Origin of the sequence: Streptomyces sp. Act143, from assembly GCF_003143935.1 — a bacterium.
In the GTDB taxonomy this organism is placed as follows: domain Bacteria; phylum Actinomycetota; class Actinomycetes; order Streptomycetales; family Streptomycetaceae; genus Streptomyces.
Window position 1 is genome coordinate 6,386,639 of the sequence record NZ_QFRX01000001.1, and the last position, 55,652, is coordinate 6,442,290.

The 55,652-nt window shown below is 71.7% G+C and carries 56 protein-coding genes (1 of these 56 cut by a window edge); 27 read left to right on the top strand and 29 right to left on the bottom strand.

Annotation, left to right across the window (positions count from 1 at the left end):
* The coding region (locus DI272_RS45560) for a lytic transglycosylase domain-containing protein (protein ID WP_258314711.1) at window positions 1-264 on the top strand (264 nt) is incomplete at its 5' end.
* 194 nt (window positions 265-458) lie between these two features.
* Complete coding sequence (locus tag DI272_RS29230; protein ID WP_109498195.1) at window positions 459-1,826, top strand: AI-2E family transporter; 1,368 nt, start codon at window positions 459-461, stop codon at window positions 1,824-1,826.
* Here the strand turns inward: DI272_RS29230 and DI272_RS29235 are convergent.
* Together DI272_RS29235 and DI272_RS29240 are read right to left on the bottom strand one after the other, a co-directional pair.
* Window positions 1,786-2,319, bottom strand: a complete 534-nt coding sequence (locus tag DI272_RS29235; protein WP_109498196.1) for an alkyl hydroperoxide reductase — start codon at window positions 2,317-2,319, stop codon at window positions 1,786-1,788. The two genes, DI272_RS29230 and DI272_RS29235, sit on opposite strands and share 41 nt — an antisense overlap.
* Window positions 2,320-2,325: 6 nt before the next feature.
* Window positions 2,326-2,880 carry a peroxiredoxin gene (locus tag DI272_RS29240; RefSeq protein ID WP_109498197.1) on the bottom strand — a complete coding sequence of 185 codons (555 nt, stop codon included), beginning with the start codon at window positions 2,878-2,880 and terminating at the stop codon, window positions 2,326-2,328.
* 136 nt (window positions 2,881-3,016) lie between these two features.
* On the opposite strand from DI272_RS29240, the gene DI272_RS29245 reads away from it, so the two are divergent.
* From DI272_RS29245 to DI272_RS29260, 4 genes are all read left to right on the top strand, one after another.
* Window positions 3,017-4,000, top strand: coding sequence for a LysR substrate-binding domain-containing protein (locus DI272_RS29245; RefSeq protein ID WP_109498198.1), 984 nt, complete (start codon window positions 3,017-3,019; stop codon window positions 3,998-4,000).
* A 155-nt stretch (window positions 4,001-4,155) separates the two neighbouring features.
* Entirely contained in the window at window positions 4,156-5,073 is a 918-nt protein-coding gene (locus tag DI272_RS29250) for a MarR family transcriptional regulator (protein WP_109498199.1), read from the top strand.
* Between the two features lie 42 nt (window positions 5,074-5,115).
* Window positions 5,116-5,502, top strand: coding sequence for a roadblock/LC7 domain-containing protein (locus DI272_RS29255; RefSeq protein ID WP_181387345.1), 387 nt, complete (start codon window positions 5,116-5,118; stop codon window positions 5,500-5,502).
* 4 nt (window positions 5,503-5,506) lie between these two features.
* Window positions 5,507-5,938, top strand: coding sequence for a hypothetical protein (locus DI272_RS29260; protein ID WP_109498201.1), 432 nt, complete (start codon window positions 5,507-5,509; stop codon window positions 5,936-5,938).
* 45 nt (window positions 5,939-5,983) lie between these two features.
* Here DI272_RS29260 and DI272_RS29265 read toward each other — a convergent pair whose 3' ends face one another.
* The 5 genes from DI272_RS29265 to DI272_RS29285 form a co-directional block, all read right to left on the bottom strand.
* Window positions 5,984-8,308, bottom strand: a complete 2,325-nt coding sequence (locus tag DI272_RS29265; RefSeq protein ID WP_109498202.1) for an ABC transporter permease — start codon at window positions 8,306-8,308, stop codon at window positions 5,984-5,986.
* Entirely contained in the window at window positions 8,305-8,994 is a 690-nt protein-coding gene (locus tag DI272_RS29270) for an ABC transporter ATP-binding protein (protein ID WP_109498203.1), read from the bottom strand. The genes DI272_RS29265 and DI272_RS29270 overlap by 4 nt, the downstream gene beginning before the upstream one ends.
* Window positions 8,991-9,515 (bottom strand): PadR family transcriptional regulator, encoded by a 525-nt coding sequence (locus DI272_RS29275; protein ID WP_109498204.1) that lies wholly within the window; start codon window positions 9,513-9,515, stop codon window positions 8,991-8,993. The genes DI272_RS29270 and DI272_RS29275 overlap by 4 nt, the downstream gene beginning before the upstream one ends.
* 163 nt (window positions 9,516-9,678) lie before the next feature.
* Window positions 9,679-9,921, bottom strand: a complete 243-nt coding sequence (locus DI272_RS29280) for a hypothetical protein (protein WP_109498205.1) — start codon at window positions 9,919-9,921, stop codon at window positions 9,679-9,681.
* Window positions 9,918-10,865, bottom strand: a complete 948-nt coding sequence (locus DI272_RS29285) for an SPFH domain-containing protein (protein ID WP_109498206.1) — start codon at window positions 10,863-10,865, stop codon at window positions 9,918-9,920. Before DI272_RS29285 ends, DI272_RS29280 begins: the two co-directional genes overlap by 4 nt.
* A 248-nt stretch (window positions 10,866-11,113) precedes the next feature.
* Here DI272_RS29285 and DI272_RS29290 point away from each other — a divergent pair, with 248 nt between their 5' ends.
* Complete coding sequence (locus DI272_RS29290) at window positions 11,114-13,396, top strand: transglycosylase domain-containing protein (RefSeq protein WP_109498207.1); 2,283 nt, start codon at window positions 11,114-11,116, stop codon at window positions 13,394-13,396.
* A 63-nt stretch (window positions 13,397-13,459) separates the two neighbouring features.
* On the opposite strand, the gene DI272_RS29295 is transcribed toward DI272_RS29290, so the two are convergent.
* The 4 genes from DI272_RS29295 to DI272_RS29310 form a co-directional block, all read right to left on the bottom strand.
* Window positions 13,460-15,517 carry an ATP-binding SpoIIE family protein phosphatase gene (locus DI272_RS29295; RefSeq protein ID WP_109498208.1) on the bottom strand — a complete coding sequence of 686 codons (2,058 nt, stop codon included), beginning with the start codon at window positions 15,515-15,517 and terminating at the stop codon, window positions 13,460-13,462.
* A gap of 292 nt (window positions 15,518-15,809) precedes the next feature.
* Window positions 15,810-16,502 (bottom strand): DUF402 domain-containing protein, encoded by a 693-nt coding sequence (locus tag DI272_RS29300; RefSeq protein ID WP_109498209.1) that lies wholly within the window; start codon window positions 16,500-16,502, stop codon window positions 15,810-15,812.
* A 72-nt stretch (window positions 16,503-16,574) separates the two neighbouring features.
* Window positions 16,575-17,960, bottom strand: a complete 1,386-nt coding sequence (locus DI272_RS29305) for an aspartate ammonia-lyase (protein WP_109498210.1) — start codon at window positions 17,958-17,960, stop codon at window positions 16,575-16,577.
* A gap of 315 nt (window positions 17,961-18,275) precedes the next feature.
* Entirely contained in the window at window positions 18,276-19,943 is a 1,668-nt protein-coding gene (locus DI272_RS29310; RefSeq protein ID WP_109498211.1) for a fumarate hydratase, read from the bottom strand.
* Between the two features lie 165 nt (window positions 19,944-20,108).
* Between DI272_RS29310 and DI272_RS29315 the strand changes: the two genes are divergently transcribed.
* Window positions 20,109-20,825, top strand: coding sequence for a DUF1707 domain-containing protein (locus DI272_RS29315; protein WP_181387346.1), 717 nt, complete (start codon window positions 20,109-20,111; stop codon window positions 20,823-20,825).
* 350 nt (window positions 20,826-21,175) lie between these two features.
* Window positions 21,176-21,553, top strand: coding sequence for a WhiB family transcriptional regulator (locus tag DI272_RS29320; protein ID WP_109498212.1), 378 nt, complete (start codon window positions 21,176-21,178; stop codon window positions 21,551-21,553).
* Between the two features lie 81 nt (window positions 21,554-21,634).
* Here DI272_RS29320 and glpX read toward each other — a convergent pair whose 3' ends face one another.
* Window positions 21,635-22,669, bottom strand: a complete 1,035-nt coding sequence (gene glpX / locus DI272_RS29325) for a class II fructose-bisphosphatase (RefSeq protein WP_109498213.1) — start codon at window positions 22,667-22,669, stop codon at window positions 21,635-21,637.
* Between the two features lie 126 nt (window positions 22,670-22,795).
* Here glpX and DI272_RS29330 point away from each other — a divergent pair, with 126 nt between their 5' ends.
* Complete coding sequence (locus tag DI272_RS29330) at window positions 22,796-23,329, top strand: DUF4245 domain-containing protein (protein WP_309221675.1); 534 nt, start codon at window positions 22,796-22,798, stop codon at window positions 23,327-23,329.
* A gap of 65 nt (window positions 23,330-23,394) precedes the next feature.
* Here DI272_RS29330 and DI272_RS29335 read toward each other — a convergent pair whose 3' ends face one another.
* From DI272_RS29335 to xseA, 3 genes are all read right to left on the bottom strand, one after another.
* Window positions 23,395-23,985 carry a malonic semialdehyde reductase gene (locus tag DI272_RS29335; protein ID WP_109498215.1) on the bottom strand — a complete coding sequence of 197 codons (591 nt, stop codon included), beginning with the start codon at window positions 23,983-23,985 and terminating at the stop codon, window positions 23,395-23,397.
* A gap of 140 nt (window positions 23,986-24,125) precedes the next feature.
* The gene (locus DI272_RS29340) at window positions 24,126-24,368 is read right to left on the bottom strand and encodes an exodeoxyribonuclease VII small subunit (protein ID WP_109498216.1); all 243 of its coding nucleotides are present in this window, start codon (window positions 24,366-24,368) and stop codon (window positions 24,126-24,128) included.
* 9 nt (window positions 24,369-24,377) lie between these two features.
* Window positions 24,378-25,586 (bottom strand): exodeoxyribonuclease VII large subunit, encoded by a 1,209-nt coding sequence (gene xseA, locus DI272_RS29345; RefSeq protein WP_109498217.1) that lies wholly within the window; start codon window positions 25,584-25,586, stop codon window positions 24,378-24,380.
* A gap of 82 nt (window positions 25,587-25,668) precedes the next feature.
* On the opposite strand from xseA, the gene DI272_RS29350 reads away from it, so the two are divergent.
* Window positions 25,669-27,177 (top strand): choice-of-anchor A family protein, encoded by a 1,509-nt coding sequence (locus DI272_RS29350; RefSeq protein ID WP_109498218.1) that lies wholly within the window; start codon window positions 25,669-25,671, stop codon window positions 27,175-27,177.
* A gap of 39 nt (window positions 27,178-27,216) precedes the next feature.
* On the opposite strand, the gene DI272_RS29355 is transcribed toward DI272_RS29350, so the two are convergent.
* Window positions 27,217-28,587: an APC family permease gene (locus DI272_RS29355; protein ID WP_109498219.1), complete on the bottom strand. Its 1,371-nt coding sequence runs from the start codon at window positions 28,585-28,587 to the stop codon at window positions 27,217-27,219.
* 116 nt (window positions 28,588-28,703) lie between these two features.
* Here DI272_RS29355 and DI272_RS29360 point away from each other — a divergent pair, with 116 nt between their 5' ends.
* A complete protein-coding gene (locus DI272_RS29360; protein ID WP_109498220.1) occupies window positions 28,704-29,714 on the top strand; it encodes a 4-hydroxy-3-methylbut-2-enyl diphosphate reductase in 1,011 nt (336 codons plus the stop codon).
* 48 nt (window positions 29,715-29,762) lie between these two features.
* A complete protein-coding gene (gene ppgK, locus DI272_RS29365; RefSeq protein WP_109498221.1) occupies window positions 29,763-30,509 on the top strand; it encodes a polyphosphate--glucose phosphotransferase in 747 nt (248 codons plus the stop codon).
* A 73-nt stretch (window positions 30,510-30,582) separates the two neighbouring features.
* Here ppgK and DI272_RS29370 read toward each other — a convergent pair whose 3' ends face one another.
* Window positions 30,583-30,996, bottom strand: coding sequence for a DUF6542 domain-containing protein (locus DI272_RS29370; RefSeq protein ID WP_375138076.1), 414 nt, complete (start codon window positions 30,994-30,996; stop codon window positions 30,583-30,585).
* A 317-nt stretch (window positions 30,997-31,313) separates the two neighbouring features.
* Here DI272_RS29370 and ychF point away from each other — a divergent pair, with 317 nt between their 5' ends.
* A complete protein-coding gene (ychF, locus tag DI272_RS29375) occupies window positions 31,314-32,402 on the top strand; it encodes a redox-regulated ATPase YchF (protein ID WP_109498223.1) in 1,089 nt (362 codons plus the stop codon).
* Window positions 32,403-32,522: 120 nt separating this feature from the next.
* Here the strand turns inward: ychF and DI272_RS29380 are convergent, their stop codons facing one another.
* Together DI272_RS29380 and DI272_RS29385 are read right to left on the bottom strand one after the other, a co-directional pair.
* Window positions 32,523-32,915, bottom strand: coding sequence for a DNA-binding protein (locus tag DI272_RS29380; protein WP_109498224.1), 393 nt, complete (start codon window positions 32,913-32,915; stop codon window positions 32,523-32,525).
* Complete coding sequence (locus DI272_RS29385; RefSeq protein ID WP_018845686.1) at window positions 32,915-33,166, bottom strand: hypothetical protein; 252 nt, start codon at window positions 33,164-33,166, stop codon at window positions 32,915-32,917. The genes DI272_RS29380 and DI272_RS29385 overlap by 1 nt, the downstream gene beginning before the upstream one ends.
* A gap of 146 nt (window positions 33,167-33,312) precedes the next feature.
* Between DI272_RS29385 and DI272_RS29390 the strand changes: the two genes are divergently transcribed.
* Complete coding sequence (locus DI272_RS29390) at window positions 33,313-35,493, top strand: DEAD/DEAH box helicase (protein WP_181387347.1); 2,181 nt, start codon at window positions 33,313-33,315, stop codon at window positions 35,491-35,493.
* 142 nt (window positions 35,494-35,635) lie between these two features.
* On the opposite strand, the gene DI272_RS29395 is transcribed toward DI272_RS29390, so the two are convergent.
* Genes DI272_RS29395 through DI272_RS29410 form a run of 5 tightly spaced genes read right to left on the bottom strand, consistent with a single transcriptional unit; the run spans window position 35,636 to window position 38,903 of the window.
* Complete coding sequence (locus DI272_RS29395; protein ID WP_109498225.1) at window positions 35,636-36,577, bottom strand: YihY/virulence factor BrkB family protein; 942 nt, start codon at window positions 36,575-36,577, stop codon at window positions 35,636-35,638.
* The gene (locus tag DI272_RS29400) at window positions 36,567-37,154 is read right to left on the bottom strand and encodes a hypothetical protein (protein WP_109498226.1); all 588 of its coding nucleotides are present in this window, start codon (window positions 37,152-37,154) and stop codon (window positions 36,567-36,569) included. Before DI272_RS29400 ends, DI272_RS29395 begins: the two co-directional genes overlap by 11 nt.
* Window positions 37,154-38,164: a DUF6286 domain-containing protein gene (locus DI272_RS44655; RefSeq protein WP_181387348.1), complete on the bottom strand. Its 1,011-nt coding sequence runs from the start codon at window positions 38,162-38,164 to the stop codon at window positions 37,154-37,156. Before DI272_RS44655 ends, DI272_RS29400 begins: the two co-directional genes overlap by 1 nt.
* Window positions 38,161-38,346 carry a hypothetical protein gene (locus tag DI272_RS44265; protein ID WP_146238397.1) on the bottom strand — a complete coding sequence of 62 codons (186 nt, stop codon included), beginning with the start codon at window positions 38,344-38,346 and terminating at the stop codon, window positions 38,161-38,163. The genes DI272_RS44655 and DI272_RS44265 overlap by 4 nt, the downstream gene beginning before the upstream one ends.
* A 53-nt stretch (window positions 38,347-38,399) precedes the next feature.
* On the bottom strand, window positions 38,400-38,903 hold the full coding sequence (locus DI272_RS29410; RefSeq protein ID WP_109498227.1) for an Asp23/Gls24 family envelope stress response protein: 504 nt from the start codon (window positions 38,901-38,903) through the stop codon (window positions 38,400-38,402).
* A 281-nt stretch (window positions 38,904-39,184) separates the two neighbouring features.
* Here DI272_RS29410 and DI272_RS29415 point away from each other — a divergent pair, with 281 nt between their 5' ends.
* Genes DI272_RS29415 through DI272_RS29425 form a run of 3 tightly spaced genes read left to right on the top strand, consistent with a single transcriptional unit; the run spans window position 39,185 to window position 40,742 of the window.
* Window positions 39,185-39,769 (top strand): RNA polymerase sigma factor, encoded by a 585-nt coding sequence (locus DI272_RS29415; RefSeq protein ID WP_109498228.1) that lies wholly within the window; start codon window positions 39,185-39,187, stop codon window positions 39,767-39,769.
* On the top strand, window positions 39,766-40,389 hold the full coding sequence (locus DI272_RS29420; protein WP_109498229.1) for a hypothetical protein: 624 nt from the start codon (window positions 39,766-39,768) through the stop codon (window positions 40,387-40,389). The genes DI272_RS29415 and DI272_RS29420 overlap by 4 nt, the downstream gene beginning before the upstream one ends.
* Window positions 40,386-40,742 carry a hypothetical protein gene (locus DI272_RS29425; RefSeq protein ID WP_109498230.1) on the top strand — a complete coding sequence of 119 codons (357 nt, stop codon included), beginning with the start codon at window positions 40,386-40,388 and terminating at the stop codon, window positions 40,740-40,742. The genes DI272_RS29420 and DI272_RS29425 overlap by 4 nt, the downstream gene beginning before the upstream one ends.
* Window positions 40,743-40,757: 15 nt before the next feature.
* On the opposite strand, the gene DI272_RS44270 is transcribed toward DI272_RS29425, so the two are convergent.
* Both DI272_RS44270 and DI272_RS29440 read right to left on the bottom strand, forming a co-directional pair.
* Window positions 40,758-41,651 (bottom strand): DNA-binding transcriptional regulator, encoded by an 894-nt coding sequence (locus tag DI272_RS44270; protein WP_146238398.1) that lies wholly within the window; start codon window positions 41,649-41,651, stop codon window positions 40,758-40,760.
* An 83-nt stretch (window positions 41,652-41,734) separates the two neighbouring features.
* Window positions 41,735-42,661, bottom strand: a complete 927-nt coding sequence (locus tag DI272_RS29440; RefSeq protein WP_109498233.1) for a LysR family transcriptional regulator — start codon at window positions 42,659-42,661, stop codon at window positions 41,735-41,737.
* Window positions 42,662-42,753: 92 nt separating this feature from the next.
* On the opposite strand from DI272_RS29440, the gene DI272_RS29445 reads away from it, so the two are divergent.
* Window positions 42,754-43,584 (top strand): oxidoreductase, encoded by an 831-nt coding sequence (locus DI272_RS29445; protein ID WP_109498234.1) that lies wholly within the window; start codon window positions 42,754-42,756, stop codon window positions 43,582-43,584.
* A 52-nt stretch (window positions 43,585-43,636) separates the two neighbouring features.
* Here DI272_RS29445 and DI272_RS29450 read toward each other — a convergent pair whose 3' ends face one another.
* Window positions 43,637-44,917, bottom strand: coding sequence for a serpin family protein (locus DI272_RS29450; protein WP_258314712.1), 1,281 nt, complete (start codon window positions 44,915-44,917; stop codon window positions 43,637-43,639).
* Window positions 44,918-45,004: 87 nt separating this feature from the next.
* Between DI272_RS29450 and DI272_RS29455 the strand changes: the two genes are divergently transcribed.
* The 6 genes from DI272_RS29455 to DI272_RS29480 all read left to right on the top strand — a co-directional run bounded on the left by DI272_RS29455 (window position 45,005) and on the right by DI272_RS29480 (window position 51,426).
* Complete coding sequence (locus tag DI272_RS29455; RefSeq protein WP_109498235.1) at window positions 45,005-46,159, top strand: DUF4190 domain-containing protein; 1,155 nt, start codon at window positions 45,005-45,007, stop codon at window positions 46,157-46,159.
* Window positions 46,160-46,306: 147 nt separating this feature from the next.
* The gene (locus DI272_RS29460; protein WP_109498236.1) at window positions 46,307-47,059 is read left to right on the top strand and encodes a GntR family transcriptional regulator; all 753 of its coding nucleotides are present in this window, start codon (window positions 46,307-46,309) and stop codon (window positions 47,057-47,059) included.
* A gap of 297 nt (window positions 47,060-47,356) precedes the next feature.
* Complete coding sequence (locus tag DI272_RS29465) at window positions 47,357-47,551, top strand: SPOR domain-containing protein (RefSeq protein ID WP_109498237.1); 195 nt, start codon at window positions 47,357-47,359, stop codon at window positions 47,549-47,551.
* 10 nt (window positions 47,552-47,561) lie between these two features.
* A complete protein-coding gene (locus tag DI272_RS29470) occupies window positions 47,562-47,963 on the top strand; it encodes a (deoxy)nucleoside triphosphate pyrophosphohydrolase (RefSeq protein WP_109498238.1) in 402 nt (133 codons plus the stop codon).
* A gap of 172 nt (window positions 47,964-48,135) precedes the next feature.
* Window positions 48,136-48,561 carry an ATP-binding protein gene (locus DI272_RS29475; protein ID WP_109498239.1) on the top strand — a complete coding sequence of 142 codons (426 nt, stop codon included), beginning with the start codon at window positions 48,136-48,138 and terminating at the stop codon, window positions 48,559-48,561.
* Between the two features lie 261 nt (window positions 48,562-48,822).
* Window positions 48,823-51,426, top strand: coding sequence for a SpoIIE family protein phosphatase (locus DI272_RS29480; protein WP_109498240.1), 2,604 nt, complete (start codon window positions 48,823-48,825; stop codon window positions 51,424-51,426).
* A gap of 5 nt (window positions 51,427-51,431) precedes the next feature.
* Here DI272_RS29480 and DI272_RS29485 read toward each other — a convergent pair whose 3' ends face one another.
* Window positions 51,432-52,973 carry a hypothetical protein gene (locus DI272_RS29485; RefSeq protein WP_109498241.1) on the bottom strand — a complete coding sequence of 514 codons (1,542 nt, stop codon included), beginning with the start codon at window positions 52,971-52,973 and terminating at the stop codon, window positions 51,432-51,434.
* A gap of 59 nt (window positions 52,974-53,032) precedes the next feature.
* On the opposite strand from DI272_RS29485, the gene DI272_RS29490 reads away from it, so the two are divergent.
* Both DI272_RS29490 and DI272_RS29495 read left to right on the top strand, forming a co-directional pair.
* On the top strand, window positions 53,033-54,151 hold the full coding sequence (locus DI272_RS29490; protein ID WP_258314713.1) for a hypothetical protein: 1,119 nt from the start codon (window positions 53,033-53,035) through the stop codon (window positions 54,149-54,151).
* Window positions 54,152-54,206: 55 nt separating this feature from the next.
* A complete protein-coding gene (locus DI272_RS29495; protein ID WP_109498242.1) occupies window positions 54,207-55,163 on the top strand; it encodes a phosphotransferase in 957 nt (318 codons plus the stop codon).
* A gap of 97 nt (window positions 55,164-55,260) precedes the next feature.
* On the opposite strand, the gene DI272_RS29500 is transcribed toward DI272_RS29495, so the two are convergent.
* Window positions 55,261-55,652: the 3' portion of a succinate dehydrogenase/fumarate reductase iron-sulfur subunit gene (locus DI272_RS29500; protein WP_109498243.1), read on the bottom strand. Its footprint extends 379 nt past the window's final position; the window shows 392 of its 771 coding nt (coding positions 380-771); its start codon lies off the right edge, out of view; the stop codon is at window positions 55,261-55,263.

The following is a 55,652-nucleotide window of genomic DNA, read 5'->3' on the forward strand; positions in this document are numbered from 1 at the left end:
CGCCAGATGGTGCCGAGCGCCCAGTTCCAGTGCTTCAGCAACATCGTGGACCACGAGTCCAGCTGGAACTACCAGGCGGTCAACGCCTCCTCCGGCGCCTACGGCCTCTTCCAGGCGCTGCCGGGCTCCAAGATGTCCTCGGTCGGCGCCGACTGGCAGACCAACCCGGCCACCCAGATCAAGTGGGGCCTCAACTACATGGACAGCCGCTACGGCAGCCCGTGCGAGGCGTGGTCCTTCTGGCAGGCCAACCACTGGTACTAGGCCAACCACTGGTACTGGGCCGGCCGCCGGTACCGGACCGGCCACGGGTACAGATCCGTACCCTGCTCAACCTTTCCGAGCCCCTCACCGTCCTTTCGGTGAGGGGCTTCGGCCATGTCCTGCCCCTGCATGTACGGTCGAGCCGACGACTCCAGGGGGGAGTGGTGAGGAGAAGCGGGGGAAGAGGACGGATCATGTCGCGAGTGCCACGGTGGCTCGGTCGGGTGGGTGCCGGACTGAGTGAGATGGGTGAGCGGTTGGACGAGCGCCGCGCGGAGGTCGAGCGCGAGGAGGCCGAGGCGGACGCGCCGCCCGAGCCGCCCGCGGACGCGCCGGAGGACCGCTCCCGGCCGCTCGCCGAGCACGTGACCGTCGTACCGCACCGCCCGGACCCCGCGCAGGCCGTGCCCTGGGGGGTGCGGGTCGCCGCCGAGGCCGGCTGGCGGCTGCTGGTGCTGGCGGGCACGGTCTGGGTGCTGATGCGGGTCATCAGCGCCGTCCAACTCGTCGTCCTCGCCTTCACGGTGGCCCTGCTCATCACCGCGCTGCTCCAGCCGACCGTGGCCCGGCTGAAGAGGTACGGCGTGCCGCGCGGTCTGGCCACCGCCCTGACGGCGATCTTCGGCTTCGTCGTCCTCGGGCTGCTCGGCTGGTTCGTGACCTGGCAGGTCATGGAGAACATCGACGATCTCTCCGACCAGATCCAGAACGGCATCGACGATCTGCGCGACTGGCTGCTGAAGAGCCCCTTCCACGTCACCGAGAAGCAGATCAACCAGATCTCCAAGAACCTCGCGGACGCGGTCGGCGCGAACACCGACCAGATCACCTCCGCGGGCCTGGAAGGCGTCCAGGTCGTGGTGGAGGCGCTGACCGGCATCCTGCTGACGTTCTTCTCCACCCTGTTCCTGCTGTACGACGGCCGGCGCATCTGGGAGTGGACGCTGAAGCTGGTGCCGGCGGCGGCGCGGCCGGGTGTCGCGGGCGCGGGCCCGCGGGCGTGGCGCACGCTGACGGCCTATGTGCGCGGGACCGTGATCGTCGCCCTCATCGACGCCATCTTCATCGGCCTCGGCATCTATTTCCTGGGCGTCCCGATGGCCGTGCCGCTGGCGGTCTTCATCTTCCTGTTCGCGTTCATCCCGCTCGTCGGCGCGGTGGTCTCCGGCGCGCTGGCGGTGGTGGTCGCGCTGGTGACGCAGGGCGTGTTCACGGCGGTCATGGCCCTGGCGGTGGTACTCGCGGTGCAGCAGATCGAGGGCCACATCCTCCAGCCGTTCATCCTGGGCCGCGCGGTGCGGGTGCACCCGCTGGCGGTGGTGCTGTCCGTCGCGGCGGGCGGCATGGTGGCCGGGATCGGGGGAGCGGTCGTGGCGGTGCCGCTGGTGGCGGTGACGAACACCGTGGTGGGCTATCTGCGGGCGTACGCACGCGAGTCGGCGGCGCCGCAGCCGGCCCGCGCGGTGCCCGGGAACGCCGAAGGTCCGGAGGCAGCGCCCCCGGACCCCGGTGCGGCCGACGCTACTCGGCCAGAACCGCCTCAGCGTCCAGCGTCGCACTGACCGCCTGGATCACCGAAGCGATCTTGAACGCCTCCTGGACGGTCTCGCGCTCCAGCCCCGCCTTGCGCAGCACCTGCTCGTGGGAGTCCAGGCACATGCCGCAGCCGTTGATGGCGGACACCGCGAAGGACCAGAGCTCGAAGTCGACCTTGTCGACGCCGGGGTTGCCGATGACGTTCATCCGCAGACCGGCGCGCAGGTTGCCGTACTCGTGGTCCGAGAGCAGGTGGCGGGTGCGGTAGAAGACGTTGTTCATCGCCATCACCGCGGCCGCCGCCTTCGCCGCCTGGTACGCCTCCGGCGACAGGTTGGCCTTCGCCTCCGGCGCCAGCTCGCGCAGCACGATCGGCGAGCGCGCGGCGATGGCGGTGGCCAGCACCGTGCCCCACAGCTGCTGCGCCGGCAGGTCGGAATTGCCGATGACCGAGCCGAGGTTGAGCTTCAGGTCCTTGGCGTAGTCCGGTATCGAGGACTTGAGGGAGTCGAGGGACATCTCAGGTCACTCCCCGGCCAGCAGCTTGCCCGCGTCCAGCGTCTCGTCGCCCTTGGTCCAGTTGCAGGGGCAGAGCTCGTCCGTCTGGAGCGCGTCGAGGACCCGCAGGACCTCCTTGGGGTTACGGCCGACCGAGCCCGCGGTCACCATGGAGAACTGGATCTCGTTGTTCTGGTCCACGATGAAGACCGCGCGCTTGGCGAAGCCGTCCTCGCCCTCGATGCCCAGGTCGCGCATCAGCTCACGCTTGGTGTCGGCCAGCATCGGGAACGGCAGCTCGCGCAGGTCGTCGTGGTCCTTGCGCCAGGCGTGGTGGACGTACTCGGAGTCGCCGGAGAAGCCGAGGATCTGGGCGTCGCGGTCGGCGAACTCCTCGTTCAGCTTGCCGAAGGCGGCGATCTCCGTCGGGCACACGAACGTGAAGTCGGCGGGCCATGCGAACACGATCTTCCACTTGCCCTCGTAGGACTTGTGACTGATCGTCTCGAACTCCTTGCCCTTCTCCAGCGAGACGCAGGCGGTCAGTTCGAACGCGGGGAACTTGTCACCGACAGTGAGCACAAACTCTCCTTGCAGCGAGGAAAGCGCCCTCTTGTGAAGGGTCTCTCCCTTGGGTTGGACGGGGGAGATGCTTCCACAAGGTGCATTGATTGCGGAAATCGCTACACTTGGGCGTGTTGATCGAGAGGATCTATCAGTGACCGTGAGTAGCGTCGGGGCCAAGAGGCGCCAGCCGAGCCTCGCCCAGCTGCGCGCCTTCGCCGCCGTCGCCGAGCACCTGCACTTCCGGGACGCCGCCGCCGCGATCGGCATGAGCCAGCCCGCGCTCTCCGGTGCCGTCTCGGCCCTGGAGGAGACGCTCGGGGTCACGCTGCTGGAGCGCACCACCCGCAAGGTGCTGCTCTCGCCGGCCGGCGAGCGGCTCGCCGTACGCGCCAAGGCGGTGCTGGCGGAGGTCGGGGCGCTCCTGGAGGAGGCCGAGGCGGTACGGGCCCCTTTCACCGGCGCGCTGCGGCTCGGCGTCATCCCCACCGTCGCGCCCTATCTCCTGCCCACCGTGCTCCGGCTCGTCCACGACCGCTATCCGCACCTCGACCTCCAGGTGCACGAGGAGCAGACCGCCAGCCTCCTCGACGGGCTCACCACCGGCCGCCTCGACCTGCTGCTGCTCGCCGTGCCGCTCGGGGTACCCGGGGTCATCGAACTGCCGCTCTTCGACGAGGACTTTGTGCTCGTCACGCCCCTTGGTCATCCGCTCGGCGGACGTGAGGGCATCCCGCGCGAGGCGCTGAAGGAGCTCAACCTGCTGCTCCTGGACGAGGGGCACTGCCTGCGCGACCAGGCCCTCGACATCTGCCGCGAGGCCGGGCGGGCCGACGCCCCCGTCACCACCACGGCCGCCGGACTCGCCACGCTGGTCCAGCTCGTGGCCGGCGGACTGGGCGTGACGCTGCTGCCGCGCACCGCGGTCCGCGTCGAGACCTCCCGCAGCGACCGGCTGCGCACCGGGTCCTTCGCCGAGCCGGCCCCGGCCCGCCGGGTCGCCCTCGCCATGCGTGCGGGAGCGGCGCGCGGCGCGGAGTACGGCGAACTGGCCGACGCCCTGCGGGAAGCGCTGCGACCGCTGCCCGTGCGGGTGCTGGACGCATCGGAAACAGTCGCCTGCGGATCGTTCAAATGAGCGTCGAACAAAGCGAATTCAACGCCACCGCATTGCAGTTTCTGTCAGGTCGGAACAGCTAGGAATAGTCCGCCCGAAGTAATGCCCCGCGGCTGATACACATACCCCCGTCAGTGCTACGCACCAGGCGTATGTGCGAAATGCCAAGGGGAGTGATGTCGGGCATTCGGGACTCCCTCGACCGAGTCGGCCACGACCTGCTGACGCACGCCCTGGCGCGGTGCGGGAGCGAGGAGTTCACCGGGGCGCTGAGAGTGGCCGGATCACCCGGCGGCACCCTCCACCTGAGGAACGGACTCGTCGTCGGCGCCGAGAGCCCCGGTGCCCCCGGCCCCGAAGCGCTGCTGCTGCGCTCGGGCCGGGTCACCGGCGAGCAGTGGGGCGCGCTGGTCCGGGAGTCGGGCGGAGCGCGCTGGCCCGTGACCGCGCTGATCGACGGGGGATACGCCGGAGCCGCCCAGCTCAGGGTCGTCTGCGTGATGGCCCTGCACGACGCGGCCTTCGCGATCGTCGCAGGCCGGGTGCACGGCTGTGAACGCGTCGACGAGACCGAGCCGTTCGCCACCGTCACCGTGGGGGAGATCCCCGGACGGCTGTTGCAGGACGCCAGTCGCAGACTCGCCGCCCTGAGCACCCTGCCCCACCCCGTACGCCCCGACCGCGAACGGCCCGTGCCGGTCCAGGGCGCGGACGGGGGCCCGCTCACCGACCTGCGGCGTGAGCTGCTCACCCTTGCCGACGGCCGCAGCACCGCCCGTGACCTCGCCTTCCGTACCGGGCGCTCGGTCTACACCGTCTCCGTGGAGATCGGCCGGATGCTCGGCGAGGGCCTCCTGGAGTGCCCCGGCATGCCCACCCCGATACCTGTCCGCCGACCTCTCGACGGACAGGGCGTCCGGCAGCGGCTACCGGTGCTCACCGCACCGCGGCCCGCCGCCGTACCGCCCGTGGAGCCCGAGACCCTGCCGCGGCGACAACCCGGTGCCAGCGGCATCACCGACGCGCTTTCTCCGGAGAAGAACGGGGCGAGCTGGAAAGGGTTCTTTCGCCTCCGAAACGGAGCCTCCAAATGAACAAACCGAACAGATCAGAAACGAAAGTGGAGAGTTGAGTACATGGATCACGAAGCTCTGGCGCGGGAAATGCGGGGCCTGCGGGAGCAGGTGACGGGCATCACCGACACCGCGGTCGCCGCCGCCGACGGACTGCTCATCGCGGCCGACACCGCCGATTCCATCGACCCGGACGGCCTCGCCGCCCTCGCCGCGGCCGGCGTGGGCCTGGCCCGCCGGACCATCGGCGCGACCGAACGCGGCACCCTGCGCCGGACGGTGACCTACGGCAGCCACGGCTGCGCCGCCTTCTACGCCGTGGGGGACACCGCCCTGGTGGTCGTGCTCGGCGACGAGGGCATGGACGTGAGCCGACTGCACCTGGCGGTCCAGCCGGCCCTCGACCGTATCGAAGCGATCCTGACCGCCAAGACACCCGAGGGGGTCTGAGGAGATGGCCACCAAGCGTATGACTGCCGGTTTCTCCGACCAGGTGATGAGCCTGGTGAAAACACTGCGTACCGACGCGCCCGACTGTGTGGCGGCCGGTGTGGTCGACATGGCCACCGGGATGCTTCTGGCGTACGAGACGGTGGACAACCATCCGCCCGAGGTCCTGGACCTGCTGGCGGGCGCGACCCTCGATCTGTACCAGGGGCGCACGGTCGTGATGATCGAGGACCTGTGGAAGGAGCGCCGGGGGCAGGTCGGCGACGACGCCCACTATTTCCAGGAGATCCTCGTCAACAGTGACCATGTCACCCACCTGTTCGTGAGGATGACCGAGCAGCAGGACGTGGTCGCGGTCGTCGTCTGCCGCAAGTCGGTCAACGTGGGCATGCTGCTCGCCCAGGTGCGGCGCGTGGTGCGCGAACACAACCTGTGACGCCGAAACGGCCCCTCCCGTCGGGGAGGGGCCGGGGCGCCCCCGTCACTCCGTGCGCAGACCGTCCGGCCGCATCAGCCGCAGCAGCGGCGGCAGACTCAGCAGCGTGACGACCAGGACGACCGCGGCGCCCGCGCCCGTCATCTGCAGCACGCTCATCCAGTCCACGGACACCGGGGTGGCCGTCATCTTCAGCAGGACCACGCCGAGCGTCAGTCCCACCGTCGCGGCCAGCACCAGACCGAGGCCGATCGGGATCGCCGTCTGCCACAGCACCGACAGGCTGAGGGTGGAGCGCCGGGTGCCGAAGGCGATCAGGGACGACAGCAGCTTCTTGCGTTCGCGCAGCTGCTCCAGCTGGGAGACCAGCAGGCTCGCGCCGATCAGCATCAGCACGCACGAGGCACCGATGAACAGGCCGCCGCGGATGGCGGCGTACTTCTCGTTGCGCTGGACGCTCGTGAACTGGGTCGGCTCCTCGTACGGGTTGATGAGCGCCGCCGTGTTGCGGACGTACTCGCGGGCGTCCGCCACCGACGGGTCGAGCCGCAGGAACAGTTCCGTGGTGAGCATCCGGCCGGCCTTTGCGGGCAGTGCCGACGGCGTCAGCAGCAGGCCCGCGCGGCCGATCCGGGTCGAGTCCTCCGTGGCCTGGACGCCCTTGACGTCCTTGGGGACGGTCCACGCCACCGGCTTGGTCGCCGGGTCGTCGTCGGAGTCGTCGAACCAGAGGGTCCGGCCGCTCTTGACCACCTCGGCCGTCTCGTAGGCGTAGCCGGCGCCCTTCAGCACGAACACGTCGCCGTCCCGGCAGGAGGGGAGCTTCGCGATCTTCCCGAGGGAGGCGCAGGTGCCCACGGACACGGGGGCGAAGTGCTGTGGGTCGGTGCGGGCGTCGCCGAGGTAGCTCTCGGAGATGTCGTAGACGTGCTCGACGCCCCGGGTCGCGGCGAGCTTCTTCTCGGCCGTGGCGACCGGGGTGTCGTCGACCAGGCGCATGCTCATCTGCGATCCGGTGACGTCCTCGGACTTGCGCTCCGTGTACTGGCTGTCCACGCCCGCGAACAGCATCTGCAGGGCGATCGCGCCGGCCACCGCCACCGCGATGCCGTTGACCATGCGGGCCGCCGTACCGCTGCTCAGCTGAAGCCTGCGGACGGCCAGTTGCCAGGCGACCGGGCCCGCGCCGAGCCGGGAGACGACCGCCTCGACGACCCAGGGCAGCAGTGCGGTCACGCCGACCAGCAGCAGCATGACGCCGCCGATGGTGAGGTACTGGTTGAAGTTCCCCCGGTCGTTGCCCTGGCCGATCATCGGGTACAGCATCGCGAGCCCGCCCAGCGGCAGCAGCAGCCGCCACCACAGCCGGCGTCGCGCGGGCTTCGCCGTACGGACCACACCGAGCGGTTCGATGACGACCCCGCGCAGCGCGAACTGCGTGACCAGCACGGCGGCCGCGGGCACCAGGACGGCGACCAGCAGGGCCAGCAGCGGGGAGGGGTTGAGATAGCTCGGGAAGAAGCTGTAGTCGAACAGCTCGACGGAGCCCGCGATCTGACGTCCGATCATGAAGAACCCGGCGCCCAGGACGAGGCCCACCATGGCCCCCGCCATCGCCTCGCCCGCCGCGACCCGCCGGGTCATCCGGGCGTCGGAGCCCACCAGCCTGAGGGCCGCGAGCCGCCGGTCGCGCCGCTCGCCGCCGAACCGTACGGCCGCGGCGATGAAGACCGCCACCGGTGTCAGCAGCACCGCGAAGACCACGAGGATCAGCAGGATCAGCACGGGATCCAGCGGCTCCGAGGGCTGCTGCGGGGCGCCGAACCGCTTGATACGGTCCACCACACCGCCGTTGATCTCCGGTGCCAGCCCCTCGGCGCCCCGGTAGAAGGCGAGTTCGGCCGAGCCGATCAGTCCGCGCTCCCCGATGGTCCCGACGACCCGGTCCGGCAGCCGCTCCCGCAGCAGCTTTCCGTCGGCGGAGTCCAGGAGCTTCTTCAGCGCGGGGGAGACCACCATCTCGCCCGGCGCGGGGAACGCCGGAACCCCGGGCGGCAGCGGCGCCTTCGCCCCCTCGGGCTCCAACTCCCGCCCCCGCACGATCTTGTCGTGGTACGTGGTGGTGACGTCCCCGACGATCAGGGTGTCGTCGCCCTTCTTCAGCCCGGTCGCGCTGAAGGACATGTCCGTCCGCGCGGTCTCCCGCTGGTCCCGTACCGCCATGGCGTTCGGGATCGCGGTCGTGAGCAGCAGCAGGGCCACGCCGAGTCCGACGCCGACGGCCGTCAGCAGGACCCGCACCCAGCCCTCGCGTCCCCCCGCGAACGCGAACCTGACCCCCATGGCGAGGTCCCGCGTCCACTGCCTCATACGGCCCGCTCCATGTCCCGGGACTTCCCGTCCCGTACGACGATCTCCCGGTCGGACCAGGCGGCGACCCGCGCCTCGTGCGTGACGAGGACGACGGCGGCGTTGGTGGAGCGGGCGGCGTCGGTGAGCAGTTCCATCACCCGCTCGCCGTTGAGGGAGTCGAGCGCGCCGGTCGGTTCGTCGGCGAAGAGCACGCGCGGGCTGGTCACCAACGACCGTGCCACGGCGACGCGTTGGCCCTGGCCGCCGGAGACCTCACCGGGCCGCTTCTTGCGGAGGTCGTCGACCTCCAGGCGTTCCATCCACGTCAGCGCGGTCCTCTCGGCCTCCTTGCGCGAGGTGCCGTTCAGCCGCAGCGGCAGCGCGACGTTCTCGACGCAGGTCAACTCCGGTACCAGCTGCCCGAACTGGAAGACGAACCCGAACTCGGAGCGCCGCAGCAGACTGCGCTGGGCGTCGTTCATGGTCGCCAGTTCGCGGCCGTCGTACATGATCGAGCCGGAGTCGGGCGTCACGATCCCGGCGAGACAGTGCAGCAGCGTCGACTTGCCGGAGCCGGACGGGCCCATCACGGCGACGACCTCACCGGGGTGGATGGAGAACTCGGCGCCGTCGAGGGCGACGGTCGGGCCGTACGCCTTGCACAGCTTGTCGGCCAGGAGCAGGGAGCCTGCGGGCGCGTTCACTTGACCACCACCTGCGCCAGCTTGTCGAGCCGCGCGGCGGTGAGCTCCAGCCAGCGCAGGTCCGCCTCCAGGTGGAACAGGGCGTGGTCGCAGATGAGTTGGTCCGCGAGATCGCCCTTGCGCTTGCGGTCGGTGAGGATGCGCATCATCCGCAGGTGCTCCGAGCGCTGGGTGTCGAGGATGTCGGCCGCGTTCCGGTGCGTCAGCAGCGCGAGGACGACCTTGGTGTAGAGGGTCGACTGCAGGTACGGCTCGGGCTTCTCGGGCGTGGCGAGCCACTGCTGTACGTCGGTGATCCCGGCTTCGGTGATCGCGTACCGCTTGCGCTCGGGCCCGCCGCCGGGCTCGATGCCGTCGACCTCGACGAGGCCGTTCTTCAACAGCCGGGACATCGTCGAGTAGACCTGGCCGTAGTGCAGCGGCCGGTCGTGACCGAACTTCTCGTCGAAGGCCCGCTTGAGGTCGTAGCCGTGGCGGGGCCCGGACTCCAGGAGTCCCAGGAGGGTGTGACCGATGGACATGGGGAGGACTGTACATGCGGTGTATACCTCGCATGTATACGTCGAGTGTGTAGACCGTGCGGGTGGGTGACGAACCCCAGGTGAGGGGCGATTGTCACGGTTCTGCTACACGGACCTCAGGAGTCTCCGACGTGCTGGTCTCGGGCGTCCGCGGCGCCGGGCCTCAGGCATCCGGATCGGCCGGCGGCCGTCCCCGGCGCGGGATGGGCCGGACCTCGCCCGGCAGCCGTCCCGCGTCCGCGAGCGCCTTGCGCAGCAGGAACTCGATCTGCGCGTTCGCCGACCGCAGCTCGTCCCCGGCCCAGCGGGCGAGCGCGTCGTAGACCGACGGGTCCAGCCGCAGCAGCACCTGCTTGCGCTGCTGCGGCCGCCGCCTGGGCGCGGACTCCTCCTGGGACTCCGTCACTGGTAGAGGGTCCCGGTGTTCAGGACGGGCTGGGCCGCGCGGTCCCCGCACAGCACCACCATCAGGTTCGACACCATTGCCGCCTTCCGCTCGTCGTCCAGCTCCACGATGTCCTGCTCGCTGATCCGGGCCAGCGCCGCCTCCACCATGCCCACCGCGCCGTCCACGATCTGCCGCCGCGCCGCGACGATCGCGCCGGCCTGCTGCCGCTGGAGCATCGCCGAGGCGATCTCGGGAGCGTACGCGAGGTGCGTGAAGCGGGACTCGATGATCTCCACACCGGCCGCCTCCACGCGCGCGTGCAGCTCCAGCGCGAGCTTCTCGGTGATCTCCTCGGCGTTGCCGCGCAGCGACAGGCCGCCCTCCTCGTGGGCGTCGTAGGGGTACTCGATGGCGATGTGCCGCACGGCCGCCTCGGTCTGCGTCGACACGAACTCGATGTAGTCGTCGACCTCGAAGGTGGCCTGCGCGGTGTCCTCGACCCGCCACACCACGACCGCGGCCAGCTCGATGGGGTTGCCGTAGGCGTCGTTGACCTTCAGGACGGCCGTCTCGTGGTTGCGGACGCGGGTGGAGATCTTGGTGCGCGAGGTGAAGGGGTTCACCCAGCGCAGGCCGTCCTGCCGGATCGTCCCCCGGTAGCGCCCGAAGAGCTGCACGACCCGCGCCTCGCCCGGCGCCACCGTGTTCAGCCCGCACATGGCGAGGAAGGCGGCGAGGCCGATCAGGATGCCGCCGGTGATGAGCCCGGCCTTCGCGCCGGTCGCCGAGACCGCCGTGGCGCTCGCGATCATTCCGGCGCCCACGAACAGCCCCAGCAGGCCGAGCAGCAGGGCGAGCCCGCCGCCGATGCTGTGCGCCGCGAACTCCCGCACGCGCGGGGCGGGCATGGCGGGTACGTCGGCGACCGTGTCGTCGTGGGTGGTCGTGTCGTGTGCGGTCATGGGGGTCCCCCGTTCTCGTACTGCCTAGCTTTGGTCTAGCTAAGTGATATCACTTTAACCCGTCGAGGCAACCTTGGGCAGCCCTCGCACGTCGGTTCCATGGGAGCGGGTGCTGATTGTCACGTCCGTAAAAGGCCGGATCGGCCGCCCTTTGTCACATCTCCCGGTGTTAGCTTTCTGAGCTGACCTGAGCGGCGAACCTGTGTGACAGACGTGCACACATGAACGAAGCGGAGCGGAACGGACCCATGGGACGAGCGGAAGAAAGACGAGCGCGGCAGCGCGGCGGTCGACGCGCCGCGCCCAAGCGCCGTTCGTCGCGGGCGGCCGGCAGCGCGAGCGTCGGAGCCGAGAAGAGCCTCATACGCAGGCTGTTCACCTGGAAGAAGATCCTGGGCACGTTCCTCGGCTTCTGCCTGCTCGGCATCGGCGCCTTCATCGTGCTGTACATGATGGTCCAGGTCCCCGAGGGGAACGCGCTGGCCCAGCAGCAGAGCAACACCATCAAGTACAGCAACGGCGACGTCCTGGTCCGCGACGGCGACGTGAACCGCGAGAACGTCGAACTCGCCAAGATCCCCAAGAAGGTCCAGCTCACCTTCGTCGCCGCCGAGAACAAGTCCTTCTACCAGGACGCCGGCGTCGACCTGAAGGGCACCGCCCGCGGTCTGCTCAACACCCTCTCCGGCAAGGGCAAGCAGGGCGGTTCGACCATCACCCAGCAGTACGTCAAGAACTACTACCTCACGCAGGACCAGACGGTCACCCGCAAGCTCAGGGAACTGGTGATCTCGCTCAAGGTGGACCGCCAGAAGTCCAAGGACGAGATCCTCGAGGGCTACATCAACACCAGCTACTACGGCCGCACCGCCTACGGCATCCAGGCCGCCGCGCAGGCGTACTACCGCGTCGACGCCGACCAGCTCAGCGTCGAGCAGGGCGCCTACCTCGCCGCCCTCCTCCAGGCGCCGAGCCAGTACGACTGGGCGGTCGCCTCGGACTACAGCAAGAAGCTGGTGCAGGAACGCTGGAACTACGTCCTCGACAACATGGTCGAGGAGGGCTGGCTGAAGGCCGCCGAGCGCGCGGACATGACGTTCCCGAAGCCCAAGGCGCCCAAGGCCGAGGCCGGACTCAAGGGGCAGAAGGGCTACTTCGTCAAGCTCGCCAAGCAGCAGCTCGTCAAGCAGCTGATGACCAACGACGGCCTCACCCAGGACGAGGCGGAGGCGCAGTACGACAAGGGTGGCTGGACCATCACCCTGAACATCGACAAGAAGAAGCAGGCCCAGCTGGAGAAGGCGGTCAAGACCCAGCTGACCGACAAGCTGGACCCGGACGAGCGCAAGGTCGACCAGTACATCCAGGCCGGTGCCGCCTCCGTCGACCCCAAGACCGGGAAGATCGTCGCCCTCTACGGCGGCGAGGACTACACCAAGCACTACTACAACAACGCCAACCGCGTGGACTACCAGCCCGCCTCGACGTTCAAGCCGGTCATCCTGGCGGCCGCCCTGGAGGAGCGCGCCAAGACCCAGGACGGCAAGGAGATCAGCGCCAGCACGGTCTACGACGGCACGAGCAAGCGGCCCGTCAAGGGCAGCGACATCCCCTTCGACCCGGAGAACGAGGACGACACCGACTACGGCGACGTCACCGTCCAGACGGCGATGAACAAGTCCGTCAACTCCGTCTTCGCGCAGATGGGCGTCGACGTCGGCATGGACAAGGTCCTGGACACCGCCGAGAAGCTCGGCATGGACACCGGCGACCTGAAGGCACTGCCCGCCTACACCCTCGGCACCATGGGCGCGAGCCCGATCCAGATGGCCGGGGTCTACGCCACCCTCGACAACCACGGCAAGAAGGTCACTCCGACCATCATCAAGTCGGCCGAGCGCAACGGCAGCGAGGTCGAGATGGCCGACCCCGTCGGCGAGCAGGTCATCAGCCGCGAGACGGCGGACTCGGTGACCTCGGTGCTGACGGGCGTGGTCGACGACGGTACGGCCAAGCTGTCCGTCCGCGACAACCCGCTGCGCGACGGCCAGCAGGTCGCCGGCAAGACGGGTACGTCCGACGACAACCTCTCCGCCTGGTTCACCGGGTACACCCCCGACCTGGTCACCTCGGTCGGCCTGTTCGGTGAGAACCCCAAGAGCAAGAAGCAGGAGAAGATGTACGGCGCCGGCGGGGAGGACCGCGTCAACGGCGGCGGCTTCCCGGCGCACATCTGGGCGGCGTACATGTTCGGCGTGACGTCCACGTCCGCCGAGTTCGACCTGGACACCGACCAGGGCGCGGCCGTCGAGCCGAGCTGGACCCCGACGCCGACCAAGTCGGCGACCCAGACGCCGACCGAGGAGCCGACGACCCAGGAGCCGACGACCGAGGCCCCGACGCAGACGCCCACCCAGACGCCCACCCAGACCCCGACGCAGACACCCACGCAGACCCCGACCCAGACGCCGACGACGAGGCCGACGACGGACCCGCCGGTGGACCCGCTGGACCCGGTGGACGGGCAGTAGACGCGGAGAGGGCGCCCGGTCCGCACCGGGCGCCCTCTGGCGTCTCAAGGGTCGTCGGGGGGGCTATCCCCCTCGGTTCAGCTCGAACCAGACGACCTTCCCGGTGCTCAACCGGGTGGCGCCCCAGCGCCGCGCGAGCCTGTTGACGAGGTACAGACCCCGCCCGCCCTCGTCGGTGGCGCGGGCCTGCCGAAGGCGCGGCAGCTGCGGCACGTCGTCGCCGACCTCGCAGCGCAGCACGTCGGTCCGCAGCAGCCGCAGGGTCACCGGCCGGGACGCGTACCGCACCGCGTTGGTGACGACCTCGCTCACCAGCAGCTCGACGGAGTCGGAAAGTTCTTCGAGTCCCCAGCGGGACAGGGCCCGCCGGGCCAGCCGCCGGGCACGGCCGGGGGCCGCGTCCTCGGGTTCCAGGAACCAGTACGCCACGTCGCTGGGCGCGATCCCGTCGAAGCGGGCCGCGAGCAGCGCGATGTCGTCGTCCCGGTCGCCGGGACCGAGCATGTCGAGGACCTCGTCGCAGAGGGCCTCCAGCGGCGGCGGATGGTCGGGTCCGGTCAGCTGTGCGGTCGCGGCCAGCCTCTCGCGCAGCTGCTCTATGCCGGTCCACACGTCCCGCAGCCGGGACTCGACCAGCCCGTCCGTGTACAGGAGCAGGGTCGCACCGGCCGGGGCGTCCAGCTCCACGGCCTCGAAGTCGACACCGCCGACCCCGATCGGGGCGCCCGGAGGCACCCGCAGCACCTCGGCCCGGCCGCCCAGGTGCAGCAGGACCGGCGGCGGGTGGCCCGCGTTGGCGATGGTGATGCGGTGGGAGACCGGGTCGTAGACGGCGTAGAGGCAGGTCGCCATGCGGTCGGTGCCCAGTCGCTGCGCCTGTTCGTCGAGGTGGTGGAGCACCTCCTGCGGCGGCAGGTCGAGCCCGGCCAGCGTCTGGGCGGTCGTCCGCAGCTGGCCCATGATGGCCGCCGAGGTCATGGAGTGGCCCATCACGTCACCGACGACCAGCGCGACCCGGCTGCCCGGCAGCGGGATGGCGTCGTACCAGTCGCCGCCCACGCGCGCGGTCTCGGCGGCCGGGAGATAGCGCGAGGCCAGCCGGACACCGGTCGGGCGGGGGAGCGTCTCCGGGAGCATGGTGCGCTGCAACTCGTCGGCGATGTACGCCTCGCGGCCGTACAGCACCGCCTTGTCGATGCCCAGCGCGCTGTGCGTGGCGAGCTGGGCGGCGACCAGCAGGTCGTCCTGCTCGAACGCGACGCGCTCCGGGCGGCGCAGGAACAGGGCGGCGCCGATGACCCGGCGCCGGCCGCGCAGCGGGGCGAGGATGGCCCGCTGGCCGGCGGGAACGATCAATTCGCCGCCTTCGCCGAGGAGTTCGGGCAGCGCGGCGCGGGCCGCGGGGGAGTCCGTGAAGACCGGGCGTACCCCGCGCAGCACCTCGGCGAGCGCGCCGCCGGCCCGCACCTCGCACAGCTCGGCGGTGACGGCCGACAGCTCGGTCAGCTCCGCCGGCTCCGGCTGCAGCGCGGGCGAGACGAACCCGCCCTCGGTGTCCCGCTCCTCGGGGATGCGGTCGGTGCGGCGCAGCCGCAGCACCAGCGGGCCGGTGGGCCGCTCGTCGCCGACCGGCAGCGGGTCGCGCAGATAGACCAGGATCGCGTCGGAGAACGTCGGCACGGTCGCCCGGCACAGCCCCATCACGATCTCGTCGAGGTCGATGCCGCGGGCGATCCGCCGGGTCGCCGCGCCCACGAAGCGCAGCCGGTCCCCGTCCCGCCGCATGGGCGTGGGCCGGCCGGGCGGCAGGCCCTGTCCGGTACGGCGCTCGGCGGCCGTGGAATCGCTCCCGACCTGGGTCGGGATCACATCGGGCAGCTCGCTCACGGGCCTCGGCCGGTGGGTGTCCGGCTCGGCGGCGACGGTGGGCTGGGAGTGCTCGGGGTCGCTGCCGGGCTGCGGTGTGGTCATGTCAGATCCGGGGGCAGGCGTCTCGCCGGCACGGGCTTGGGCCGGTAAGGCGTTGTGCGGGGGCGTGGAGGCACGCAGGAGCGCCCCGCGGGGGTCCGCGGGGTCGGCGCCCGTCTGGGGGCGCTCGAAGGAGGTGGGCTGCTCCGTCACGCGTGTCAAATCCGTCCGTTGGGTGCTGCGCGCCGCGCGTGCAGTTCGTCCCGCAGAGATGCCGATACCCGGATTGCCTGCCCCAGGAACGGAATTCCCGCGTGGTCAGAGGCTGTTCCTGTGCCACGGCCGGTCCGCCCGACCGCGCCCGTGTTGCCCGCGTACCCCTCGATCACGTCCTGCCGCCCCTCGGTGACGAATGGTCAAGCTCAGTGCATGCTCCGGTAGTTGCCGCCGCGCGCTCTTGCGGAGGACGATCCTACGTTTGTTGCCCGGGGGCGCATCAAGGGTCTCATGAGGACACGTGCGCGGGCGTACGGTCCCAGTCTTCCGGGAGCAACGGTACGGCCCAGCCCGGATCCGGCCGCCAGTGCTGCCAGCCGTCCGAGTACGGCCGGCCCCAGGCGCGGATCACCTCCACCGCGGACCGGCCCGCCGCCCGGACCTGTTCGGCCTGCGCGGCGTCCATCAGCCCGTCCCGCTGGGCCTGCGCGAACTCGTCCTCGTCGCGCCAGTGCCAACTGCGGTCCGGGTGCACGGAGATGTCGAGGAAGTGATCCTCGGAGTCGACCCCGCCCGCCCAACGCGTGAGCGGTGTCTCAAGATTCACGTACCAGTTCTTGAACTGCCAGCCCGGCTCCCAGAACAGCCACACCGACCAGGGCTCACCGGGCCGCGCCAGCTTCAGCACACCCGTGCCGAACCAGCGGTCGCGCTGGACGGCACGGGGCTTGGTGTAACGGCTCTCCAGCGGCTCCGCGTGCACGGGCGTGCCGTCGGCGAGCACCGGCTTCACGCACTCGGTGCCGGGCGCCATCCACACGGCGAGCAGCTCGGGATCGTCCCTCACGACGGTCACGGGGCGGGCGATGTGGAAGCGCTCGCCGCCGTTCTCCCGGTAGCGCCACAGGATCTGGCTCCCGGGCTCCCAGAAGGACGCCGACGTACCCGCTTCCGCTGCTCTCACCGCTCCACCCTCTGCCATGGACAGATATTAGGTGCCATGGGCATACGACGCTGCGGCACGCGTCACGGTTCTGCGGGCCGGCGTCTGTTGTTACGGATGCGTCATCCGCAGGACATCCAGCGCCTCGTCGAGCTGCTCGACGCTGAGGTCCCCGCGCTCCACGTACCCGCCCTCCAGCACGACTTGACGGATGGTCTTCCGCTCCGCGAGCGCCTTCTTGGCGACCTTGGCGGCCTCCTCGTACCCGATGTACTTGTTGAGCGGGGTGACGACGGAGGGTGACGACTCGGCGTACTCGCGCGCGCGTTCCCGGTGCGCGACGGTGCCGTCGACGGTCCGGTCGGCGAGCAGCCGGGAGACGCTGGCGAGCAGCCTGATGGATTCGAGCACGTTCTTCGCGATGACCGGCAGCATCACATTGAGCTCGAAGTTACCGGCGGCACCGGCGGCGGCGACGGTCGCGTCATTGCCGATGACCTGGGCGGAGACCATGAGAACGGCCTCCGGGATGACCGGGTTGACCTTCCCCGGCATGATCGAGGACCCCGGCTGGAGATCGGGCAGCGAGATCTCGGCGAGCCCGGTGCGCGGCCCGGAGGCCATCCACCGCAGATCGTTGGCGATCTTCGTCAGCCCGACCGCGATGGTCCGCAGCTGCCCGCTGGTCTCGACGATCCCGTCCCGGGCCCCCTGCGCCTCGAAGTGGTCGCGGGCCTCGGTCAGCGGCAGCCCGGTCATGCGCGCGACCTCCTCGATGACGGCGGCGGAGAACCCGGGCGGCGTGTTGATGCCGGTCCCGACCGCGGTACCCCCGAGGGGGAGCTCGGCGAGGCGGGGAAGGGACGCGTAGAGCCGCTCGACGCCGTACCGCACCTGGGCGGCGTACCCGCCGAACTCCTGCCCCAGGGTCACGGGCGTGGCGTCCATGAGATGGGTCCGCCCGGACTTCACGACGTCGGCGAACTCCTCCGACTTCCGGGAGAGGGAGTCGGCGAGATGCTCGAGGGCGGGGATGAGATCACGGGTGACGGCGGCGGTGGCGGCGATGTGGATGGAGGACGGGAAGACGTCGTTGGACGACTGGGAGGCGTTGACGTGGTCGTTGGGGTGCACGTCCCGCCCGAGCCGCTCGGTGGCGAGGGTGGCGACGACCTCGTTGGTGTTCATGTTGGACGAGGTCCCGGACCCGGTCTGGAAGACGTCGACGGGGAAGTGCGCGTCCCACTCGCCGGCGGCGACCTCGGCCGCGGCCTCCTGGATCGCCTCGGCGACGTCCTTGTCGAGCACTCCCAGCCGCGCGTTGACCTTCGCGGCGGCCCCCTTGATCCGCGCGAGCGCCTCGATGTGCGCCCGCTCGATCCGCTGCCCGGAGATGGGGAAGTTCTCGACGGCCCGCTGCGTCTGCGCCCGCCACTTGGCGTCGACGGGGACGCGGACCTCGCCCATGGAGTCGTGCTCGATGCGGTATTCGCTCATGCCGGGTACAGCGACCGGGACGCCGGAGATGTTCCGGGCCGTGCGCCGAACGGGCTCAGCAGCCTGGGGCGCCCTGAGCGGAGACCGCGCACTCGGTCACGAAGGGCTCCTGGCGATGACGTCGTCCGCGAGGACGGACCCGCGGGGGTTGCGCTCGGGCGGCGGTGTGTCGGTGTCGGACACGAGACGTCGGGCGGCGGTGTGTCGGTGTCGGACACGAGACGGGCCCACCTGGATCAAGGGACCGTGACGAAAAGGGAGTTGCTGTGACGTCACGGACCTCGCCGCAGGGGGGCCCGCCCCGGGGGAGCAGCGTTACGCCAGCCCGGGTCCCCGCACCGGGATCGACGTGAAGGTCGGCGCGGGCGCCGGGTCCTGGAAGAAGTCGTTGCCCTTGTCGTCCACCACGATGAACGCCGGGAAGTCCTCGACCTCGATCTTCCAGACCGCCTCCATGCCGAGCTCCTCGTACTCGACGACCTCGACCTTCTTGATGCAGTCCTGGGCGAGACGGGCCGCGGGGCCGCCGATGGAGCCGAGGTAGAAGCCGCCGTGGGTGCCGCACGCGTCGGTGACCTGCTTGCTGCGGTTGCCCTTCGCCAGCATGACCTTCGAGCCGCCCGCCGCCTGGAACTGCTCCACGTAGGAGTCCATACGGCCGGCCGTCGTCGGACCGAAGGAACCGGAGGCGTAGCCCTCGGGGGTCTTGGCCGGGCCCGCGTAGTACACCGGGTGGTCCTTCAGGTACTGCGGCATCTCCTCGCCCGCGTCCAGCCGCTCCTTGATCTTGGCGTGCGCGATGTCACGGGCCACGACCAGCGGGCCGGACAGCGAGAGCCGGGTCTTGACCGGGTACTTCGTCAGCTCGGCGAGGATCGACTCCATCGGCTGGTTGAGGTCGATCCGGACCACGTCACCGGCCTCGTCCAGGTGCTCGTCCGTCGTCTCCGGCAGGAACCGCGCCGGGTCCGTCTCCAGCTGCTCCAGGAAGACGCCCTCGGGCGTGATCTTCGCGAGGGCCTGACGGTCGGCCGAGCAGGACACGGCGATGGCGACCGGGCAGGACGCGCCGTGGCGGGGGAGGCGGACCACCCGTACGTCGTGGCAGAAGTACTTGCCGCCGAACTGCGCCCCGATCCCGATCTTCTGCGTCAGCTCGAAGACCTTCTGCTCCAGGTCCTTGTCCCGGAAGCCGTGGCCCAGCTCGGAGCCCTCGGCCGGGATCTCGTCAAGGTAGTGCGCGGAGGCGTACTTCGCCGTCTTCAGCGCGTACTCGGCGCTGGTGCCGCCGACGACGATCGCCAGGTGGTACGGCGGGCAGGCGGCCGTACCCAGTGAACGGATCTTCTCCTCCAGGAACTTCATCATGGAGGCCTCGTTGAGGACGGCCTTCGTCTCCTGGTAGAGGAACGACTTGTTGGCGCTGCCGCCGCCCTTGGCCATGAACAGGAACTTGTAGGCGCCGCCGTCGGTCGCGTACAGCTCGATCTGGGCCGGGAGGTTGGAGCCGGTGTTCTTCTCGTCCCACATGGTCAGCGGGGCCATCTGCGAGTAGCGCAGGTTGAGCTTGGTGTAGGCGTCGTAGATGCCCCGGGACAGGGCCTCCTCGTCGCCGCCCTGGGTGAGGACGTTCTGACCGCGCTTGCCCATGACGATCGCCGTGCCGGTGTCCTGGCACATCGGCAGCACGCCCGCCGCCGCGATGTTCGCGTTCTTCAGCAGGTCCAGGGCCACGAACTTGTCGTTGCCCGACGCCTCGGGGTCGTCGATGATCCGGCGCAGCTGGGCCAGGTGGGCCGGGCGCAGGTAGTGCTGGATGTCGTGGATGGCCTCGGCGGCCAGCTTGCGCAGGGCCTCCGGCTCGACCTTGAGGAACGTGCGCCCGTCGGCCTCGAAGGTGGAGACACCCTCGGAGGTCACCAGCCGGTAGGGGGTGGTGTCCTCTCCCATGGGGAGCAGATCGGTGTACGCGAACTCAGGCATCTCGGCCCATTCCTCACTCGAACGACGGCGGCCGGCCTCCGTTGGCAGGCCTCACCAGCCTAGAACCTGTCCAAGGCGGGCAGCTTGTGAGGTCAGGCTCAGTTCGGCAGCACCGGTTGTCCACAGGCCTAGTCGCGATCTATCGCGTTTCGGTACGCTGCTGCCGTGGACCTTCAGAAGCAGGACCTGCCGACGCCGACCCCGCCCGCCGCCACTGCCTCGGGCGCTCCCGGCCTGCGCGCCTCCGACGCCGACCGGGACCGCGTCGCGGACATCCTGCGCGAGGCGCTCGCCGAGGGCCGCCTCACCGCCGACGAGCACGCCGAGCGGGTCGAGGGGGCGCTGACCGCCAAGACCGTGGGCGAGCTGGACGTCTTCATCCAGGACCTGCCCGCCGCGCACGCCCGCCGGGAGACGGCGACGTACGCCGTGGCCCCGAACCGCCCGGCCGCGGGCGCCGTCCCGGTCGACCCCGACGAGAACGTGGTCGCGGTGTTCAGCAGCGCCGTCCGCAAGGGCCGCTGGCGGGCCGGCCGCCGCATCCACGCGTACGCGATCTTCGGCAGCGTCGAGATCGACCTCAGCGAGGCCCTCTTCGAGTACCAGCAGGTCCTGGTCAAGGCGATCTCGATCTTCGGCAGCATCGAGATCCGCGTCCCGGAGAACGTCTCGCTGCGCAGCACCGGAGGCGGCGTACTGGGCAACTTCGAGGTGGACACGCTCGACGCGGCCGACCCCCAGGCGCCGGTGGTCTACGTGGACGGCTGGGCCGTGCTCGGCAACATCGAGGGACGGGCCCGGCGCGGCAAGCTCGTCGCGGACATTCTCGATCGCGTGCAGCGCAAGGTCGACAAGGGTTTGCGCAAACACCTGGACCGTTGACGGTTGTGAATCAGGCGTCGCGCGAAGGGAGTTGATCCGACTGCGGGCCGCCCCCGGTCCACTCGCGCTCCCGCGCGGCACCACCCGTGATCCAGCGGTTCGGAACTCAGTGCATAGGCTCGCGTACAACGGGTAGGCCTTGCTGCATCGTCTCTTGGAGGGTTGCCGTGGGATTCACGCGGGGCCCGGCACGCCCGGCACGCACGCTCGCGGCGTTGCCGAGCCGCCCTTGTAGCTCCGTTACGAGGCCGACTCGGCGCCTTGCGATCGCACGCACCGGACGCACCGGCCTCACTCATGTGAACCCCGCGGCACCCTCCAGCTCGCGAAGCCGTCGTCAGGAGTAGACCGTGCTGCAACCGCCGCATTCGTCCCTGCAGGTAGCTGTTGTTCCGGCTCAGCGGGTGCCAGTGCGAGACAGGGACCAAGACGCACCCTGGCACACCGAGGCGGTGTGCCGCCGCGACGAGGCCGGCCTGTTCTTCGCCCCTTCCAAGGAACCCACCGCGGCGCGCCTCTCCCGTGAAGAGGCCGCGAAGCGGGTCTGTGCCCGCTGCCCCGTCATGGTCGAGTGTCGCGAGCACGCCCTCCTGCAACCCGAGCCCTACGGCGTCTGGGGCGGCCTGACGGCCGCGGAACGCCGGGTGGTCCTGGCCCGGCGCAGGCGCCGCGAGATGGAACTGAAGAAGGCGGCGCGGACGACCGGACGCATAGCGCAGGCAGGCTAGACAGCCTGCAACGACGAAAGGGCGCCCCCTCCGCACCGGGGGCGCCCTTCGTGGTCACCGGGTCCGGCGACGTCCCGCTGTCTACTTCGCCCGATCGAAATCGATCGCGCTGTAAGCCCGCAGCTTGCTCAGCCGGTGCTCGGAATCGATCCGCCGTACCGTCCCCGACTTCGACCGCATCACGATCGAGTCGGTCGTCGCGGTCTCCGACCGGTACCGCACACCCCGCAGCAGCTCGCCGTCGGTGATGCCGGTCGCGACGAAGAACACGTTGTCCCCGGAGACCAGGTCGTCGGTCATCAGCACCCGGTCCAGGTCGTGCCCGGCGTCGATCGCCCGCGCCCGCTCCTCGTCGTCCTTCGGCCACAACTTGCCCTGGATCGTGCCCCCGAGGCACTTCACCGCACAGGCCGAGATGATCCCCTCCGGCGTGCCGCCGATGCCCAGCAGCATGTCGACGCCGGTGCCCTCGCGCAGCGCGTAGATGGAGCCCGCCACGTCGCCGTCGGAGATCAGCTTGATGCGCGCGCCGGCCTCCCGGATCTCCTTGATGATCCCCTCGTGCCGCGGCCGGTCGAGGATGACGACCGTCACGTCCTCCGGCGTGGACCGCTTCGCCTTGGCGACCCGCCGGATGTTCACCGACACCGGCGCGTTGATGTCGACGAAGTCGGCGGCCTCGGGGCCGGTGACCAGCTTGTCCATGTAGAACACGGCGGACGGGTCGAACATCGAGCCCCGGTCCGCGGCGGCCAGCACGGCGATCGCGTTCGGCATGCCCTTGGCCGTCAGCGTCGTACCGTCGATCGGGTCGACGGCGATGTCGCACTCGGGACCGGTGCCGTCGCCGACCCGCTCCCCGTTGAAGAGCATCGGCGCCTCGTCCTTCTCGCCCTCGCCGATGACGACCACGCCGTTCATCGACACGGTGGAGACGAGGGTCCGCATGGCGCGCACCGCGGCGCCGTCGGCGCCGTTCTTGTCGCCGCGCCCGACCCAGCGGCCCGCGGCCATCGCGGCGGCTTCGGTCACCCGGACGAGTTCCAGGGCGAGGTTGCGGTCGGGGGCTTCACTGGGAACTTCGAGCTCGGACGGCAGATGATGATGCTCGGTCATCGAGGCGCACCTTTCTGATACGACGACGGCCGGATGAGGGTTCGATCCTCGACTCTATCGTCAGTGCGACAAAATGAGCAGGGGACCCCACGGATGAGCGGGCCGGGCACCTGCGACGATAGGGGCGTGGCAGGTTCGTATGGCAAGAGCGGCAAGCAGAAGACGATCCGGGACATGGTGCTGTCCCTGGGGCTGATCGGTCTCATGGCAGGTGTCATCTACCTGTTCATCCCGCACGACGACTCCGACCCCGAGGTGAAGCAGGTCGACTACCGCGTCGAGCTGCTCACCGCGCGCCGCGCCGCGTCGTACCCGGTGCTGGCGCCCGAGGGCCTGTCCGGCGGCTGGAAGGCGACCTCCGTCCGTTACGACGGCGCCGACGCGGAGTCCTGGCACCTGGGCTTCGCCACCCCCGGCGGTGAGTACGCCCAGATCGAGCAGTCCGCGACGCAGAAGCCGGAGGCGTTCATCGACGCCGCCAGCCAGGGCGGCGAGGAGACGGAGACCACCGCGGAGATCGGCGGCCGCACCTGGATCCGCTACGACGGCGGCCGCTACGACGCGCTCGTGCACCAGGGCGAAGGCGCGACGACGGTGCTGGCGGGCACCGGCGGCTACGACCAGCTGGCGCAGATGGCGAAGGCGCTGAAGGCGAAGTGACCCGACACGCATGAGGAAGGCCCCCGGCTCGGAAGCCGGGGGCCTTTTCAGCGCTGTGCGGCCGCTCAGACCGTGGTGACGACCTCGTCGTAGGCGAGGCGCGGCGAGCGCGGGTAGGAGGCGTTCTCGCCCGGCTTGCCGATGTTGACGATCATCAGCGGGGTGTGGTCGTCGTCCAGGAACTCCTTGCGGACGCCCTCGTGGTCGAAGCCGGTCATCGGGCCGGCGGCGAGACCGGCGGCGCGGACGCCGACGATGAAGTACGCGGCCTGGAGGGCGGCGTTCATCCGGGCGGCGGACTCACGGACCGGGCGCTCGCCGAAGAAGACGTCCTTGGCCTGCGGGAAGGCGGGGAAGAGGGTCGGCAGCTCCTCGTGGAACTCGTTGTCCGCGGAGAGGATCGCGACCAGCGGGGCGGTGGCCGTCTTGGCCTGGTTGCCCTCGGCCATGAGCGGCACCAGGCGCTCGCGGGCCTCGGCGGAGCGGACCAGGGTGATGCGCAGCGGGGTCTGGTTGAAGGCGGTCGGGCCGAACTTGACCAGGTCGTAGATCGCCTGGACCTGCTCGTCCGTCACCGGCTCGGCGGTGAAGGCGTTCGCGGTGTGGGCCTCGCGGAACAGCAGGTCCTGGGCGGCGGGGTCAAGAACGAGAGACATGATCAACCTTCTGGGGACGTACGTCGGACCCCGAAACGGACCGGGGACCGGTTAACGCCTCAACCATAGGACGATGAAGTTCAAGCTTCAACTAATGCCGGGATGAAGTGGCCCGCTTCACAACGCGCCGACCCGCCTCCCTACTCGGACTCGCCCTCAGCGGCCTCCCCGCCGCCGTCCTCCTCCGCCAGCGCCGCGTCCAGCCGCGCCCGCGCCCCCTCCAGCCATCGCCGGCACACCTTGGCCAGCTCCTCGCCCCGCTCCCAGAGCGCGAGGGACTCCTCCAGCGTCGTACCGCCCGCCTCCAGTCGTCGTACGACGTCGATCAGCTCGTCCCGCGCCTGCTCGTAGCCGAGCGCCTCATCCACCTTGCTGCTGGTCATGCGCCCACCCTAAGAGTCGACTCGGACAGTGAACTCACCCTCGGACACCCGCGCCCGCAGCACCTCGTCGTCCCCGACCTCCTCCGGGTCGCGCACGACATGGCCGTCGGCCTTCTGCAGCACCGCGTACCCCCGCTTCAGGGTCGCCGCGGGCGACAGCGCCACCACGCGCGCGTGCGTGTGCGTCAGTTCGGACTCCGCGCGGTCGAGGTGGTGCCCGAGGCACCGCCGCGTCCGGTCGACCAGGGATGCCACATGGTCGGCGCGCTCGTCGATCATGCGGTGCGGGTCCTCTATCGACGGCCGGGCCAGCGCGTGCGCGAGCCCGCGCTCCTCCCGCTCGATGAACCCCTCCACGCACCGCCGGGCGCGGTCCCGCAGCATCCGCACCCGCTCGACCTCCTCGCCCACGTCCGGTACGACCTTCTTCGCGGCGTCGGTGGGTGTGGAGGCCCGCAGATCCGCGACGTAGTCGAGAAGCGGGGTGTCGGGTTCGTGCCCGATCGCGGAGACGACCGGCGTGCGGCAGTCGGCGACGGTCCTGATGAGCTGCTCGTCGGAGAACGGCAGCAGGTCCTCGACGCTGCCGCCGCCCCGGGCGACGATGATCACGTCCACGGCGTCGATCGCGTCCAGCTCCTTGACCGCCTGCACCACCTGCGGCACGGCGTGCACGCCCTGCACGGGGACGTTGCGCACCTCGAAGCGGACGGCGGGCCAGCGGTGCCGCGCGTTCTCCAGCACGTCCCGCTCGGCGGCCGACGCCCGCCCGCACACCAGCCCGATGAGCTGCGGCAGGAACGGCAGCGGCTTCTTCCGCTCGGCCGCGAACAGCCCCTCGGCGGTCAGCGCCTTCTTCAGCTGCTCAAGCCGCGCGAGGAGTTCCCCGACCCCCACCGGCCTTATCTCGGCGGCCCGCAGCGACAACTGCCCCCGCGGCGCGTACCACTCCGGCTTCGCCAGGACGACGACCCGCGCGCCCTCGCTCACCACGTCCGCGACGGCGTCGAACACCTGCCGGTAGCAGGTGACGCTCACGGAGATGTCGTACGACGGGTCGCGCAGCGTCAGGAAGACGACGCCGGCGCCGGGACGGCGGGAGAGCTGGGTGATCTGGCCCTCCACCCACACGGCCCCGAGCCGGTCGATCCAGCCCCCGATGAGCCGCGACACCTCACCGACGGGGATGGGGGATTCCGCGGACGTGTTCACAGCCATGTCGGTGAGCGTATCCGCAGGCACGGACATCGATGCGGCGCGCCGAGGCCCGAAGTCGGGCCGGACTTCTTAGCGTCTGACCATGCAAAAGGGAAATACGTCCGCAAGGACTGTCAAATGGGTCGCGTGTTCCGCGGCTCTCGCGGGAGCGGCCCTCGCCGCCGCCCCGGGCACGGTCCTCGCCCGCGACACCGTGACCATCGGCAACCCGGTCGCGGGGAACAACGGTTTCGGCGTCGTCACCGAGAACGACGCCGTCCTCGGCAGCACCGAGTCGGAGGGGCCGGTCGCGGTCGGCGGGGACCTGACCTTCGGTTCCGGGTACAACGTGGCGCTGCACACGGCCGGTTCGTACGTCGTCGGCGACGACGCGCAGCCCACCGCGCTCCTCGTCGGCGGCAAGGTCGACTACGCGGGCAGCAGCCAGGACGGGGTGCTGAAGGTGCTGAGCGACGGCTACGTCAAGGTCGGCGACATGACCGGCGGGCAGGCGCTGACCACGGACGCCAACGGGGCCTCGGTCAACACCCGCCTCGTGGCCTCGGGCGCCGGCTACGACTCGACGCCCCGCATCGAGCTGACCACCCGGCAGCCCGCCGACTCGGTGGGGCCGGTGAGCCCCATGGACTTCACGTCGCTCTTCTCGACGTACCGGGACCGGGCCGACTCGATGGCCGGCTGCGGCAACACCGTGATCCTGCGCGACACCAGCGGCACCCCGCTGCCGGACCAGGAGAACATCGCGGTCGGCGCGAACGTGGCCATCTCGCTGACCAGCGGCGAGACCAATGTGCTGCACCTGACGGGGGAGCAGCTCAACAACATGGACGTGCTGACCTTCCTGAACCAGCCGAGCGCGGACACGCCGCTGCTGATCGTCGTCGACACCACCGCCGACGGCGGCGACTACACCTGGCACGTCCCGAACCTGGCCGGTGTCTCCGGAACCCAGGCGCCCTACATCCTGTGGGACTTCCCGGACGCCACGCAGATCACCATCGCCGACGGCGACACCATCGAGGGCACGATCTACGCGCCCCGCGCCCATGTCGTCGACCTGGACCCGTCCAACATCGAGGGCGACGTCATCGTGAAGTCCCTGGTCGCCGGGCCGCTCGCGGGGACGTCCGGCGAGGCGGTGAACGCGGGGGAGATCCACTACTTCCCGTTCGACGCGAACCTCACGTGCGACACGGAGGACGAGACGCCTACGCCTACGCCTACGCCGACCCCCACTCCGACTCTGACTCCGACCCCCACGCCTACGCCGACTCCGACCCCCACGCCAACTCCGACCCCGACCTCCACGCCTACGCCGACTCCGACCCCGACACCCACGCCGACTCCGACGCCGACCCCCACCGCGCCGACCACGGAGCCAGGGACGCCCACCCCGCCCGCGCCGACCACCCACGCGCCCCACCCCGGCCCCGACCACTCCGGCCCCGGCCACCCCGGCGGCAACCTAGCCGACACCGGTGCCGACACGCCGACGGGCCCGATCGCCGCCGCGGCCGCCTGCCTCGTCGGCGCGGGCGCCGCACTCACCGTCTGGGCGCGGCGCCGCCGCAGGGGCCGCCACCAGGCCTGAGCCGCCGGCACGCGAGCCCCACAGGGGCGGCGAAGGCGGCTACGGGCTCACCCCCGACCGCCCTCGCTGCCCCACCAGCACCGCCATCCCCACCACGAACCACACCGCCCCGACCACCTGCGCCGCCCCCGACGCCGCCACGATCACCGCGACCGTGATCGCCGCGCCCACCACCGGCACCGCCCCATGACGCCACCAGCTCACCGGGCCGCCCGCCCGCCGCACCGCGAACCAGCCCACCACGCTCGCGTGCAGCAACGTGAAGGCCGTCAGCGCGCCGATGTCGACGACCGAGACCAAGTGGTCCATGCCGTCGTCCCGGCGGGCCGCCCACACCGCCGCCACCAGCGTGATCACGGCCGCGCACAGCACCGCCACCCGCGGCACCCCGGAGTCCGTCCTCGCCAGCGCCCGCGGCAGCCGCCGGTCCCGCCCCATCGCGAACAGCAGCCGCCCGGCCGCGGCCTGGCCCGCCAGCGCCGCGAACGCCGCCCCGATCGCCTTGCTCACGGCCACCAGGTCATGCAGCCAGGTCCCCACCGACACGTCCACCGCGTCGTAGAACGCCGACCCCTGCTTCCCGGGGTCGGCGGCCAGCTGGGCGGACGTGACCGGCTCCAGCAGCGCCACCAGATACGTCTGCGCCACGAACAGCACACCCGCCAGCGCCAGACAGAACAGCACCGCCCGCGCCACCTTCTCCGAACCGCCGGTGACCTCCTCCGCGAAGGACGCGATCGCGTCGAAGCCCAGATAGGACAGGACCGCCACCGACACCGCGCCGATCACCGCCGACAGCGCGAACGCGCCCTGCGTGCCGTCCCCGGACAGCGGCGACAGCCAGCCCCGTTCCGCGCCGTCGCGCGCGAGGACCACCACCGCGGAGACGGCGAAGACCAGCAGCACCACGATCTCCATCGCCAGCACCAGGAAGCCGACCCGGGCCGCGGCCCGCACACCCCACAGGTTCAGCAGGGTCGTGACGACGACCGCGAGGGCCGTCCACACCCACCGCGACACCTCCGGGACCAGCGCGTTCATCGCGATGCCGGAGAACAGGTACGCGACCGCCGGGATGAGCAGATAGTCCAGCATCGCCATCCACCCGGCGACGAACCCGGCCTCCTTGCCGAGCGCCACGCGCGCGTAGGCGTACACCGAGCCCGCGCGGGGGACCACCCGCACCATCTGCGCGTAGCTGAACGCGGTGAACGCCATCGCCACCGTGGCCACGACATAGACCAGCGCGACCGCGCCGTGCGACTTGGCGTCGAGCGTGCCGAACACGCCGACGGGCGCCATGGGGGCGATGAAAAGCAGCCCGTAGACCACCAGATCCCGGAAGCCGAGGCTGCGCCGCAGGTCGTCGGCGTTCTCCGCCGCCCGGGTGGTCGTGCCGGTCTCGGACATCCGCGCCTCCGCCAGTGCCGCACCTGTTGCCTGAAGTCGCCCGTTCCCCGCCCTTCACACTTCCCGGCCAGTCTCGCCAACAATGCGATCTTTGACCCGTCGAGCGCGGCCTTACGATGGGACGCATGACTGCTTCGCCTGGCCGCCGTGTCCTGCTCGCCGCCCCCCGGGGCTACTGCGCGGGTGTGGACCGCGCCGTGATCGCCGTCGAGAAAGCCCTGGAGCAGTACGGCGCTCCGGTCTACGTCCGGCACGAGATCGTCCACAACAAGTACGTCGTGCAGACCCTGGAGAAGAAGGGCGCCATCTTCGTCGAGCGCACGGAGGAGGTGCCGCCCGGGAACATCGTCATGTTCTCGGCGCACGGCGTCGCCCCTGTCGTCCACGAGGAGGCCGCGCGCGGCAAGCTCGCCACCATCGACGCCACCTGCCCGCTGGTCACCAAGGTCCACAAGGAAGCCGTCCGCTTCGCCAACGAGGACTACGACATCCTCCTGATCGGGCACGAGGGCCACGAAGAGGTCATCGGCACCTCCGGCGAGGCCCCCGACCACATCCAGCTCGTCGACGGCCCCGCCGACGTCGCCAAGGTCGAGGTCCGCGACGAGTCGAAGGTGGTCTGGCTCTCCCAGACGACCCTGTCCGTCGACGAGACGATGGAGACCGTCGACGCGCTCAAGGAGAAGTTCCCGCAGCTCATCTCCCCGCCCAGCGACGACATCTGCTACGCCACGCAGAACCGTCAGCTCGCGGTGAAGCAGATGGGCGCCGAGGCCGAGCTGGTCATCGTGGTCGGCTCCCGCAACTCCTCCAACTCCAAGCGGCTGGTGGAGGTCGCCAAGCTGGCGGGCTCCCGGGATGCCTACCTGGTCGACTTCGCGAGCGAGATCGACGAGGCCTGGCTGGAGGGCGTGACGACGGTCGGCGTCACGTCCGGCGCGTCCGTGCCCGAGGTCCTCGTCGAGGAGGTCCTGGAGTTCCTCGCCCAGCGCGGCTACGGCGACGTCGAGCTGGTGAAGGCGGCCGAGGAGTCCATCACCTTCTCCCTGCCCAAGGAGCTGCGCCGGGACCTGCGCGAGGAGGCCGCGGCGCTGGTCGCGGAGCGCAAGGGCACCGCCGGGCAGTGAAGGCCACCTCGGGGAGTGACTGTCAGTCGTCCGTCGTAACGTAGGGCCATGCAGATCTTCGGCGTGGACATCGGTGGATCCGGGATCAAGGGCGCCCCTGTGGACCTCGACAAGGGCGACCTCGCGGAGGAGCGCTTCAAGGTGCTCACCCCGCAACCGGCGACGCCGGACGGCGTGGCGGACGGCGTCAAGCAGGTCGTCGACCACTTCGGCTGGACGGGCCCGATCGGGCTCACCTTCCCCGGAGTGGTCACGGGCGGATCGACGATCCGCACGGCCGCCAACGTCGACAAGAGCTGGATCGACACCGACGCGCGCGCGTTGTTCGGCGAGCGGCTCGGCGGCCTGCCGACCACGGTGGTCAACGACGCGGACGCGGCGGGCGTCGCCGAGATGAACTTCGGCGCCGGACGCGACCGCAAGGGCACCGTCATCCTGCTGACCTTCGGCACCGGCATCGGCAGCGCCGTCTTCGCCGACGGCGTCCTGGTCCCCAACACCGAGCTGGGCCACCTCGAACTGCACGGCCATGACGCGGAGAAGCGCGCCTCCAGCAAGGCCAAGGAGGACGGCGAGCTGACCTGGGAGCACTGGGCGCACCGCGTCCAGAAGTACCTCGCACACGTCGAGATGCTCTTCTCGCCCGAGCTGTTCATCATCGGCGGCGGCGTCAGCCGCAAGTCCCACAAGTTCCTGCACTTCATCGAGGACATCAAGGCCGAGATCGTCCCGGCGCAGCTCCAGAACAACGCGGGGATCGTGGGGGCGGCGATGCGGGCGGTGCAGCAGGCCTAGGCAGGCATGAGCCCCTGGGCGGGCCTGGGCGGCGTGGGCAGGCCTGGGCGGGCCTACGGAAACCCTGACGGCGTCAACGGCGCTGGGCGGCGGCGGCCGCTCGGCGCCGGGCCGCCAGGCGAACCTTCCGTACGATCACGATCACACCGGCGATCAGCGTCCCCCCGTACAGCCACCCGGCCTGGGTGGCGAGGGCGGTCACCAGGCCCATCAGCCGGCCCCCGGTGCCCTCCCCGTCGGCCACCGGCAGCAGCCCGGCCGCGAAGGCGATCGGCACCACCACGGGCGCGGTCGCGAGATCGCCCCGCCGCACCCAGACGGCCGTCAGCACGCACACCGGCAGGAACAGCACCCCGTACGCCGTCAGCGACGAACCGAACAGCAGCGCGTCCAGGGCGCCGAGCGCCAGCATGGCCGCCGCGCAGAACAGACCGCCGCCCAGTCCGGTGAGCCGGGGGTTGGGGAAGCGGCGGACCGCCTGCACCACCGGCGGAGCGGGGCGTCGTACGGGGGCCGCCGCGGCAGGACGGCGCGCGCCGCGGGCCGCCTGCGGGGGCAGGGAAGGCCTCTCGCGGCGCGCTCGGATGTGCGGGGGTCGCGTCCTGTGTTGCTCCACTGGACCAACTTAGGTCGGTTTATGTGCAGAATCCCTCCTCAGACACGCCGGAGGACGGACCTTGGCCAAGCGTTCGACTCGTCGCCGGGAGGGGGCCGGGCACGCCGTAGACTGGTGGATCGGCCCGCCAGGGCAGGCCCTGCCCCCCAGCCCTCGTCCACTCCTCCTCACGTACGGGAAGTCGCAACGTGTCGCTCACGATCGGAATCGTCGGTCTGCCGAATGTCGGCAAGTCGACCCTGTTCAACGCCCTGACCAAGAACGACGTGCTCGCGGCCAACTACCCGTTCGCCACGATCGAGCCCAACGTCGGTGTCGTGGGCGTTCCGGACGCGCGTCTGACGAAGCTGGCCGAAATCTTCGGGTCGCAGCGCATCCTTCCGGCGACCGTCGACTTCGTCGACATCGCGGGCATCGTGCGCGGCGCCTCCGAGGGCGAGGGCCTGGGCAACAAGTTCCTCGCGAACATCCGTGAGTCGGACGCGATCTGCCAGGTCATCCGCGCCTTCAAGGACGAGAACGTCGTGCACGTCGACGGCAAGGTCTCGCCCAAGGACGACATCGAGACGATCAACACCGAGCTGATCCTCGCCGACCTCCAGACCATCGAGAAGGTCCTGCCGCGCCTCCAGAAGGAGTCCCGGATCAAGAAGGACGTCGCGCCCAAGGTGGCGGCGGTCGAGGCGGCCAAGGAGATCCTGGAGAAGGGCGACACCCTCTTCTCCCAGGGCCTGGTCCAGGGCAGCGAGCGCGCGGAGCTCCTCCACGACCTGCACCTGCTCACCACCAAGCCCTTCCTCTACGTCTTCAACGTCGACGAGGACGAGCTGACCGACGACTCCTTCAAGGACGAGCAGCGCGCCCTGGTCGCCCCCGCCGAGGCGATCTTCCTCAACGCCAAGCTGGAGGCGGACCTCGCCGAGCTCGACGAGGAGGACGCGATGGAGCTGCTGGAGTCCGTCGGCGCCGAGGAGCCGGGCCTGGCCACCCTCGCCCGCGTCGGCTTCAACACCCTCGGCCTGCAGACCTACCTCACCGCCGGCCCCAAGGAATCCCGCGCCTGGACCATCAAGAAGGGCGCCACGGCCCCCGAGGCGGCCGGTGTGATCCACACCGACTTCCAGAAGGGCTTCATCAAGGCGGAGGTCATCTCCTTCGACGACCTGGTCGAGACCGGCTCGGTCGCCGAGGCCCGCGCGAAGGGCAAGGCGCGCATGGAGGGCAAGGAGTACGTCATGCAGGACGGGGACGTCGTGGAGTTCCGCTTCAACGTGTGACGTCTCGTCAAGAACTGTGCCCGACCCGCCTGTTGGCAGGTCGGGCACAGGCGTCTGTCCGCGTGGAGTCCTTGCCCTGTGACGTGGGGTGGCGGCAGGTCTGGTCGGCGTCAGGCTGCCTCAGACCTTGACGACTTCCACGGAAGGGCCGCACAGGAGTGTCAGGTCCTCGGGGTCGGACGTGAGGACGGTGACCGGCCGGGGTGCGTTGCGGGCGATGACGGCGAAGGCGGCATCGATGGCGTACTTGTGGCCGTGGAGGTGATGGGCGCGCAGAAGCGCGGCGGCCTGGTTGGTGATCTCCTTGGTGACGTCGTGAACATCGACGCGGGAGAGGATCCACTTGATGCGGGCCGGATGGATGCGCTCGTAGTCGGCCTCAAGCGTGGTCATGGCGCTGGTGGCGACGCGGATGCCCTCTTCCGAGGCCGCTTGGACCAGGGCCACGACGGTACGGTCCTTGAGGTAGAGCTTCGAGAGCCCTTCGCTGTCGAGCAGGAGGGTGCCGGGCATCAGGCGGCGGCCCCGCCGGCCTGCCGGTGGTCGTGACGCAGCAGCGCCCGGGCGGCCTCGACCTCCTCGCGGGTGAGAGCTTCGTTGTCGGTCTCGAAGTCGGCGACGATCTCCCGCAGCTTGTCCATGGCGACCCTCTGTTCGAGAGCTTCGGCGACGTAGGCGGAGAAACCGCCGGGCCCGACATGGGCGCGTACGGCCTCGGCGAGATCCTCGGGCAGACTGATCGAATACTTCCTACTACCGCTCATGGTGCTGATCCTACCGACGGTCGTAAGTCTGGGGGTGTGAATGACCGCCCCGAGGTTCGGTCGATCCGCAGGGAGCTGCGAACGCCCGCCGAGGGCCGTTGTGGGCGGTGAGAAAATGCGGGGAGGGTCGGAGAGGGGCGGGAAGCGTGGGGCGTGGCGAGCGGGACACGGTCGCGAGGGGAGCGCGACTGCATGAGGCGGCGCAGGCAGTGGTCGGTGACCACGGAAGGGCGGTGGAGGCGGTACGGGCGGCACTGAAGCCGATCCACGATGCGGCGGTGAAGCGGGAGCTCGACGCCATTCCCGTCGCCCGGCTGCAGGACGTCACCGAAGGGCGGCTGCGGCTGGGGAGCGTCGAGAAGAGCGGACTGCGCACTCTGGGCAGTGTTCTCGAAGCGGGCCCCTACCGGCTGCGGCAGATTCCCGGAGTCGGGCAGCGCACCGTCGACCAGATGCTCGCCGCCGCCCGCCGGCTCTCCGAGGCTGTGCACGAGACCGTGGCCGTCCACATCGACGTGGACCGGCCGGAACCGCGCACCACCGCGCTCGTCATGGCCCTACACGTCCTGGTGGAGGCCGGCCCGGACGCCCGGCGTGCGGTCGACAAGGGCACCGTCCTGGCGGAACGGCTCGGTCCGTTGCTGGCCGACGCGAGGCCCGCCGCCGGAAGAGTCCGCATGCTTCTGGCCGGCCGGGAGAAGAAGGCCCGCGCGTGGGCGGCGGTCGCCGAGATCCGGTCGCTGGTGGACGAGGCGGAGCAGGCCGGCCTGCCCGAGCTGCTCGCCCAGGCGTCGGTGGACCTGCTCCGGGGGCTCTCGTCCGACGTCGCGGCCTGGGTGGACTTCGAACTCCGCTCCGCCGAGTACTACAGCCTGCTCGCCGAGATCTCCGGGCGGCTGCCGGACGCGGCTGCCGCAGAGGGCTTTCTGCCGGACGAGGTCGCGGAGCGGGTGCGGACCCAGGACCTCGACGACACGCACCGGCGGGTCTCCCTGCGCGGTTACCAGGCGTTCGGCGCACGGTTCGCGCTTGCGCAGCGCAAGGTGATACTCGGCGACGAGATGGGCCTCGGGAAGACCATTCAGGCGATCGCCGTCCTCGCCCACCTGGCTGCCGAGGGACAGAGTCACTTCATGGTCGTCTGTCCGGCGAGCGTTCTCGTGAACTGGACACGGGAGATCGAGGCCCGCAGCGCTCTGCGCGTCATGGTGTTCCACGGTCCTGACCGGCACTACGCGTTCGCCGACTGGAAGGGGCGGGGCGGCGTCGGGGTGACCACGTTCGACGCGCTGCGCGGCTTTCCCGCGCCGGGCGGTGGGGAGGTCGGGCTGCTGGTGGTCGACGAAGCACACTCCGTGAAGAACCCGAAGGCCAAGCGGTCCCAAGCGGTCGGCCTGTGGGCGGAGCGTTGCGAGCGCACCCTCTTCATGACCGGAACCCCGATGGAGAACAGGGTCGTGGAGTTCCGCAATTTGGTCCGGATACTCGACGGCGCCGTCGCGGACTCCCTGGGTGAACGGGACGCGTTGGCCGGATCGGTCGCCTTCCGCAAGGCTGTGGCCCCGGTCTACCTGCGGCGCAACCAGGAGGACGTGCTGACGGAACTTCCGAGCCTTCAGCAGACCGACGAGTGGGAGGAGCTGAGCGCTTCGGACGAGGAGGCGTACCGCGAAGCCGTGCGCGCGGGCAACTTCATGGCCATGCGCAGGGCCGCGTACGTGCGCCCCGAGAAGTCGGCCAAGCTGGATCGGCTCCGCGAGATCGTTCAGGAGGCCGGCGAGAACGGGCAGAAGACGGTGGTCTTCTCCAACTTCAAGGACGTACTGGGCGTGGTGGAGAAGGCCCTCGCGGCCGGAACCGCCAGGGACACCCCGGTGTTCGGTCCGCTGACCGGCGGCGTCCCGGCCCAGCGTCGCCAGGAGATCGTCGACGACTTCGCCGGTGTCCAGGGCCCGGCGGTGCTCCTGGGGCAGATCCAGGCAGCGGGCGTCGGCCTCAACATGCAGGCCGCCTCCGTCGTCATCATCTGTGAACCTCAGATCAAGCCGACCATCGAGCATCAGGCGGTGGCCCGGGCCCACCGTATGGGCCAGGTCAGGCCGGTTCGCGTGCACCGTCTCCTCGCCACCGGAGGCGTGGACGAACGCATGGTGAAGATGCTGGAAAGCAAGACGCGCCTGTTCGATGCCTATGCCCGCCGCAGCGCCGTGGCCGAAGCCACCCCGGACGCGGTCGACGTGTCGGACACCGAGCTGGCACGCCGGATCGTCGAGGAGGAACAGGCGCGTCTGGGTATGACGGATGAGAGGCCCGCGTCATCCGAGTGAGGGTGCCCTCCGGTCCGCAGCCAGTCCGCAGGACACCCGTAAAAGGCCGTCGGGGGCCAACGCGTGCCAACGAGGAAATCCCAGCTCAGGGCCCTGTGCGAGGCTCCGCCGCAGGTCAGGATCAGACCGCAGACATTCCGCTTCAACGTCTAGCCCGAGCCTCAGCAGCGACCGCCCCCGCGCCGCCCCCGGTGCCGGGGGCGTCCTTGCCCAGCTCGGCGGTGAACTGCGCGCCGGTGAGCAGGGCCAGGTTGGACAGCCACAGCCAGATCAGGAAGACGACGACACCGGCGAGGGAGCCGTAGAGCCTGCTGTACGCGCTCAGGGTGGAGGCGTACAGCGCGAAGCCGGTGGAGACGGTCAGCCAGAGCACCGCGGCCAGGATGCCGCCGGGCAGACTGTGCGCGCGGTGCCGGGCCCCGGCCGGGCCGGTGTGGAAGACCACGAGGACCAGCAGCGCCACCAGGCACAGCAGCAGCGGCCAGCGCAGCACGCTCCAGCCCCAGGCCGCCGTGGCGCCGAGCCCGAGCAACCGGCCCAGGCCCTCGGCCAGCGGCCCGGTCAGCAGCAGGGCGAGGGAGCCGGTCAGCAGCAGGACCAGCAGCGCGAGCGCGGTGAGCACGATGCGCGGGGCCCGGCGCCAGGGCGAGCGCCGGTCCTCGACCCGGTGCATGCGGTGCAGGGCGCGGCGGAAGACCGCGAGATAGCTGGAGGCGGACCACAGCGCGCTCACCGTGCCGGCCACCAGCAGCGGCCACGCGCCCCGTTCCGCGTCCAGCATCCGGGAGAGCGCGGCGTGCAGGTCACCGGCGGACTCGGCGGGCGCGTACGCGGTGACATGCGTGACGAACTCCTGGGCCGTCTCCGGGCTGATCAGGCCGAACGCCAGGACCGTCACCAGCAGCGCGGGCAGCACCGAGAGGATCGCGTAGTACGTCAGGGCCGCCGCGTAGTCCGATATGTCGTCGTTCCACAGCGACACCGGCGTGCGGCGCAGCGCCGAGCGCCAGGCGGCGGGCGGCCGGCCGCGGACGGCGCGGGGGACGGCGGGGCGGCCGCCGCCGGGGTACGGGTCAGCTGACATGCGGCATGCGGTGCGACACGGCGCTGACGCGCAGACGGGTGTGCGTGCGGTAGGGCGCGGCGGACTCCTCGGCCTCGGCCACCACCGCGCACAGGGCGGGCAGCACCGCCTGCGGGGAGGTGCCCGGCCGCAGCCAGACCCGCAACCGCACCTCCAGGCGGCGCCGGGAGCGGGGCAGGATGCGGACGCGGCTGCGGTCGACGCCGGGTACGGCACCCGCGCGATCTGCCAGCGCCTCGGCGAGCGCCTGCGCCCGCACCGTGCAGCCCGGCGCGGCCAGCGCCAGCGGCCGGGCGGTGCCGGTACGGAACTGCGTGAGGAACCACCAGCCGAAGAGCAGGCTCAGCGCGATCGCCGCGGCCATGACGGAGGGCGTCCACCAGCCCTCGCCACGCACGCGTGCCAGCTCGTCCGAGCCCAGCAGGACATGGCGACCGGCGGCGGGCTCGGGCCACCACGTCGGCAGCCGGTCCGCGAAAGCGCCGCCGGTGAGCGCGAGCCACCCGCCCGCGAGCAGGAGCAGCAGGCCGATGCCGCCGAGGACGAGCCGGTTGACGGTGGTACGGGACTGCCGCATCACACCTCTCCTTCCGGGACGGCGCCGGTTCCGGGAGCGGCCGACGGCGCCGGCGCCTCCCCCTCCGGCGCCGGAGGCCGCCAGACGGCCGAGGGCGTGACGCGCACCCGCGGCTTCAACGGCAGACGCAGGCCGCAGGACGTCAGCGCCGCCCCGGCCGCCGCGGCGACCTCGGCCCGGACTCTTGCCCGCTCCCCGAACAGGAGCACCGCCCGCGCCGAGGCCCGGCGCCGCCGGACACGTACCCGCACCGCGCCGACGCCGGCCACCTCGCCCACCGCGTCGCGTACCAGGGCCTCGACGGCCGAGCGGTCCACCGCCGCGACGACCCGTGGGCCGGGGGCGTGCGCGGTCGGCCGCCGGCGCAGTCCGGGGGTGACGGCGAGCACGACCATCCACAGGCCGAGCAGCGCCGTCAGAGCGCCCGCGAGGACCACGGACCGGTCGCCCGGCCCGTGCTCCGACGCCCAGTGCACGACCGCGACCCGCCAGCCGGCCGCCGGGCGGTGCGCGGCGTGCACCAGGATCAGGTCCACTGCGAGGGCGCCGCAGGCCACGGTGGCCACGGCGGCCAACAGGGCGGCCGGGATGCGCCGCCGGGACCACAGCCGCCTGGGGGTGCGGACGGCGGCGGACGGCGTTTTCCCGGTCGTCGCGCCACCGCCCGCCGCACCGCCGCCTGCCGCGCCACCGCCCGCCACGCCATCGCCCGTCGCGGCGGCGAGCGAGGTCACCCTGATACCCGCGGTGGGCACGTCGAGGCCGGTCAACTCCCTGGTGCGGAACGCGACATGCTCCTGCAGGCCGCGGACCGTCTCGGTCAGCGGCGCCGGATAGGGGAGCGCCACGTCGAGGGCCACCTGTGCCCGGCCCCCGTGCACGGACGCCGCCGCCTTCGCCGGCCGCGTGGCGGCCTCTCCCGTCAGGGTCTCGCCGGCCGCCCGCTCGGCGATCCGGCGAACGGCGCGGTCCGTGACCGTGGTCGTGCCCCGCTCCGCGGCGGTGGTCATCGGCGGCTCCGCTCGAACGCGTCCCGTACGTCCCGGATGCCGCCGCCGCCCTCGACCCAGCGGCCCGCGGCCCAGCCGAGGCCGCCGAGCGCCCCCACGAGCAGGAACGCGCCGAAGCCGCCGAAGTACCCGGCGAACGCCAGGGCCATCCCCGCGATCATTCCTACGAACGGTGCGCGCACGCCCGTCCACCTCCCACTTGGTTCGGCTGCCGTTTCCGTACGCCGGGGAACCGCTACTCCACGCGGGCCTCGGCACGCGCGGCGGGCTCCTCCTCGTCGGGCAGACGGACGTCGTTGACGGTGATGTTCACCTCGACGACCTCCAGGCCGGTGACGCGCTCGACCGCGGAGATCACGTTCTCGCGCACGTCCCGGGACACGTCGGTGATGGGCACGCCGTACTCGACGACGAGGTCGAGGTCGATGGCCGTCTGGCGCTCGCCCACCTCCACCTTCACGCCGCGCCCCACGTTGGGCCGGCCGCCGGGCACGCGGTCGCGGACGGCGCCGATGGTGCGGGACAGTCCGCCGCCCATGTCGTACACGCCCGGGATCTCGCGGGCGGCGATGCCCGCCACCTTCACGACGACGAGGTCGGCGATCGACGTCCGGCCGCGGTCCGCGGCCGGCTGGTCCGCGCCGGTGGCGCCGCCGGAGACCGCCGTGGTGCCCTCGCTCCTGCCTCCGGTCCGGGGTGCGGGTGCTTCCTTGGCGGCTACCGCGGTCTGGGTGGTCATGGTGATGTCCTTCCTGCCGTGACTGCTCGTCGGGTGCTTGTACTCGTTTCGACCCGCTCCGGTCGCCGCTGTGACGCGGATGCCCGGAAAAACTCCCGGGGAACGCCTGAGCGGCGCCCCCACCGATCCGAGCGGACCTCGGCCACGGATCACCAGGAACGCGCGACTGCATCCGCAGCCCGCACCCGGCCCGAAGGGAGACGCCCGACCGCGAAGTGGGGCGTCACAGGCGCGGCGCGCGCGTGTCCAACCTGAAGAGACCGGACGAGAGGAGTCGCTCAGTGGCGGGCGACCGCAGACTGACCGCACCACCGGGCGCCGGAGGCGACATCGGCGACAGCCTGCTGGTGGTGCGGGCCGCGGAGGGCGACGAGGACGCCTTCGCGGCGCTCGTGCAACGCCACGCGCCGACGTCCATCCGGCTGGCGACCCGGCTGCTGGGCACCCCGGCGGAGGCGGAGGACGCGGTGCAGGACGCTTTCCTGAGCGCCTGGCGGCGGCTGCCGGAGTTCCAAGGGCAGGCGTCCTTCGGCACCTGGATGTACCGCATCGTCACCAACCGCTGTCTCAACGTCCTGCGGTCCCGCAGACCGGTGGCACCCTTGGAGTCCGCGGGGGAGGTGCCGGCCGCCGAGTACACCACCTCGCCGGCCCGCATCACCGAGGCCCGCGACGCCGTCCGGGAGCTGCGGGACGCCCTGGACCTGCTCTCGGCGGAACAGCGCGCCTGCTGGGTGCTGCGCGAACTGGACGGCCGGTCCTACGAGTTCATCGCGGACACGGTCGGCATCAGTCAGGAGGCCGTCCGCGCCCGCGTCTTCCGCGCACGCCGCTGTCTGACACAAGCACTGGGGGCCTGGCGATGACGACCCACACCGATCCGCCCGAGGGCGCCCGCGCCGCCGACGACGACGAGCGGCTGCCGTGCGGACGGCCCTTGTCCCAGGTCTGGGACGACTGGGAGCGGCAGACGGACGACCCGCACCGGGCGACCTGTCCGCACTGCCGGCGGGCCGTGCACGACCTCGAACAGCTGGAGACCGCCGTGCGCGGCCTGCGCGAGCAGACCCCGCAGACCTCCGCCCAGGACGCCGAGCCGCTGACCCGAAGAGTCATGGACCTCGTCCGCCTCGAACTCCGGCCCGGCCGCCCGTTGCCCCTGGGGGACCCCGGCGAGGACCTGTGGATCATGGAGACGGTCGCCGCGCGCGCCCTCCGCTCGGCGGCCGAGACGGTCGAGGGGGTCCGCGCGGGCTCCTGCCGCCTCGTGGGCCTCACCGACCCCGCCGACGGCGCCGTCGAGGTCCGCCTGGACATCCACGCGCCCGCGCACGTCGGTCTGCCCCAGCTCGCGGAGCGGGTGCGGCAACGGGTGCGGGAGGCCGCCGACCGTGAACTGGGCATGGCCATAGCGTCCGTGGACATCCGCGTCACCGACCTCGTCGACATCCGGGCCGAGGGCGGCCGGGAAGGGGAGACCACATGACCGCGTACCCGCTGCCCGCCGCACCGGCCGTGCTCGTCGAGGACGTCGCCCGGATCGTGGAGAACGTGCCGGGCGTCGCCTTCCTGAAACCGGGGCTGGCCGCCCGGCTCAGGTCGGCGCTGTCCCGGCCGCATCCCGACGCGGGGCGGGCGCCGACCGCCGGAGTGCGGCTGACACCCGAACCGGACGCCACCATCGGCTGGCACGTCGACGTCCAGGTGGTCACGGTGCGCCGGGCCAGAGCGGTGGACGTGGCCCGGGCCGTGCGCTCCGCCGTCGAGGAACACCTGGCCGCCCGCTGTCCTGGACGGCCGGGTCCCCGGGTGACCGTGACGGTCACCGGCCAGGTCTGAGCCGCTGTCCGCGCCCTACCGGTGGGGCAGGGGCATGGTCGTCATCAGGTGCAGGACGGTGGTCCACGCGCCCGCCGCGACGGTCATGAACCGCAGTCTGCGGCGACGCGCCGGGGCGACGGGGTCCGGCCCGGGCCCCACCGGCAGACCGGCCTCGGACCGGGACGTCCGCCCGGCCGGTGCCGACGGCACGATCCGCCCGGACCGCCCCGGCCGCCCCTCGGCCACCCTTCCGCCGGACACCGGAGAAGGGGCGGGGCAGGGGCAGGGCGTGGGAACAGGGGTGGACACGGGCGCCGGTGCGGGAGCAGAGGTGCGCATGGGCACGGACGTGAGCGCGGACCTGGGCGCCGGAGTCGGCGCCGGAGTCGGCGTCGGAGGGGGCGTCGGAGGGGGCGTCTGCGTGGGCGCTGCCGCGTGCGGGCCGGGCGTGGGCGCAGGCACCGGCGTGGACACGGGGGCGGACGCAGGCACCGGCGTGGACACGGGGGCGGACGCAGGCACCGGCGTGGACACGGGCGTGGGCGCGGGCACCGGCGTAGGCAGGGGAGTGGGTGCGGGCGTCGGCGTACGCCTGGGCGCGGGCGCGGGGTTGTGTCGGCGGTCGTCTGTGGTTCCGGCGGACGGCGTCGTGCCGGCCCCGCCGGGGGTGGGCACCAGACCCTGGGCCAGGCCGCTGAGGAACGCCGCGTACGCGGCCCGGCGCAGACCCGTCGGCGCGCTGCGGCCGGCCTCCCAGGACCGCACGGTCGTCGTCGTCACCCCGAAGGCCTCGGCCACCTGCTCCACGCCCAGGCCCCAGGCCCGGCGCAGCCGGGCGCACTCCTCGGGAGCGGGCAGGGGCGTCTTGCCGTCGCGGCGGCGCGGATGGGAGGGCATGGGCTGCTGCTGTCGAGCGATGAGCGTCATGACCGTATGACAAGCCGTACGTCGTCCTGTTACTCCCTGTCGCCGTTTACGCCCCGATGGAGCAATCCGACGCCCGCGGCACGTCAGGTGAGCGGATGCCGGCCCCGTCCCGCCACCTCCCGGCACGCCTCCACATACCCCCGCACCAGCGCCCCCTGCGGCTCCCCGCTTCGCCAGGCCAGCACGTACCGGCTCGGCGACACCCCGCGCACCGGCCGGGTCACCACCCCGCCCAGCGTGATCAGCGGGGCGTTGCCCGCGGCCACCAGGCAGATGCCGAGGCCTCCGACCAGGGCCTCGTACGTCTCCTCCGTGCCAGCGATCTCCGCGCCGATGCGCGGCGGGCGGCCGGCACGGGCGTCCAGGGCGAGCCAGTGGTCGCGCAGCGCACCGGCGCTCTCGGGCAGGGCGAGGAACGGCTCGTCCACCAGGTCGGCGAAGTCGATCTCCGTACGGGCGGCCAGCGGATGGCTCTCCGGCAGGGCGATCAGCCGGGGCTCCTCGGCGACCACCGTCCACGCGTAGCGCTCGGCGTCCGGCAGCGGCAGCCAGGCGAAGGCCACGTCGGCCTCCCCGTCGGCCAGCCCCGCGGTCGGGTCCTCCCAGCTCACCTGGCGCAGCCGCACCCTCGCCTCCGGGTGCGCGGCGGTGAAGCGGGAGCGGATCGCCGGCAGCAGCCCGCCGCGCCCCGGACTGGTGCTCATCCCGACGGTGAGGGTGCTCCGGCCCGCCGCCCGGACCGCCTCCAGCGCCGCCGTCCCCTCCGCCCATCCGTCCAGCACCCGCCGGGCGTACGGCAGCAGCGCCTCGCCCGCCCCGGTGAGCGCCACGCCGTGCGGATCGCGCCGGAACAGCTCGACGCCCAACTGCCGCTCAAGGGCCCGTACTTGTTTGCTCAACGCGGGCTGGGACACGTACAGCCGCTCGGCGGCCCGGGTGAAGTGCAGTTCCTCGGCCACGGTGAGGAAGTAGCGCAGGTCCCGCAGGTGAACGTCGGTCGTCATGCCCATCGGTTATCACCACGGGTCTTGGACGGGCAACCACCCCTGCCCGCAAGCTGTTTCACGGATCACGAACCGAGAACGAGTCAACAGGAGCGGTCATGAACAAGGTGTGGCTCATCACCGGCGCGAGCAGCGGCTTCGGGCGGGCGATCGCCGAGGCGGCCCTCGCCGACGGCGACGTGGTGGTGGGCGCGGCCCGCCGCCCCGAGGCGCTGGACGACCTGGTCGCCGCCCACCCCGACCAGGTGGAGGCGCTGCGGCTGGACGTCTCCGACACGGCCGCGGCCGAGGCGGCGGTACGGGACGTGGTGGCCCGGCACGGCCGGATCGACGTCCTGGTCAACAACGCGGGCCGCACCCACGTCGGCGCCTTCGAGGAGACCGGCGAGGACGAGCTGCGGGCGCTGTTCGACGTGCACGTCTTCGGGCCGGCGGCCCTGGTGCGCGCGGTACTGCCCTCGATGCGTGAGCGCCGCTCGGGTGCGATCGTCCAGATGAGCAGCATGGGCGGGCAGCTGTCCTTCGCGGGCTTCTCGGCGTACAGCGGCACGAAGTTCGCGCTGGAGGGCATGTCCGAGGCGCTCGCGGACGAGGTCGCGGAGTTCGGCGTCAAAGTGCTGATCGTCGAGCCGGGCGCCTTCCGGACCTCGCTGTTCGAGACGGACCGGGCGGGCGTCAGCGCGGACAGCGGGGTCTACGGCAAGGTGAGCACCACGCGCGGCCTCGTCGCCGGCGGCGACGGCACCCAGCCCGGCGACCCGGCCAAGGCCGCCGCCCTGATCCTGGCCGCCCTCCAGGCCGACCGCACCCCGCTCCGCCTCCCCCTCGGGGACGACGGCGTCACGGCGGTCCTCGGCCACCTCGACCAGGTCCGGGAGGACATCGCGGCCTGGGAGAAGGACGCACGGGCGACGGCGTTCGACAGCTGAAAGGCGTTCAGCCGGGAAACTCGCGGCGGAGAGGCAAGCAGCCGAGAGGCGTTCAGCGGAGGTCGTCGTCGCGGAAGGGCGTCGGGTCGGTCACCCAGCCCGCCGCGAGGACGAGCCGTGACGCGCGGTGGACGGCGAGGAACCCGAAGGGCCGGTCGAAAGTGGCGCAGGCCCGCTTCGACTCGTGCTCCGGCTCGGGTTCCCAGCTCAGCCACACCATGTCCATCGCGGTCACGGTGGCGGCCCGGAACCCCTCGCCGCTGAACACCGCCGTCGCGGACTGCCGGCCGGCCGCGAGCGCGAGGGGCGCCGCGCTGATGCCGGGGAAGTGGCCGGGAGCCCCGTCGCCCGCGGTCGCCAGTCCGAACAACTCCCCTTGCGCCAGCAGGTCATGGTCGCCCTCGACGGTGAACTCGGGCGTTCTGAGCGTGAGGCTCGGCGGCTCGGGCCGTTCGGTGCGGAGGGTCTCGATCCTGAGACCGGGCCCTGCGGCGCCGTACGGCAGCCGGCTGCCGGGTACGGCGGTCAGCGCACCGGCCAGCAGCCCCACCCCCGCGCCCAGCACCTGTCCGGGCGCCGACTCGGCCTCCCCGAGCAGCAGATGGACGTCGATGCCGTTCGTGCCGCGCACCCGTGCCTGCGTCACGGCACCCGCCGGCGCCCGCACCACCGCCACGGCGTCCAGATCGGGCGTCGTACGCGACAACCCGGCCCGGTCCTGGTCCCGCCACGGCATGAGATCGCCCTTGAACGGCACCTCCCACTCCGTCCGCAACGCCGCCGCGCTCGCCAGTACCAGGGAGGAGTCCGGCCGCAACGCCACCGGCATCCGCCCGACCGCCCCTGACGTCCGCTCGGCGGCCCAGGCGTCCAGGGCCGCGTGATCGGCGTCCGGGTCGCCGGTGAGGACGCCGCGCGTCCCGGCGGGCAGCCCTGCCGCCCACTCCGGCCGCAGCTCCACGTACCGCTTGGTCCACAGCCCGAGCGCGGAGTCCAGCCCGTCGACCGCATCGAGCGCCGCGAGCAACTCCCGCGCCGCGGCGCCCGCTTGCTCCGCCGGCACCCCGACCGCCTCCACCAGCTCCTCCCGGGCCGCCCCCACCGCCCCGTCCGCGAGAAACGCCAGCAGCGGCCATACCCCCGCCGCCGAGAACACCGTCCCACCGCCGTCGGAAGCTCCCGCCGAGGGCACCGCCCCGGAGCCTTCCGAAGCTCCCGCCGCCGAGGGCACCGTTCCGCCGTCCTCCGAGCCCCCCGCCGCCGAGAACTCCGGCGCCCCCGCCCACCGCGCGGTCAGCCTGTTGACCGCCTGAATCGTGGCATTCGTGACCACCGTTCCGCCCCCGCTCACCCTGCGCTTACCATGCGCCCAGTCGTACGACCGTTCGCCACCCCAGCCCGAACCAGGAGCACGGTACCCGTGTCCATACCTCCGCCTCCCGGCCCCCACCAGCCCCAGGGGCCGTACCCGCCGGGTCCTTTCGCCCCGCCCGGCCCCTGGGGCTACGGCTACGGCGGATACGCGCAGCCCGTGCCCGTGAACGGCGTCGCCATCGCCGCCCTGGTGCTCGGCATCCTCTGCTTCCTGCCGGCCGTCGGGCTGGTCCTGGGGCTGGTCGCGCTCGCGCAGATCAAGAAGAGGGGCGAACGCGGCAGGGGCATGGCCATCGCCGGGTCCGTGCTGTCCGTCGTCGGACTCGTGCTGTGGACGGTGTCGCTGTCGACCGGGGTCGTGTCCGACGCCGTGGACGGGCTCAAGGACGCCGCACGCGGCGAGGGCACCGCCTACGCGCTCGCCAAGGGCGACTGCTTCGACTCGGGCACCGGCTCCCTCCAGGGGGACGCCTACGACGTCGACGAGGTGCCCTGCTCCCGCGCGCACCACGGCGAGGTGTTCGCCGTCGTCACGCTGCCGTCCGGCTCCTTCCCGGGCGACGACGAGGTGACCGACCTCGCCGACGACAAGTGCTACGCCCTCCAGGAGGACTACGCGATGGACGCGTGGGCCGTACCGGAGAACGTGGACGTGTACTACCTCGTGCCCTCCGAGGACAGCTGGACCTTCGGCGACCGCGAGATCACCTGCGTCTTCGGCGACGTCGACGAGAAGAAGAGCCTGACGGGCTCACTGCGCAACGACGCCACCAACCTCGACGCCGACCAGGTCGCCTTCCTGAAGTCGGCCAACGCGCTCGACCGGGTGCTCTACGAGGAGCCCTCGGACTACCCCGAGGACGATCTGCCGGCGAACCGGACATGGGCGGGCGACGTCGCCACCGCGCTCGGCGAGCAGGCCGAGACGCTGCGCGGCCGCTCCTGGCCCGGCGACAGCGCGGGGGCCGTCACCGACCTCGCCTCCGACCTGGACGCGGCGCGCAAGGAGTGGGCCAAGGCCGCCGCCGCGAAGGACGCCGACACGTACTACGAGCGCTACGACGCCGGGTACGACTACATCGACGGCGACAGCACCGTCACCGCCCGCAAGGCTCTGGGCCTGGCCACCACGGTGCCGTCGTACGACGAGGACTACGAGGGCGGGGGCGGCGGCGGGGACGCGGGCAACCTCGATGTGTGAGCGCCGCTATAGCGGGGAGAAAGTGCCTGCGTAAAGCCCACCGGGGGCACATGTCACTACATCGAGTGATTCTCTGGCCTTTGCTTGCACGGCTCAACCCACGGTTGCCACGCTGTTGCTGTCTGTACAACCTGATGGGAGCGGCCAGTGACTTTCGGTGAGCAGCCGGCGTATCTGCGTGTCGCGGGTGATCTCCGCAAGAAGATCGTCGACGGATCGCTGCCACCGCACACCCGACTGCCCTCCCAGGCCAGAATCCGCGAGGAGTACGGCGTCTCGGACACCGTCGCCCTGGAGGCCCGCAAGGTGCTGATGGCCGAGGGCCTGGTCGAGGGCCGCTCCGGCTCGGGCACGTATGTGCGTGAGCGGCCCGTGCCCCGCCGCGTCGCCCGCTCCGGCTTCCGGCCGGACGGCGGCGCCACCCCCTTCCGCCAGGAGCAGGCGGACGGCGACGCACGCGGCACCTGGGAGTCCAGCAGCCGTCAGGCCGAGGCCAGCGTCGCCGTCGCCGAGCGGCTCGCCATCCGCCCCGGCGATCGCGTGATGTGCACCAAGTACGTCTACCGGGACAACGGCGAGCCGATGATGCTCTCCACCTCCTGGGAGCCCCTCGTCCTGACCGGCCGCACCCCCGTGATGCTGCCCGAGGAGGGCCCGCTCGGCGGCATGGGCGTGGTCGAGCGCATGGCGGCCATCGACGTGATCGTGGACAACGTCACCGAGGAGGTCGGCGCCCGCCCCGGACTCGCCGAGGAACTCCTCGCCCTGGGCGGCGTTCCCGGCCATGTCGTCCTGGTCGTCCACCGGACGTTCTACGCCTCCGGCCGCCCGGTCGAGACGGCCGACGTGGTCATCCCCGCCGACCGCTACCAGGTCGCGTACCACCTCCCGGTGAAGTAGCGCACACCCTTACGGCTGTTGCCCCGGACGCCGGGTCAACGGCCGCCCCTTCGAACGGCGTTGGATTCTGGCCGTTCTCGCAGGTGACCCCGTGCGTGCGGATACGCCTCTGACCGGATGCATCGACGTCCCCGCACGGCGCGTTCGACTTCGCACGCCCCCCACGTGCTGGCCGGTTGCGTACCTCTTTGTGAAAAGGCGGATTCGCTCCGTAAAGGTTAGGCGTAGGCTCGGGCATATGCGGATTGCGGTTTCCTTAGCGAGCGGGGCGTTGTCGGGAAGGAGCAGTGGGGGGCGATGAACGACGGCACGATCACTCTTCCCTGGCTCGTCATACGACAGGACGACAACGGCAACCGCTACCGCGTGGGCCGCTACGCCACCCGTGCCGAGGCCGAGAAGATCGCGGACAGCCTCGACAGCCGCGGACACAAGCAGTTGTACTGGGTCGAACGCATCGCCCAGAACGGCGAGGCCACCCGCAACGCGTAGGCTCCGCCGCATGACCGAACGCACGCTGGTGGTGGGAGCCGCCCTCCTCGACGCCGGCCGCCTCCTGGCCGCCCGCCGCAGCGCACCCCCTGAGCTGGCGGGCCGCTGGGAGTTGCCGGGCGGCAAGGTGGAGCCGGGGGAGACGCCGGAAGCCGCGCTGGCCCGGGAGCTGCGCGAGGAGCTGGGGGTGGAGGCCGAGATCGCGGCCCGGGTGCCCGGGGAGTGGCCGTTGAAGCCCCCGTACGTGCTCCAGGTCTGGACGGCTCATCTGCTCCCGGGCTCGCCGGAGCCCAAGCCCTTGCAGGACCATGACGAACTGCGCTGGCTGACGGCGGCCGAGCTGTGGGACGTGCCGTGGCTGGCCCAGGACGTCCCGGCTGTGAAGGCGGCAGCGACCAGGCTGCTTGCCTGAGGCTGCGGCGAACCGGGCGAGCAGCCACTGCGGACCCGCACCCGCACAGCAACAGCACTCCCAGGGCTCTTGGGCGCCCCCCTCTGCCCCCGTTCGCACCACAGTGCGCCCCGCCGCACGGTAGTCGTCACCGGATATCGGGTATGTGCCCATTAACCCCACGAAACCGGACATGGGTGTGGCCTGGGAAGTGATCGGCGTGATCGACACCGAAGGCGACTGCGCCGAGTGGTCGTTCCCCGCGGACCCCGGCGCCGTGCGCGCCGCCCGAGGAGCTGTCCGCGGCCGGCTGCGCGACTGGGACCTCGACAGCGTCGCCGACATCACGGCCCTGCTGGTGAGCGAGCTGGTCACCAACTCCCTGCGGCACGCCACCGGCCCGATCGGCGTCCGCCTCGTCCGCCCCACCGGCCTCGACGGCGTCCTGCTGGTGGAGGTCTCCGACCCGCTCCCGGACCCGCCCCGCGAGCGGGTCGCGCTGCCGGAGGACGAGGGCGGGCGCGGTCTGCAACTGGTCGCCCACTCCTCGCGCCGCTGGGGCACCCGGCCCGGCGCGGCCGGAAAGACGGTGTGGTTCGAACTCGTGGTGCCGCGGTGAACCCGGGGCGTACGCGCTGTACGCGGGCGCCCGCGCCGTCCACCGGCTGGTTCAGGCCACTGGCGGTTGTCGGAGCGCGTGATTCGACTGCGTGTTGGCTGGTTAGAAGACTGGAAGTGTTGTCGCGGTGCGGTCCAAAAAACGCTGGGACCGTGCTGTGATCGTGAACACCGTGTTGTGCGGCGCCGTAGTGCTGGATACTGCGGGCAGCCGCTGCCGGTGACCGGTGCCGGGCGCGGTGAGCTGGAGGGGACGGTTCGCGTGAGCGAGATACCAGCGAAGGCCACGGAGTCCGAGGACCCGTCGGACGGCGCGAGGTCACAGGCCGCGGGTGAGGCCGTGGCCCCAGAGGGTGACGCCATGTGGCAGAGCAGTCCGCCCGGCTCGATCTACGACTACATCAAGGTCGCCTCCTTCTCCATCGGTCCCGACGGTCTCGTCGACCAGTGGAGCCTGCGCGCCGAGCAGGTCTTCGGGATTCCCGCCGAGCGGGCCGTGGGCATGGACCCCATCGAGGCGTTCATCGACCCGGACCGCCGTGAGGTGGGCCAGCGCAAGATGGCCGAGATCCTCGACGGGCGCGAGTGGACCGGCGTCGTCCCCTTCCGCCTCCCGGACGCGGCGGACGGCGGCCGCGGCTCGGAGGGCCTCGCCGAGGTCTACGTCATGCCGACCCGGACCGAGGACGGCGAGAAGGCCGCCGTCTGCATCGTCGTCGACGTCCGCACCCTGCGCAGCATCGAGACCGACCTCGCCGCCTCGCAGTCGATTTTCGGTCAATCTCCCTTCGGCTTCCTGCTGATCGACCTCGACCTGCAGGTGCGCCGCGCCAACCAGCGGTTCGCCACCGTGTTCGGCGGGACACCGGACGACCACCGCGGCAAGGGGGTCCACGACTACCTGCCGCGCCCCGAGGCCGAGCGGGTCACGGCCACCCTGCGCCGCGTCCTGGACACCGGCGACTCCATCACGGACATGCACGTCACCGGCTTCGTGCCGGGCTCCGAGGAGCGCCGGCACTGGTCGGTCAACCTCTACCGGGTGCACAGCGGCTCCGGCCGCCCCATCGGCATCGCCTGGCTCGCCATCGACATCACCGCCCGCCGCCAGGCCGCCCGCGAGGCCGCCGCCGCCCGGCGCAATCTCGCCCTTCTCAACGAGGCCGGGGCCCGCATCGGCAACTCCCTCGACCTGGAGACCACCGCCCGCGAACTCCTCGACGTCGTCGTCCCCGGCTTCTGCGACCTGGCGACCGTCGACCTCTACCAGGGCCTCCTGGCCGGCGACGAGACCCCGCCCGGGCTCGCCGACGGCAGCGCGGAACTGCGCCGGGTCGCCTTCGCCAGCGCCGTCTCCGACGCCCCCTTCGCCGGCTCGGGGCCGCCCATAGCGGTCGGCGCCGTCCACCACTACCCCTTCAACTCGCCCTGCGCGGACGCCCTGCGCACCGCCCGCTCGCAGTACATCCCGGCCGAGGAGGGCGGCCTGGTGCAGTCCACGCTCGCCGTGCCGATGGTCGCCCACGACACCGTCGTAGGCCTGGCGCAGTTCGCGCGGACCAAGGGCAGCGAGCCGTTCGGGGACCGGGACCGGGAGCTCGCCGTGGAGCTGGCGGCGCGGGCCGCGGTCTGCATCGACAACGCGCGGCTGTACCGGCGCGAGCACGAACGGGCGCTGATGCTCCAGCGGTCCCTGCTGCCCCCGGACGACCCGATCGCCTCCGGCCTCGACATCGCCTGCCGCTACCGGCCCGGCAACGCCTCCTCCGACCGGCCCAGCGAGGTCGGCGGCGACTGGTTCGACGTCATCGAACTGCCCGGGCACCGCACGGCGTTGGTGGTCGGGGACGTGATGGGGCGCGGGCTGCGGGCCGCCGTGGCGATGGGTGAACTCCGCTCCGCCGTGCGCACCCTGGCCCTGCTGGACCTCGAACCGGCGGAAGTGCTCAGCGCGTTGGACGAGATCGCGCGGGGTCTGGGAGCGCCAGGCGGCGTCCAGCAGGCCACCCGGGCCGCCCGCCGCCCCCGCGAGGCCGACCTGTCCGAGGTGTACCTGGCGACCTGCGTGTACGCCGTCTACGACTCGGTGACCCGCAGGTGCACCTTCGCCAACGCCGGTCATCTGCCGCCGGTCCTCGTCGAACCCGGCGAGGCGGCGCTGATGCTCGACGTCCCGCCCGGCATGCCGCTCGGCGTCGGCGGGGAGCCCTTCGAGGAGGTGGAGGTCGAACTGCCCGAAGGCGCCCTGCTCGCGCTCTACACGGATGGACTGGTCGAAAGCCGCGATCACCCCCTCGACGAGGGCCTCCAGGCCTTCGTGGGGGCGCTGACCGACCCGGCCCGCCCGCTGGAGGACGTCTGTGACCACGTCCTCAACACCCTCGACACCCACCACGGCGAGGACGACATCGCCCTGCTGATGGCCCGGGTCCAGGGCCTGCCCGCCGAGTCCGTGGGCGACTGGACGCTGCCGCGCGAGCCGCGCAGCGTGGGCCGGGCGCGGGAGTACGCGCGCGGGCAGCTGCTGAGCTGGGACCTGGAGCCGCTGGCCGACACCACGGAACTGCTGGTCAGCGAGCTGGTGACCAACGCGCTGCGGTACGGCGAGGGCGAGATCCGGTTGCGGCTCCTCCTCGACCGCACCCTGGTCTGCGAGGTCTGGGACTCCGGCCTGGTCCAGCCGCGCCGCCGGCGCGCCCGCGACACCGACGAGGGCGGCCGGGGGCTGCAACTGGTCGGCCTGCTCAGCGCGGCCTGGGGCTCACGCCGTACCCCGCGCGGCAAGACGGTGTGGTTCGAACTGCCGCTGCCGGACGGCGAGACGGGCCTCACGGACCCCGCGGAGGCGCTGCTGAGCCTCTTCTAGGCGCCTCACCGAGCGCGGCGGCCCCGGCCGCGGGGGCCGCCGAAGCTCGCCGCCGCCCCGTCGTCCAACAGGATGCCGCCGAGCACCGCCCCGGCGCCCCCGCTCTCGTGCTCGGCCGCCCCGGCGACCGGATTGCCGCGCACCCGTACGTCCTGCTCGGCGAGGTCACGGGCGTCACGGGCGAGCGCGTCGGCGGTCACCGGGTCCGCGCCGAGCAGCCGCGCCGCCTCCGCCAGCCGGGTGCGGGCCGTGGCGCCCACCGCACCCCGGTGCGTGGCGACGAAGTCGTCCGCGCCCGCCACCGCCGCCCGCCCGGCCAGCGCGGCGGCGGCCCCCAGCACCCCGGCCACGGGTTCCGCGGCGAGCGGCGAGACGGCCTGAACGACCCGGCGGAGCGCGTCGAGCGGGTCGTACGGCGTCTCACCCGCCACCTCGTCCCGTACGAAGGCCAGGACGTTGTCGGCATGCAGGAGCCGCGCCCGCAGCTCGCCGACGGGCACCTCGGCGCCGCCGTTCCGCAGCGCGGCCAGCTCCGCCTCCGCGCCGGTCAGCGCGGCCGGCAGCAGGGCCGCGGCCGCCGGCAGTCCGGTGCCGAGGCGTTCGACGGCGTGGAGGAAGACCGCGGCCTGGGCGATCGCGCCCTCGGCGGCGCGCAGATGCAGCGCGGCCCGGTCGTGGGCGGCGAGGTCGCCGGCCTGGCGGGCCTGGTTGAGCCGGAGGGTGGCGAACACCAGCCGGTCCTTGGCCTGCTCGGCGTACCCGGTGACCTCGGCGACGGCGGCGCCGCCGTACCGCGTGGCCAGGCCGGTGAGCAGGGACTCGACGGCCTGGACGCGCCCGGTGAGCGCTCGGAAGCGGGTCTCGGCCAGTCCCAGCGCCTCACCCGCCCCGCGCTCCAGACCGCGCAGCTGGTCGACTCCGGCGGCGGCCTCGTCCAGGCGCCGCCCGGCCTCCTCGCAGCGGCCGACGATCCCGGCGAGCGCGTGCTGCCGGGCCGCGGCCTCCTCCGGTACGCCGTCGTCGTACTGCTGCCGCATCCGGAAGGCGGCCCGCAGTTCCGCCTCCGCGCCCCGCAGGGCGAGGACGGAGGGCGCCACCGCGCTCTCCCCGAACCGGGCCTCGACGAAGCCCAGCTCCTCACGGCTGGTGCGGACGCTGTCGTCGGCGGCCACCAGCAACACCCGCGCCTGCTCGTCCAGTTCGGCGAGTGGAGGCGGGGCCGCGGGTGCCGCGGTGACGCCGCCGGGGGTGGTGCGGGTGCGGGCCCGCCGGGTGCGCCGCACGTACGTGTACCCCGCCACCGCCCCCGCGGCGCCCACGGTCACGAGCGGCAGCACCAGGTCGGCGGCGGACGACCCGCTGTCCTCCTGGTCCTGGGCGACCGCCTGCGCGCGCCCGTCCGCAACCGGAGCACGGTTCTCGATCGTCATCCCCGGCAGCACCAGCCACACCACGCCGATCAGCGCACCCAGCACGGTGTGCAGCACGCGCGCGGATATGTGCGAGGCCGCGCGCCGCGGCCGGCCCCGGATCAAGGATGACGTCACATTTCGGAGCGTATGAGCAGGAATGCGGGGACGCGACCGGGAGGAGGAGCGAGGACGACATGGCCATGAGCACCGAGAACGAGCACGAGAACGAGCAGGGGCAGGGGCAGGGGCAGGGGCAGGGGCGGGGGCAGGGGCAGGAGCAGGAGCAGCCTCGCGCCCGCCGTCCCTGGTGGCGCCGCCGCTGGTTCCGCTGGACCGTGGCCGGGCTCGTCTGCGTGCTGGTCGTCCCCGTGCTCGCCGCCGCCCTCGCCCTGCGCCTCAACTACACCGGCGACCCGGCGGAAGGCACCCGCACCAGGAACCGCGACGCCGTCTGGCTCGGCCACGCCTGGGTGGACGGCCGCAAGACGGACCAGGACGTCACCGCGCTCGCCGGGCGCCTCCGGGCCACCGGCATCCGCGACCTCTACGTCCACGCCGGTCCCCTGGAGCACGACGGAACGCTGCCGGGATCGTCGTACCCCGCAGCCCGTGCCTTCCTCGAAGCCGTCCACCGCGCAGCGCCCGGTATCCGTGTCCAGGCCTGGCTCGGCGACAAGCTCGCGAGCGAGAGCCCCGACGGCCTCCGCCTCGACCGCGCGGCGACCAGGGCCGCCGTCGTCCGCTCCACCCGCGAGATCCTCGCCGCCGGCTTCGACGGCGCCCACTTCGACCTGGAGCCCCTCCACTCCGGCGACGAGAACTACCTCGACCTCCTCGACACCCTCCACCGGGTCACGAAGGCCCGGGGTGTCCCGCTCTCCGTCGCCGCCCACCAGATCGACCCGCTGCCGGCCCTGCACTCCCTGGCCGGCGCGCTCACCGGCCACCCCAAGTGGTGGTCGCAGGAGTACTTCGGACAGGTCGCGCGGCGCGTCGACCAGATCGCGGTGATGTCGTACGACACCGGCATGCCGCTGGAGAGCCTGTACGGCGGTTACGTCGCCCAGCAGACCTCGCTCGCGCTGGAGGTCACCCCGCCCACCACCGACCTCCTCATGGGCCTGCCCTTCTTCCACGAGAACGACATCGGCCACCACGCGGGCGCCGAGACGGTCCCCGCCGCCGTCCGCGGCGTACGGCTCGGCCTGTCCCGCACGGACGCCGACCGCGCCCGTTTCGGGGTCGCGCTGTACGTCGACTTCGCGGCGACGGAGGCGGACTGGACGGCGTACCGGGAGGACTGGGTGGAGTGAGCGCCCGGGGGAAAGCGCGTGCGGGCCGACGGGGAGGGGTGCGACGATCTGCCGGGTGACCGCGACCCGCAAGCCCCTCTCCCGCCACGACCTCACCCCCCTCGCCCGCGCCGCGCTCGGCCGCACCCCCGTCTCCGCGATCAGGCTGCGCGGCGGCTCCAAGAAGGGCGTCTACCGGCTTGCCTTCGACGACGGCTCCACCGCGATCGCCTACGTCTGGTCGGCGGACGAGGACTACTGGGACGCGGGCCCCTCCGACCTCCGCGACCCCTTCGCCCACGGCACCGGCCTCGACCTGTTCACCGCGGCCCACGTCCGCCTGGCCGCCGCCGGGGTGCGCACGCCGCGCCTGCTGCACGTCGATGCCGACGCCGGGCAGGCGGTCGTCGAGGACCTCCCCGGGGAGAGCCTGGAGGCGGCGCTGGACCGCGAACCGGCCCTCCTGGACCGGCTGGCGGCGCTCCTCGCCACGCTTCACTCCCACACCGGGCCCCGCTTCGGCAAGGTCGCCCTCGTCGACAACGGCGGCTCCTCGTACGGCACGTCCTGCGAGCAGCGGGTCCTGGAGGGCGCCCTGCGCGACATCGAAGAGGTCTCCGGACGGGAACCGCGCGCCGCCGCCGTACGGGAGCGGCTCGTCGAACGGGTCCGGGAGCTGGCGGCACGAGTCCGGCCGCGCGACCGCCACACCCTCATCCACGGTGAACTCGGCCCCGACCACGTCCTGTTGACCCCGGACCGCGAACTCGCCCTCATCGACATCGAGGGACTGCTCTACTTCGACGTGGAGTGGGAGCACGCCTTCCTGGAGCTCCGCTTCGGACCGGGGTACGAGACCCTTCGCGTCCCGGGCCTCGACGAGGACCGGCTCCGGTTCTACCGGCTCGCCATGCATCTGTCCCTGGTCGCCGGGCCGTTGCGGCTGCTCGACGGGGACTTCCCCGATCCGGAGTTCATGCGCGGCATCGCCGAACACAACCTGGGTCGCGTCCTCGACCTGCTGGGACGCTGACCGACAGGCACAGGCACAGGCACAGGCACAGGCACAGGTACGGGCACAGGCACAGGTACGGGCACGGGCACGGGACAGCGGTGAGCGCGGCGCGTCGCTAGGAGGACCTCCTCCTGATCTTCGAACCCAGCCACACCAGCGGGTCGTACTTGCGGTCCACCGCTCGTTCCTTCAGCGGGATCAGTGCGTTGTCCGTGATCTTGATGCCCTCTGGGCAGACCTCCGTGCAGCACTTGGTGATGTTGCAGTAGCCGAGGCCGTGTTCGTCCTGGGCGGTGGTCTTGCGGTCGAGGCCGGTCTCCGCCGCCGCGTCCAGCGGGTGCATGTCCAGTTCGGCCACCCGCATGAGGAAGCGCGGGCCCGCGAACGCCGGCTTGTTCTCCTCGTGGTCGCGCACGACATGGCAGGTGTCCTGGCACAGGAAGCACTCGATGCACTTGCGGAACTCCTGCGAGCGGTCCACGTCCTCCTGCATCATCCGGTACTCGC

Bases quoted from the DNA above. Each gene is read 5' to 3' on its own strand.
- DI272_RS29360 (WP_109498220.1), top strand. From the start codon at position 28,704: ATGGGACGCATGACTGCTTCGCCTGGCCGCCGTGTCCTGCTCGCCGCC.
- DI272_RS29230 (WP_109498195.1), top strand. From the start codon at position 459: ATGTCGCGAGTGCCACGGTGGCTCGGTCGGGTGGGTGCCGGACTGAGT.
- DI272_RS29490 (WP_258314713.1), top strand. From the start codon at position 53,033: ATGGCCATGAGCACCGAGAACGAGCACGAGAACGAGCAGGGGCAGGGG.
- DI272_RS29410 (WP_109498227.1), bottom strand. From the start codon at position 38,903: ATGACCACCCAGACCGCGGTAGCCGCCAAGGAAGCACCCGCACCCCGG.
- DI272_RS29235 (WP_109498196.1), bottom strand. From the start codon at position 2,319: ATGTCCCTCGACTCCCTCAAGTCCTCGATACCGGACTACGCCAAGGAC.
- DI272_RS29300 (WP_109498209.1), bottom strand. From the start codon at position 16,502: ATGGCAGAGGGTGGAGCGGTGAGAGCAGCGGAAGCGGGTACGTCGGCG.
- DI272_RS29275 (WP_109498204.1), bottom strand. From the start codon at position 9,515: ATGTCCATCGGTCACACCCTCCTGGGACTCCTGGAGTCCGGGCCCCGC.
- DI272_RS29385 (WP_018845686.1), bottom strand. From the start codon at position 33,166: ATGAGCGGTAGTAGGAAGTATTCGATCAGTCTGCCCGAGGATCTCGCC.
- DI272_RS29475 (WP_109498239.1), top strand. From the start codon at position 48,136: ATGGGTGTGGCCTGGGAAGTGATCGGCGTGATCGACACCGAAGGCGAC.
- DI272_RS29380 (WP_109498224.1), bottom strand. From the start codon at position 32,915: ATGCCCGGCACCCTCCTGCTCGACAGCGAAGGGCTCTCGAAGCTCTAC.
- DI272_RS29355 (WP_109498219.1), bottom strand. From the start codon at position 28,587: ATGTCCGAGACCGGCACGACCACCCGGGCGGCGGAGAACGCCGACGAC.
- ppgK (WP_109498221.1), top strand. From the start codon at position 29,763: ATGCAGATCTTCGGCGTGGACATCGGTGGATCCGGGATCAAGGGCGCC.
- DI272_RS29440 (WP_109498233.1), bottom strand. From the start codon at position 42,661: ATGGGCATGACGACCGACGTTCACCTGCGGGACCTGCGCTACTTCCTC.
- DI272_RS29470 (WP_109498238.1), top strand. From the start codon at position 47,562: ATGACCGAACGCACGCTGGTGGTGGGAGCCGCCCTCCTCGACGCCGGC.
- DI272_RS29335 (WP_109498215.1), bottom strand. From the start codon at position 23,985: ATGTCTCTCGTTCTTGACCCCGCCGCCCAGGACCTGCTGTTCCGCGAG.
- DI272_RS29305 (WP_109498210.1), bottom strand. From the start codon at position 17,960: ATGAGCGAATACCGCATCGAGCACGACTCCATGGGCGAGGTCCGCGTC.
- DI272_RS29310 (WP_109498211.1), bottom strand. From the start codon at position 19,943: ATGCCTGAGTTCGCGTACACCGATCTGCTCCCCATGGGAGAGGACACC.
- DI272_RS29400 (WP_109498226.1), bottom strand. From the start codon at position 37,154: ATGCGGCAGTCCCGTACCACCGTCAACCGGCTCGTCCTCGGCGGCATC.
- DI272_RS29350 (WP_109498218.1), top strand. From the start codon at position 25,669: ATGCAAAAGGGAAATACGTCCGCAAGGACTGTCAAATGGGTCGCGTGT.
- DI272_RS29255 (WP_181387345.1), top strand. From the start codon at position 5,116: ATGGATCACGAAGCTCTGGCGCGGGAAATGCGGGGCCTGCGGGAGCAG.
- DI272_RS29250 (WP_109498199.1), top strand. From the start codon at position 4,156: ATGTCGGGCATTCGGGACTCCCTCGACCGAGTCGGCCACGACCTGCTG.
- DI272_RS29420 (WP_109498229.1), top strand. From the start codon at position 39,766: ATGACGACCCACACCGATCCGCCCGAGGGCGCCCGCGCCGCCGACGAC.
- DI272_RS29265 (WP_109498202.1), bottom strand. From the start codon at position 8,308: ATGAGGCAGTGGACGCGGGACCTCGCCATGGGGGTCAGGTTCGCGTTC.
- DI272_RS29465 (WP_109498237.1), top strand. From the start codon at position 47,357: ATGAACGACGGCACGATCACTCTTCCCTGGCTCGTCATACGACAGGAC.
- DI272_RS29340 (WP_109498216.1), bottom strand. From the start codon at position 24,368: ATGACCAGCAGCAAGGTGGATGAGGCGCTCGGCTACGAGCAGGCGCGG.
- DI272_RS29260 (WP_109498201.1), top strand. From the start codon at position 5,507: ATGGCCACCAAGCGTATGACTGCCGGTTTCTCCGACCAGGTGATGAGC.
- DI272_RS44270 (WP_146238398.1), bottom strand. From the start codon at position 41,651: ATGACGCTCATCGCTCGACAGCAGCAGCCCATGCCCTCCCATCCGCGC.
- DI272_RS29395 (WP_109498225.1), bottom strand. From the start codon at position 36,577: ATGTCAGCTGACCCGTACCCCGGCGGCGGCCGCCCCGCCGTCCCCCGC.
- DI272_RS29445 (WP_109498234.1), top strand. From the start codon at position 42,754: ATGAACAAGGTGTGGCTCATCACCGGCGCGAGCAGCGGCTTCGGGCGG.
- glpX (WP_109498213.1), bottom strand. From the start codon at position 22,669: ATGACCGAGCATCATCATCTGCCGTCCGAGCTCGAAGTTCCCAGTGAA.
- DI272_RS29290 (WP_109498207.1), top strand. From the start codon at position 11,114: ATGGGACGAGCGGAAGAAAGACGAGCGCGGCAGCGCGGCGGTCGACGC.
- DI272_RS29425 (WP_109498230.1), top strand. From the start codon at position 40,386: ATGACCGCGTACCCGCTGCCCGCCGCACCGGCCGTGCTCGTCGAGGAC.
- DI272_RS29285 (WP_109498206.1), bottom strand. From the start codon at position 10,865: ATGACCGCACACGACACGACCACCCACGACGACACGGTCGCCGACGTA.
- DI272_RS44655 (WP_181387348.1), bottom strand. From the start codon at position 38,164: ATGACCACCGCCGCGGAGCGGGGCACGACCACGGTCACGGACCGCGCC.
- xseA (WP_109498217.1), bottom strand. From the start codon at position 25,586: ATGGCTGTGAACACGTCCGCGGAATCCCCCATCCCCGTCGGTGAGGTG.